We start from the raw sequence: 56,616 nt of genomic DNA on the forward strand, positions 1-56,616 counted from the left end.
CGCTCGATGGCCTCGCGCTCGATCTCGGCCATCGTGAGCTGGCCGTCGAGGAAGGCCGTGGCCGCGCGGCCCGTGGCGGGCAGCAGCACCTGCTCGGGTGCGATCGCCTCGCCCTCGGCGTAGAAGACCGCCTGCTCCACCACGTGCCGCAGCTCGCGGATGTTCCCCGGCCAGTCGTGCGCCTGCAGCTTCGCCAGCGCCGGCGGCGTGAAGCTCAGGCCGCGTCCCTCGGGGTCCGCCTGGAGGAAGTGCTCGGCGAGCACGGGGATGTCCTCGGGGATCTCACGCAAAGGCGTCGTCGTCACGGCGATGATGTTGAGGCGGTGGAACAGGTCCTCGCGGAAGCGGCCGGCCTCGATCTCCTGCTCGAGCACGCGGTTGGTGGCCGCCACGATGCGCAGGTCCACCTTGATCGACGTGTTGCTGCCCAGCCGCTCGAACTCCCGCGTCTCCAGCACGCGCAGGAGGCGAGCCTGGAGGTCGAGGTCCATCTCGCCGATCTCGTCGAGGAAGAGCGTGCCGCCGTCGGCGGCCTCGAACTTGCCGGGGCGGTCCGTCACCGCGCCGCTGAAGGCGCCCTTCACGTGGCCGAAGAGCTCGCTGCTCAGCAGCTCGCGGTGCAGCGCCGCGCAGTTGATCGCCACGAAGGGACGGCTCGCCCGCGGCCCCTGGCGATGGATCGCCCGCGCCACCAGCTCCTTACCGGTGCCCGTCTCGCCGCGGATGAGCACGGTCTTGTCCGACGCGCCCAGCTTGCGGCACTTGCTGCGCAGCAGGGTCATGGCCTGGCTCGCGCCCACCAGCTCCTCGGCGCCGCTCTCCAGCGCCGCCTCCAGGCTGCGCGTGCGGCGCAGCAGGCGGCCGCGGCCGAGGGCCTGCTCCACGGCGAGCTGCAGGCGCGGGCCGAGGCCGCCGCGCGCGGGCTTCTCGAGGAAGTCCGCGGCGCCGAGCTTGAGCGCCTCGACTGCAGCTTCGACGCTGCCAAAAGCCGTGATCAGGAGCGTCGTGATGGCGATGCCCTCCTCCTGCACGCGGCGCAGGAGGCCGAGGCCGTCGAGGCGGGGCATGTTGAGATCGGTGACGAGCAGGTCGAAGTCCGTCTCGCGCAGCCGGGCGAGGGCGGCGAGGCCGTCCTCGGCGGTTTCCACGGCATAGCCCTGCTCCTCCAGGAGCTCGGACATGTACTCCCGGTTGAGTTCCTCGTCGTCCACGAGCAGGATGCGGGCTTTCTCGGCCATGGCCACCTTTCGGCTGGCATGAGTCTAGCGCAACGGGGGCGCCGTGTCAGTCGGCGGCGAGCAGCGGCAATCCCACCGTGAAGCGCGCACCGCCCTCGGCGCGGTTGGCGGCGCTCAGGCTGCCGCGGTGCTCGGCCACCAGGTGACGGCAAATCGCCAGGCCCAGCCCGCTGCCGCCGCGCCCCGCGCGCGTGGTGAAGAAGTCCTCGAAGAGGCGGGGGAGGTCGGCCGCGGCGATGCCGGGGCCGTCGTCCTCGACGCGCACCTCGACCCAGTCGGGCGTGGACTCGAGCCGGCACTGGGTCTCGGCCGCGATCCACACCCTGCCGCCGCGCTCGGCGGCCGCCAGCGCCTGGGCCGCGTTCACCAGCAGGTTGCTGAAGACCTGCTCCAGCGCCTCGGCGTCGGCGTTCACGCGCAGGCCGCGGGGGTAGTCGCGGAGCAGTTCGACGCCCGCCTCCTGGAAGCGCGGCGCGCAGTCCACGGCCGCCGCCGTGAGGACGCGGGCCAGGTCCACCGGCGTGCGCGCGCCGCCGCCCGGGCGCGCGAAGCGCAGCAGGCTCTGCATGCGCGTCTCGGCGCGGTCGACGCCGGCGAGGACGCGCTCCACGCGCTGCTTGAGATCGTCCGGCACCTCACCCGCGTCCAGGCGCGCGAGCAGGTTCTCTGCGGTGCCGCGCACGTTGTAGAGCGGGTTCTTCAGCTCGTGAGCGATACGGCCCACCATGGTGCCCAGCAGCGCGAGCTTCTCGGCGCGCGCGCGGGCCGCCTCGAGCTGCTCCTTCTCGATCACGCGCGCGGCCTGCGCGGCCACGGTGACGAGCAGCTCGCGATCCGCCGCCGCAAAGGGCCCGGCACCGGCATGCCGCCGGTCGACGTAGAGCGCGCCCAGCGCGCGTCCTTCGCCCGCCAGCAGCAGCGGCGCGCAGACCACGCTCTGCACGTGCTGCGCCACCAGGCTTTCCGCGCGCTCGAAGCGCGCGTCGCTGGCGGCGACGTCCAGGCTCACCGCGCGGCGGCTGTCGAGCGCCTCGCGCAGGACGGTCTGGCTCACCTGGCCGATGGCGTCGCTGTCGAGCGACGGGCTGCTCTCGTCGAGTCCCGCGGCGCGCCAGGCGGCCAGCGCGTCGGGACGCCAGCGCGCGCTCTCGGCATCGTAGAGCAGCACGAAGCCGCGGTCCGCGCCCACGGCCTCGCCGGCCAGACGGATCACCGCGCCGAGCAGCTCGTCCAGGGAGCGGCCACCGCTCATCAGCTCGAGGATGTCCAGCAGCACGCGGTAGCGGCGATCGTCGGGCGCCGCGGGCGCCGGCGCCTCCGCGGCGGCGACGGTAAGCTCCACCGTGCCCAGCGCGATGCGGTCGCCGGGGGCCACCGCGCGCTCGCCTTCTACCGCGGCGCCGTTCACGGTGCTACCAAAGCGGCTGCCGAGGTCCGAAAGCAGCCACTGCGCGCCGTCCCAGCGGAGGCGGGCGTGCTGGCGGCTCACGCTGCGCTCGGCGAGGACCACCGCGCAGCCGGCGTCGCGGCCCAGCAGCAGTTCGCGGGTGACCGTGGGGTCGAAGGGCCCGAAGGCCGGCGTGCCGTCGGAGGTCTGGAGCAGGATCGAAGTCATGTCCACGATCCTAGGGGGACGCGCGGCGGGTGTCCAGGGGCTGGAAAGCTGGGCACCGGAACGTCTATCATTGAGCGCGCGGGGGGAACGATGCACCTGAAGCACGGCAAAACGCGATTGCGCTGGGTCCTGGCGGCCGCCCTGCTGCTCGGGCTGCCGGCGCTCGCGCCGGCTGACGCCACCACCTGGATTCCCGCCGCCGATCTCCGCCTGGACACGCTGCCCTACCTGCGCACTCTCGCCGACAGCCTGGCGGCGCGGGGATTCGTCGATCTGGCGGTGGAGCCGGTGCCCGGACACGCCTATCGCATCGATCCCGCGCTCATCGGGACGGACGCGCTGTTCGAGGCCGCGCTGCTCACGCCCTTCGCGCTGCAGCCCCTGGGGGAGGACGGCCTGACCCTGCTCCACGACATCGGCCTCGACGAGGCCGGCTTCGCGCGCGAACTGGACGCCGCCGCCGACTCGCTCGAGGCCTTGGTCGGCGTGCGTCCCGTCTCCATCGCCTACCCGCGGCACGTCCACACGCGCGAACTGATGACTCGCCTGCGCGACAGCGGCTGGCTCTGCGCCCGCGACGGCGCGCCCCACGGCACCGGCGGCGGCGAGCCGACGGCGGGCTTCCTGCTGGGACATCACTCGAGCTCCGCCTGGCGGCTGAACTGGAACTACTGGACGCCCTGGGAACTGGTGCTGAGCACGGGGCTCAGCGAACTCGCCCTCGCGGTGGCCGACTCCCCTACCGAGATGGACATGCTGCTGCACGACAGCGCGACCTACTCGGCGCTGCACAGCGCGCCGCCGGAGAACGTCGTGCTCTACACCTATGGCTACGCCAGCCTGGCCGAGATGTGGGCGGCGGGCCGCAGCTGGGTGCAGGTCTACGTGCACGGCGCCAGCGAGGATCCCTATCGCCTCGATGCGACTCACCTGGCCTGGCTGATGGACGCCCTCGTCGCCGACGGCCGCTTCTGGATCACCGACCACCGCACGGCGGCCGCCTGGGCGGCGGCGCGTCACGCGCCGAGCGCGGCGGACTCACTCGTCTACGTGCCGCTGCCCGAGCACGCGAACGACCCCACTCCGTGGAACGGCTACCCCTGCGCCTTCAGCTTCTCCACCGACGACGGCCGCAGCATCAACCTCGCCTACGCCGACACCCTGGCGGCGCGCGGCCTGCCGATGACGGCCTTCATCACCTGGGACTACCTCGGCTGGCCCGGCGGCGACCATCTCAGCCGGGCGGATCTCCTGGCGCTCGCGGCCAAGGGCAACGTGGAGATCGGCAGCCACAGCATGAGCCATCCGCGGCTCATCCCCCGCGAGGCGCTGCGGCTCCGCGCCACGGGCGGCGTTCCCTACGGCGCGGCGGTGACCGTGGACGGCGACGGCCGTCACCTGCGCCTCTACCGCGAGGCGACCACGGGCACGGACGCCGGCCCCGAGCCCGGGCTGGGACTGCGCTGCGCCAGCGATCGCCTGGGCGCCGTAGAGCTGCGCTACTCGCTGCCACAGGCAGCGAATGTCCAGCTGGACGTGCTGGATCCCCAGGGCCGCCGCGTGCGCACGCTGCTCGCCGGTCCCCGCCCGGAGGGCCCGGCGAGCCTGACCTGGGACGGCCGCGACCCGCAGGGCCGCCGGCTCGCCGCCGGCGTCTACCTGATCCGCCTGCGCGCCGCCGGCGAGGAAGCCTCCGCCAAGGCCCACCTCCTGCGCTGACCGCCTGCTTGCGCCCCGCCCCGCGCCCCCGTATCCTGGCGTCGAGGAGTGGCGATGCCCGAATTCCTGGGTCCTTACCAGCTCAAACGGCTGCTGGGCGAGGGCGGCATGGGACAGGTCTACGAGGCCCTGGACCGCCGCGACGGCTCGCGCGTGGCCGTCAAGCTCCTGCGCGGCGGGGCGATGGCCACCGACCGCGAGAAGGAGCTCTTCGCGCGCGAGGCGCGGGCGGGCATGGAGCTCGAGCACCCCGGCCTCGTGCGCGTGCTGGCGGTGAACATCGCCGAGGGCGTGCAGCCCTACCTGGCGATGGAGTACCTGCCGGGGCCGTCGCTCAAGGGGGTGCTCGGCGAGGGCGGCCTCGCGCCGCTCAACGCGCTGGCGCTGGCCGAGGCGATCCTCGACGCGCTCGCCTACGTGCACCGGCAGGGCGTCGTGCACCGGGACATCAAGACGGGCAACATCATGCTCGACGCGGCCGGCCGGCCGCGCCTCATGGACTTCGGCCTCACCACCTTCGGCGACGAGACCAGCCTCTCGCGCACCGGCGTCGTCTTCGGCTCGCCGCACTACATGTCGCCCGAGCAGGGCCTCGGCGAGGGCCTGGACGCGCGCAGCGACCTGTTCTCCTTCTGCGTCACCCTCTTCGAGCTGCTCACGGGCCGCCTGCCCTTCCGCGGGGGCAACCCGCTGGCGGTGATCTACGCGATCATCAACGAGGAACCGCTGCCCCTGCGGCGCCTCAAGCCCGAACTCCCCGAGGCGCTCGACTGGGTGCTGGCGCGCGGCCTGGCCAAGCGGCGTCCGGAGCGCTACCAGAGCGCGGAAGCCCTGGCCGACGACCTCCGCCAGGTCACCGAACTGCTCCGGGGACGCCGCGCACCCGACGCGCTCGCGCTCAGCGCGCGGCCCGGCCGCGGCACCGTGGGCGAGGAGCTCTTCCCGCTGCCGCTGGTCGGCCGCGACGACGAACTCGCCGCCCTGCAGCGCGCGCTGCGCGGCGACGGACCGCCGTTGCACTTCCTCGCCGGCGAGGCGGGCGCTGGCAAGACGCGACTCGTGCGCGAGGCGGCGCTGCGCCTGGGCTCGGCGGCGCCCGCGCTGCTCGTGGGCCGCACGCCGCCCGGCCGCGAGGGCTTTCCCTACCAGCCCTGGCTCGAGGCGCTGCGCCCGGCGCTCGAGTCCCGCGAGCTGCGTTCGGCCGCCAACCTGGCGGCTTTCCTCGCCCGCGCCGGCGGCGCGAGCGACGGCGCCGATGCCCGCGCGCGCCTGCTGCATCCCTTCCTCGCGGGTGAGGGCGGCGCGCGCATCGAGAACCGCGCCCAGCTCTTCGAAGGGCTGCGGCAGCTGCTGGCCGCGCTGGCGGCCGAGGAGCCGGTGGCCGTCTGGCTCGAGGACCTGCACCGCGGCGACCAGGCCAGCCTCGACCTGCTGGCCTTCCTCTCCCGCGGCCGTCCCGGCGAGCTGCCGCCCTTCCTGCTCAGCTACCGTCCCGAGGAGCTGAGCGAGGAGGAGGGCCTCGAGCCGCTGCTGCGGGAACTCAAGGCGGACGGCCGCGCCGCCGTCGTCGAGCTGGGTCGCCTCAGCCCCGCGGCGGTGGCCGAGCTGGTGGCGGTGGCGCTGCCGGGCGTCGCCGAGCGCGAGCGCGCGGCGGCGCGTCTCCACGTGGAGAGCGGCGGCAATCCCTTCGTGCTGCGCGAGCTGCTCCAGCTGCTGGACAGCCGCGCGCGGCAGGCCGATCCCGACGGCGCGACGCTCGCGCCGGACAGCCTGCCCACCACGACCCTGGATCCCGATCCCGAGCGCTGGGAGCTGCCGCTGCCCGAGCGCATCGTGGACCTCGTGGAGCATCGGCTGGCGGGTCTTGCGCCCGAAGAGCGCGAGCTGCTGGAGCTGGCGGCGGTGGAGGGCGAGGCCTTCAGCCCCGAGGTGCTGGCCGCGGTGCTCGAGGAGCGCAAGCTGCGCGTGCTGCGGCGGCTGCAGGGGCTCGAGCGGCGGACGCGTCTCGTACAGGCGCGCGAGGGGCGCTACCTCTTCGATCACGCCATCGTGCGGCGGGCGCTCTACGACGGCCTCGGCGACTCGCTGCGCCGCGAGTACCACCTGGAGGTGGGCGAGTACCTCGTGCGCAGCGGCGCCGACCAGGCCGAGAACGCCGCGGCCACGGCGCGTCACTTCGACGCGGCCGACGAACCCCGCCGCGCGCTGCCCTTCCACCTGGCCGCGGGACGTCACGCGCGCACGCTCTACGCGCCACGCGCCGCCCGCCGCCACCTGGAGCGCGCGCGCGACGAGGCCGACCTCTGGTTCCTCGAGGACCCGCAGGGTGAGGCGCGCGGACTGCGCGGGGACATCCTCCGCGAGCTGGGCCTGCTGGAGCAGACCGAGGGCCGCTACGACCGCGCCGAGACGCTCTTCAGCGGCGCCGCCAGCCTGCTCACGCCGATGCTCGACGAGAGCCGCCGCGCCGAGCTCGAGCGCCTGCGCGGCGAGTGCCTGCACTACGCCGGTCAGCCCGAGGACGCGGCCCGCGCCTTCGCCACGGCGCTGACCCACTGCCCCAATGCCGCCCGCGCCGAGCGCGCGCGCATCCTCCGCAGCCGCGCCTACATGCAGGCCCGGGCCAACCGCTGGGACGAGGCCCTCGCCTCCTGCCAGGCCGCCCTGCTGCTGAGCGAGGGGGAGCGCGCCGACCAGATGGCCATCCGCCACACGCTCGGCACGATCCATCTGCAGCGGGGCGAGCTCGAGACGGCGCGGACGATCTTCGCAGAGGTGGTGGCGGAGGCGAGCCGCGACGAGGAGCAGTACCTGCGCACGGCGGCGCTCGCCAATCTGGGGACGGTGCTCTGGCGTCTGGGCGAGGCCGATGAGGCGCTGCGCTGCCTCGAGGAGAGCCGCGCGCTGCGTCGCCGCCTCGGCCTCGTGATCGAGTACGCCCAGATCCTGATGAACCTGGCCATCATCCGCACGAAGACCGGCGAGCTGGAGACCGCGCGCGCGCTGCTCGACGAATCCCGCGAGCTGAAGGAACGGATCGGAGACGCCGCCGGACTGGCGTCGACGGAGAACAGCCTGGGCACGCTGGCCATTCGTGCGGGGCAGCTGCCGAAGGCCATCGAGCACTTCCGGCGCGCGGCGGCGCTGCACCGGGACGGCCACAACCGCGCCCGCGCCGCCGTGGCCCTGCACAACCTCGGCGAGGCGCTCCTCGACCTGGGCCGCCTCGACGAAGCGGCGGGACCCTTGGCCGAGTCGCGCGCCGTGCGTGAAGAGCTCGCGCTCGAAGCCGCGCTGGTGTCCAGCCTGCGGGCCGAGGCCAGGCTCGCGTCCGCGCGCGGGGACGTGGCCGGCGCCGGTGCGCTCTTCGACGCCGCGGCGGCGCTGGCCGTCAGCGCCGGGAGTCCGGACGAGGGCCTCAAGGTGGCCTGCGACCGGCTGGGGCATCAGCTGGGGTGCGAGGGCGCGGACGTGGCGGCGGCCACGCTCGCCGCGCTCAAGGCGGAGCATGTGCCGTGGCCGCCGGCGGGGATGGAGTTCGAGTTCGCGCTGCTGGAAGCGCGCATCGCGCGGCGGCAGGGCGCGCCGGCGGCGGACGCCTTCGCCGCCCTGCTGCACGAGGTGGACGGCGCGCGCGATCCCTATCGCCGGCTGCTGCTCCTGCGGGAGCGGCTCGCGGGCGACGGCGCGGCGGACGCCGCGCTCGCCGCGGAACTCGACGCGCTCTCGGCGCGGCCCGACTTCGCGTGGCTCTCCGCGGTCGCCGAGCCGCCCGCTACTTGAGCATCACCAGCTTCGCGGCGCGACTGCCCTCGCCGTCCGTCACGCGCAGCAGGTAGACCCCGCTGCCGAGGCGCTGGCCGCCGTCGTCGCGGCCGTCCCAGTCGAGCTCCAGCAGACCGGCGGGCCGGTCGCCGCGGGCGAGGGTGCGCACCCGGCGGCCGAGCAGGTCGTGGACGGCGACGTCCACGGGCCCGGCGGCGCCCAGCTCGACGCGAATGTGCGTGCTCGGGTTGAACGGATTCGGGAAGGCGTCGATGCGGGCGGTGGCGGCGGGGGTCTCGTCGACCTCGGTGGTGGAGAGCGCGAGGCAGCCCTCGAAGCTGAGGTCGTCGATCCAGCCGCGAATCGGCGTTGCGTTGGCCGCCTCGTGGCCCACCGCGATCAGGCTCAGCGTCTCGAAGTCAGGGACGTAGCCCGGCTGGAGGTCGAGGCCGAGGACGTAGCCATCGGCGTTCAGCACGGAGAACTCGAGGTCTGGACCGGACTGGCTCAGGTTCAGGCGCACGGTCTCGCCCGGCGGGAGGGACGGGTAGAGCTGATCCTCGAGCGTCTCACCGTTGCTGATGATCGTGTAGCGAAGGTAGTAGCTGGGACCGCCGTTGGGCGCCGGGAAGGCGCTCACGCGGATGAGGTCGATCCCCCCGAGCAGCTCGAGCAGCACCATCTCGCTGTCGTAGCCGATGTCCGTGATCTGATGGCTCTGGCGGATCGTCCAGTCTGGGCAGCCGCTGCCGCTGGGCTGCAGGGACATCTTCCAGCGCGTGTCGCAGACGGCGCTGCCCCAGCTCTCGAAGGTCATGGCGTTGAGCGCGCTGCTCCACTGCACGCTGTGGGGTGGGCAGTCGTCGGCGAGGCTCAGCGCCTCGGGACCGCTCATGAAGTCCATGAGGTCGTCGCCCTCGAAGCCCAGCCAGCGGGCATAGGCGTCGATGTAGAGGGCCCGCAGATAGGGGTCGGCGATGGCCTCCATCAGCACCGACTGGAAGTGCAGCGGCCGCGGCAGGTACTGGTTCGAGGCGACGGGAAAGAGCGACCCGCTCTGCAGGTAGCCCGTGAGCAGGCTGCGGAAGCCCTGCTCGGGGAAGAAGACGTCACCGAGGGTCGGATCGGGAACGGGCAGGCCGTCGGTCTCGAGGGGCACGCTGCCGAGCTGGTCCAGGTAGGGCACCTCGTGGTCGGGGATGACGCGCTGCACCCACATGTCGAGGCCGTAGTCCGCCACGCCGATCACGTTGTGGAGGAAGTCGAGCACTTCCTCGTCGTTGGGGTTGTCGCGCAGCAGCTTGTCGAAGGAGTTGAGGATACCCTGGCCGAGCAGCATCAGCTTCCCGCCCCGTGAGCGGTAGTAGCGCAGGAGCTGGCGCTCGTCGTAGCTGAGGGCGATGTCGGTCTCCGCCCCGCAGTTCCAGATGACCAGCGGGTAGCTGGCCAGCTCCTGCGGCTGCGGCAGGTGAGGCGGGCCGCTGTCGGGCTGGATCTCGTAGACGACCGTGTCGTAGCCCAGGATGTCCAGCGCCTCGAGGATGTAGACCTCGAAGCCGGGATCGTTGTTGCGGACGCCACGCTCGATGGGATCCCAGTCGTCGTCCACGAAGGCGACGCGGGCGGTTCGCGCGGCGGCGACGTCGGCGACGAACACTGCGCAGCCGAGCAGCGCTAGCGCCGCCAGGCTCCGGCGATGACGACGGATCATTGCGTTCCCCCTGTGGTGCAAGCGTCGTAACTCTATGGGATTCTACCACTTCTGTTTAGAGGCCGTCAATCGCGCGCCCGCCGCTCCGGCGAAGCGCCCGGGCGGCTTGCGCCGCCCGTCGGCAGGCCATACAGTGCCAGACGACATGCCCCTCGGCGGGGCCGGCCGACCAGGAGACTCGCCGCGATGACCGACCGCCCAGCCAAGCGCACGCTGCCGTCCCTGCTCCTCTTTCTCGTGAGCAGCGCCCTGGCGGCGATCCTCCGAATCGTGTATCTGCTTCCCCTGCGCGGGAATCCGCTCTTCGACGACGCCCACAAGGACTCCGTCGAGTACGTCGACCGGGCCCGGGAGATCCTGGCGGGGCAGTTCTGGGGTCAGGGCGTCTACTTCCACTCGGCGCCGCTCTATCCCTACTTCCTCGCGCTGGTCCTGGGGCCGGGGAGCGCTACCGGACTCTGGTGGGTGAGGGTCGTGCAGGCCCTGCTCTCGGGCGTCACGGCGGGGCTTCTGGCGCTCACGGCGCGACGGCTCTTCGGCGCGGCGGCCGGCGTGGCCACGGCCGTGCTGGCCGTCCTCTACGCGCCCTTCCTCTTCTACGCGGGCGAGTTGCTGGAGATCACGCTCACGCTGTTCTTCCTCGCCCTGATGGCTTGGGTCCTCGCGCGCGAGACCCTCGGTTGGGCGCATCTCCTCGGCGCGGGTCTCTGCCTGGGCGCGGCGTCGCTGGGCAAGCCCAACCTGCTGATCCTGCTGCCCGTGATCCTGGTGTGGCTCGGCTTCCTGCGGACGCGCCCGGCCGCCTGGCCGTGGCGGCGGGGGCTGGTCTTCGTCGCCGGTGTGCTGGTCCTCGTGGCGCCGATCACCCTGCGCAACCGGATCGTGGGCGACGACTGGGTGCTCATCAGCAGCAACGGCGGCATCAACCTGTTCATCGGCAACAACCCGGCGTCCTCGGGCGGCTTCCAGGTGCCGACCGCCATGCAGTACGACCTGGAGACGTCGAGCCAGCGCGTGGCGTCCGAGGCGCTGAAGCGGCCGGTCAAGCCCTCCGAGGCGAGCCGCTTCTGGACCGGGCGCGCCTGGGCCTTCTTCACCAAGCGCCCCGGACAGGCGGCCAGGCTGATCGCCCGCAAGGCGGGGCTGCTCATCGGGGCCTACGAGATTCCCAACCACTTCAACATCTACTTCTTCAGGGAGTACCTCGCGCCCACGCTGCGCTGGCCGCTGGTCTGGTACACGCTGGTCCTGCCCTTCGGCGTCCTGGGGATGATCTTCGGCCTTCGCCGCAACGGCCGCAGCGCGCTCGCCGGCGCCTGTCTGCTCGCGATCGCGGCGACGGTGCTGCTGTTCTTCGTCACCAGCCGCTACCGGCTGCCGATGCTGGTCTGGCTGCTGCCCTTCGCGGGCTACGGCGTGGTGCTGCTGGTGGGGATCGTGCGCGAGCGGCGGTGGCGTCTGCTGCCGCTCCCGCTGGTCGTGCTGGTGGCCACGAGTGCGCTGATGCGTCTGCCGCTGGTGGGGGTGAAGGACTTCCACGAGGACTGGCTCTCGCTCGCCACGTACTGGAGCAAGCAGGGCGACTGGGAGAAGTCGGCCCAGTACTGCCAGCAGGCGCTGCGCGAGAACATGGGCTCGGCGCAGGCCTGGCAGAATCTCGGCTACGCCTACACGCAGCGCGGACGGGACTACGAGGACATGGATCGCGCCGAGGAGTGCTTCTACAAGGCGATCCAGCTCGATCCCACGCAGGGCTTCGCCTACGGCAACCTGGCCTACGTCTACTTCACCTGGGACCGGCCGGAGCTGTTCAACGTGTGCCTGGACCGCGCGCTGACGCTGGATCCTGCGCTGCGGCAGCCGCTGGAGCACATGGTCACGTTCCGCGACATCAAGTTGAAGGACTGGCGAAGCCGCGCCGAGTCCCAGCTCGCGACCGTGGAGCGGGAGCTGGCGAAGAACCCCACGAACGAGCGCACGCGGATGGACCTCGGACGCATCCTCGGCCTCCGCCTCGAGCGCTACGACGACGCGCTGCGGGTGCTCGCGAGCATCCCCGACAGCTCGCTGGCCGCCGACAGCATTCTGGGCGAGCGGACGGACGTCATGATCCGCCGCATCCAGCGCGCGAAGCAGTACACGCCGCTGCTGAGGCAGCCGCTGCCCGGCGGGCTGAAGGCGCTCAGGCTGGGGGATTCCGAGGCGGGTCGCTAGGTTCGTCCTCGCCGGCGTGCTCGCTCTGGAAGCGGTAGAGACGAGCGTCGGCTTCGCGCCACGCGCCGGGCGGCAGGAACGCCTTCTGGCAGACCTCGTCGAGGAAGCGGTCGCGATCCCAGCCGTAGTCCGTCGCCACCTCCGGCAGCAGCAGGCCCTTGCGGCTCCCCCGTTCGAGGATGAGCCCGTCCCGCCCGACCAGGATCTCGCCCGGGTCGTCCACGGGCGTCGGCGGCGTGAGGATGCTCACCGAGATGTGCAGGCCGGCGAGTTCGTCGGCGGTGACAGGAGGAAAGCGCGGGTCGCTGGCGGCGGCCTTGACGGCCATGTCGCGGAGCGTCGCGTCCAGCGACGGCTGCCGCGCCACGGTGCCGATGCAGCCGCGAAGCGCGCCACCGGCGCGCAGGGTGACGAAGAGGCCGTCGACGGGCGTGTCGACCGTGCCATGCAGGGCGGGGCCTCCCTCGCGCCAGGGCAGGCCCGCGCTCCAGCGTTCGAGCGTCCAGCGCGCGAGGCCGAGCAGCTGTCGAGCGAGGGTGGGGTCCACGGGCGCATCTCCTGATCGGCTGAGGGTCGCTGCCCCGGTAGGCTAGCATGCCGGGTGCGCGGAGCCATCCCCAAAGCCCGCTGCGCGGGATGCACGCGCCTCCCGCCTGCCCCCGGCTCCTCAACGCGCAATCCGCACGCCAGGCGCCGGGCGAATTCACCCAGTGGCCGCATCCGAACCCAGTGCCCTGGAGTTGGGCGTCGTTCCCCGTGGGCTCCGCTAGGCCGCGGGAGGGCGTCATCGCGCCATGGGGCGCTGGGGGAAAGTGCGCAGCGGGGGGGGCGAGCCGGTGCCGGGCGGGCTCGGGATCACCGTCGCGGCGCCGAGTTCTCGGGGTCGCTTCGCGCAGAATCCACTGCGTCAATCCGCTGAAAACGAAGGGTTTAGCGCCACAACGGGCATCTTGCGCGGCGGGGGGCGGCCACTCCCCGCTCGGCAGGGGGCCGGTCCGCTGGCACCGGAACCCCGCCTGCAAAGGCCTACCCGAACTCGACACAGCAAGGAGTGCTAACGATGAAGAGCCTGACCATTGCCCTCTGGATGACGCTTCTCACGACGATCGGCTTCGGGTCCTTCAAGGTGGTGTGGACTGCGACGGCGGCGCAGTTGGATGATGTTACTGAGTGCTCGACGAACAACGGCCAGACTCAGCCCTAGGTTCTCCTGCTGACGAGTTCGATTCCTCCCTTCCTGTCGCGCAGGGCCCCGTCTTGACGGGGCCCTTTTTGCGCGGATAGGCTTGGGGCAACATCGCCCCGGAGCCTTGATGTTTCCATCCGCCCAGCAGCCACCTCGCGAGGGCCTTCTCGCCGAGGGGGCCAGTTCACAGATCTACTTGTCGCGGGACAACGTGGGCCGACCTGCGGCCCTCAAGCTCAGCCGAAGCGAGCGCTGGGATGCTTCGCTTCTCGCTGAGGCGCGTGCCGCCGCGCAATACCGCCATCCGTCCCTGCTGCCCGTGCTCGAACATGGCGTGGCGGAGGACGGTCGAATCTGGCTGCTTCTCCCATTACTGACGGGGAGCACCCTGTCGGACTGGCGACCACCGCTGACCGACTTGCTGGATGCTCTGACTGGGGTTGCCGACGCGCTCGATCTGCTCCACCACGGAGGAGTTGGGCACGCCGATCTCAAACCGGGGAATCTGCTCCTTGACGATCGGTCCGGGCCCCCACGGCTGTTGCTAGCCGATCTCGGCCTGCTAAGCCCGCTTGGCGAGGTTGCCCCTGGAGGCACACCGGCCTACTTGTCGCCGCGCCGACTTGACGGGCAGCCTCTGACCTGGCGAGACGATCTCCACTCCTTTGCGGTCTTGCTCTTTGAGGCGCTCGCGGGCGAGTTGCCTTGGTCGGCAAAGGTGGGCGACGCATTGCTTCAGTCGATTCGAGCGGGGCGGCTGGACTCCTTGCAGTCGCGGCGACCGGAACTCTCAGGCGAGATCGACGCGTACCTTGCAGAGACCCTTTGCGGCGACCGGGCTGGCAGAGGCGTCATGGGGTGGCTGGATGGGCTCCGAGCTCAGCTTGGGATTGCCCCTCATCCTCGATGCCTATTCTTGAGGGACGTGCCCCTTGGAGGTGAGGAAGGATCCATCGGCAACCGTACTGATCTTGTCCGCTGGTTGCAGGCGAATCTCTACTCAGTCACCAGTGACTCTGTGACTCCAGGGCACGAGGAGTTGAGGACGCTGGAGGTACTCGGGCAAGGCAGTCCGCAGCGCATGCGCAGCGTCCTCGAGACTCTGCTTCGGGAGCAAGAGCTCAAGGATCACTCAGGTTTGGCTGTCTTTGCGCACGGTCCTGCCGTGGCACGATCCGTCGTGTCCGAAGCGCTGGCATTGCGCGGCACGGCACCGGTGGTTGGGGACGCGGAAGTCAGTTCGGTCTTGGCATGCTTGCCCGTCCCCGCATCGCGAGCGCTGCTGAGAGAGTGGCTTGGGGATTTCGACATGCAGGTGAATGCTCTGCTGGAGCGGGGGGTGAGCGCAGGAGAGCTGACGTCGGTTGATGAGGTGCGAATCCAAGGGGTCGGGAGAATGGCAAGCCGTGACTTCTCGGCATCGGTGCCGCCTCTCCCCTCCGCCTTGTTTGCCGAGCTTTGGGGCAACTCCAAGGGACAGCACGCATCCAGGATCAGGATCGTGGCACTGGCGGCGGCAACCGCATCCAGTCGAATCCTGGACGGTCTTGGCCAGGCTGAGTTGCTGGATCTCATTGAGCGCGCGCCGGGCGAAGACTGCGATGAACTGCTGGAATTGCTCCGCTCCATGTCAGGAAGCGTTCGCGGGCGGATTCTGACGGGCTTGCTCACGATTGTGCGCAGGGTGAGGACAGACCAGCTTGATGCGGCGGTCGAAGCCTACTGGGATGTAGAGCCACTGCTTACGTTGGATGTCAGCGCGGCACTGAACAAGTTGCTCTTCTACCAGCTCTCGGAATCCGGGCGACTTCAGGAAGCAAGCGAGTTCCTGCGAAGATGGTCGCGCCATCGGGGCAAAGAGTGCTCCGGAACTGTCATCGAAATCCAGATGGCTGCGCGCGAAGTGTCGATCCTTGCGGCATATGGAGCTTTCGACGAGGCTCGCGAGAAGCTCGCTGGATACGAGGATCGGTTTGAAGGAAGGCGAGGTCGCTGGATTCTGCACATGGCGCAGACCAATCTTGCCGAGGCCGTCGGCGACCGCAGGGAGCGGATCGCTCAGTCCGAGCTGGCTCTCGCCGGGCTGGAGCGCGAGGGAGGAGCGGAGAGGATGCGCCTGGATCTTATCCTGTCGATCTGCGGCGCGATCATCCTGTGCAGTGACGCGGACCAGTGGGGTCGAATCCCCGATATGCTGCAACAGGCCGAAGGGCTTGCTTCGGAGTCTGAGGTGCTGCTGTTCCAGCAGCGCATCGATGTTCTTCATGCTCAGATGGCACTGTTCAGAGGTGACTTTGCCGAAGCCGAGCGGCGCTACTTGCGGGCGAAACGGGACGCGGAGCGCAGCGGTGAGCTGAGCAGAGCCCAGTACATCGAGGGTGGGCTCACCATCGTGCAGAAAGAGCGGGGGGAAGGGTACGATGCCTTGCGCCGGCTCGACGCCATCTCCAGCGATCGTCACGCCGCAGAAAGCCTCCGTGAGACACTGGACGGCCAAGACGAGCTGGCGGACGTCTGCATCCTCGTCGGCGACCTGGAGCGGGCGGCCGCGATCATCGAGGCTGGTCTGCCGGCTGCCGAGGAGACGGGGCGTGGCTTCTCCATCGGCATCTTTCGTGGGCTGCGCGGGAGGCTGCGCCATCTCCTCGGCGACCCGGCCGCCGCGGCGCCGGATCTCCGCGCCGCCGTCGAGCAACTCCAGGCGGCGCACGCGCTGCGTGACCGCAACCAGTATCTGCTGGAGCTCATCGACGCCGATTCCATGGAGGACAGGGACGGCGCGCGCGTCGCGGCGATCATCGAGCACGAGGAGGCGGTGAGCGAGCGGCGCCTGCTGCCCAAGGCCTGGCTGCTCGAATCGCGACGGCTGCGCCGGGCCGGAGCCGTGCGGGACGCGGCGCTCGCCCTGCAGCAGGCCTTCGAAGTGGCCGCGACGCTGGAGAACCCCGAGCATCGCTGGCCGCTGCATCTCGAGGCGGCCGAACTCGCGCTGGAGGCCGGCGCGGTCGAGGCTGCGCGCGAGGACCTCGAACGGGCGCTGGACATCCTCCGCGATCTCTCGCTCCAGTACCCCGCCGGGCCCCTGCGGGAGCGTTTCCTCGCCCGTCCCGATCGGCGTCTCGTGCTGGTGCGATTGCGGGCGCTCGACGTCTAGCGCTCGCTTGTGCATCCGACAAGGCTCGACTATCATGCCGGCGCTGGCGCCAATGCGCCGGCCGCCGCTCGATGCGTGACCCTGGAAGGAGTGACCATGGCCAAGAGCACCAAGGACTACCTGGGCGGAGACCCGGAGGGTCTGCTCACCCACGTCTGCACGACCATCCCCAAGGAGCATCTGCACCTGCCCGGCCCGGACATGGTGGACCGGATCTACGTGCCCAGCGACCGGAACAACCGCGTGCTGGGCAACCTGGAGTGGATCTTCCAGCACGGCCGGCTGGGGGGGAGCGGGTACATGTCGATCCTGCCCGTGGACCAGGGCATCGAGCACACGGCGGGGGCGTCGTTCGCGCCGAATCCGGCCTACTTCGATCCGGAGAACATCGTGAAGCTGGCCATCGAGGGCGGCTGCAACGCGGTGGCGTCGACCCTCGGCGTGCTCGGCGCCGTGGCGCGCGGCTACGCCCACAAGATCCCGTTCGTGGTGAAGCTCAACCACAACGAGCTGCTCACCTATCCCACCAAGTACGACCAGCGGCTCTTCGCGAACGTCGATCAGGCCTACGACATGGGCGCGGCGGCGGTGGGGGCCACCATCTACTTCGGCTCGGAGGAGTCGAGCCGTCAGATCGAGGAGATCAGCGAGGCCTTCGCGCACGCCCACGAGCTCGGCCTGGCGACGATCCTCTGGTGCTACCTGCGCAACAGCGCCTTCAAGAAGGGCGACACGGACTACCACGTCGCGGCCGACACCACCGCGCAGGCCAATCACCTGGGCGTGACCATCGAGGCGGACATCATCAAGCAGAAGCTGCCCGAGAACAACGGGGGCTTCAAGGCGGTCGGCTTCGGCAAGAGCCACCCCGACATGTACGGCAAGCTCTGCACGGACCATCCCATCGACCTGTGCCGCTGGCAGGTGGCGAACTGCTACATGGGGCGCATGGGGCTGATCAACTCGGGCGGCGCGTCCGGCGACAACGACTTCGCCGAGGCAGTGCGCACCGCGGTCATCAACAAGCGCGCCGGCGGCATGGGCCTGATCTCGGGTCGCAAGGCGTTCCAGCGGCCGATGGACGAGGGAGTCAAGCTGCTCAATGCCATCCAGGACGTCTACCTGGACGGCGGCGTGACCGTGGCCTGACGCCGCGACAGCGCGGTGAACGGGGGAGTCGCTCGGCGGCTCCCCCTCGTCGTTGGGGTCAGGCGAAGAGGGCGGCGGTCTCGTCGCGCGTGAGCACGTAGATGCCGAAGATGCCCAGCGCCGTGCCCAGGGGGAGATGCAGCAGGCTGAGGACGCAGACCACGAGCGCGAAGATCCGCCCCCAGCGCTTGTGCGAGAGCAGGCCGATGCCGGCGATCAGGCTCGGCAACGCGAGCAGCGCGAGAAAGCCGCCGACGCTGAGCCCGACGATGCTCGTCACCGCCATGGCGTCGGCGTCCCCCGACAGCAGCCCGCCACCCGCAACCGACACCAGAACGATGAGGGCGACGAGCAGTCCCAGGGCGCCCTGTGCGATGAGCAGGGAGCCGAGCAGCGTGACGTTCTGTCGCATGGCAGGTCCTTTCGCTGAGCCCGCGTCAGCCTACATCCGCCCGCCGCGGACCGCAAGCAAACGTCACGTCCCCTGGACGCGACCCCCCGCGCGGGCTATAGTGCCTGGCTCTGCAACGCCCTGGAGGCCACGATGATCGACACCGCCACCCTGCGCGAAACCGGCGCCTACCTGCTCGCCCAAGGCCGTGTGCGGCTGCTGCTGCACAAGCATCCCGACGGCGACGTCCTCGGCTCCTGCCTTGGGCTCGCGCGCTTCCTTGGCGCGCGGGGGGTGGACGTCGCCGTCTTCGGCCCCTTCGAGCGCTCGGTCAAGTTCAACTTCCTGGCCGGCTTCGACGCGATCGAGGACGGCCGCGAGGAGGTCCGCAACCCCGCCTTCGCCGACACGCTCTACGTCGTCGTGGACAGCACGGGCCTCGACCGCACGGGCTTCGCGGATGGCGATTTCCAGCGCCTCCTGCGCATCGATCACCACATCGGCGGCAGCGAGTACGACCCCCGTGATCTCAAGGACACCTCCTACGGCGCCACGGCGCTGCTGATCGCCGACCTGCTGCGCGCGCTGGACGAGGACGCCATCGACGCGGAGCTCGCGACCTGCCTCTACACGGGTCTCATGACCGACACCGGGGGCTTCCGCTACACGAACACCGACGCTCATGTCTTCCGCAGCGCCAGCTTCCTCGCCGAGCGGGGTGCCCGGCCCGCCGAGATCGCGGGCTTCGTGCACGAGCGGCGCGATCCCGTCTACCTGCTCCTCATGCGGCGGGCGCTGGAGTCGCTCGAGTTCCACGAGGGGCACCGGGTGGCCGCGCTGGTGCTGACCCCGGATGGCCTGCCCGACGAGGCGCTGACCCTCTTCGGGGAGGACGACTTCATCAACCTGCCGCGGAGCCTCGAGCCGGTGGAAGTGGTCGTGCAGTTCAAGCAGACCCTCGACGGCGAGTGGAAGGTGGGCTTTCGAGGGAAGGGGAACGTCAACGTGCAGGCCGTCGCGCTGCATTTCGGGGGCGGAGGTCATTTTTCCGCGTCCGGCTGCGAGATGACCGGGACGCTTGATGACATCAAGAGCAAGGTCCTGCAACGGGTTAGGCAGGCTCTGCACGAAGTGTAAACGATCGGCGACAAATCAAGAATTAGTTGACACCATGGTACACCGGGGTTACGCTTTGTGGTGAATCCTGGCGTGGAGGTTGCCATGGTTCCCGAGGACTCCCCCAAAGACGGCGCCGGCCTGCCGCCTCGCTCTGCGGCGCTCGAGCGCTTGCTTGGTCGCCAGGGCGCCGCACCGGCGCCGATCCCCGAGACGCGTGAGGAGGCGGGCTCCGCCGCCTCGACCAGCGCCGACTGGGAGCTGGAGAGGCTGCGCGGACAGCTGCGCCAGGCGCAGGAGCGCCTCGCGGATCTCGAGGGCGTGGAGGCGTCACATGGTCGACTGATCGGTCTGCTCGAGGCCAATGCGGAGTTCCTCGTTGCCGGCGACACCGAGAAGCTGCCGGGACGCGTGCTGGCCATCGGCCTCGAACTCACCGGCGCCGAACGCGCCGCCTTCTTCCGCATCGGCAAGGACGGCGCGCTGCGCCCGGCCCTGACCCGGCCCGAGGGGGCGGAGTTCAGCGCGATCAGCCGCTCCGTCGTGCGCGACGCCCTCGTGGGCAAGGAGACGATCGTCCATCAAGGGCGCGTGGCGCGCGAGGGTCTCGAACGGCAGAGCATCCTCGATCTCGACCTCGAGACGGTGGTCGCCACGCCGCTGATGGCGCGGGACCGCCTGCTGGGCGTGCTCTACCTGGACGGCTCGCGGGCCGGGCGCTTCAGCCGGGCGGACATTCCCGTCCTCGAGGTTTTCTCGCGGCTCGCCGCCGCGGCCCTGCTGCGGCTCGAGGAACTCGAGCAGGCGCGCGCCACGAGCGTGCAGCTCAAGGTCGAGAACGAGGACCTGCGCACGGCGCTCGGCGAGCGGACGCGCTTCGGCAACATCCTCGCCGCGAGCCCGGCCATGCTCAAGGTGATCGCGCATCTGCGTCGGATCTGCGCATATCGCAGCACCGTGCGCATCGCGGGCGAGACGGGGACGGGCAAGGAGCTCATCGCCCGGGCGCTGCACAGCGAGGGCCCCTGGGCCGACCAGCCCTTCGTCGCGATCAACTGCGGCGCGATTCCCGAGACGCTCCTCGAGGCCGAGATCTTCGGCCACGAGAAGGGCGCCTTCACCGGCGCCGATCAGGCGAAGCCGGGCCTCTTCGAGCAGGCCGACGGCGGCACCCTCTTCCTCGACGAAATCGGCGACATGCCCTTCCAGCTTCAGGTGAAGCTGTTGCGGGTGCTGGAGGAGAACGAGTTCCGCCGCCTCGGGGGGCAGTCGGCGATCAAGGTGGACGTGCGCGTCATCGCCGCTTCCCATGTGGACCTCGAGCAGCGCGTTGCGGCGGGGCAGTTCAGATCCGATCTCTTCTACCGGCTCAACGTCCTCTCGGTGAAGCTCCCGCCGCTGCGCGAGCGGCCCGAGGACGTCTCGATGCTGGCCGAGCACTTCCTGGACTACTACGCCGAGCGCCTCGGCGTGCCACGGCCGCGCCTGGCGCCCTCCGCCCTGCGGCGGCTGCAGCGCGAGGCCTGGCCCGGCAATGTGAGGCAGCTCCAGAACAGCATCCAGCGGAGCCTGGCCCTGCTCGGGGACGGCAAGGTGCTCGGCGAGGACGAGCTGGTGCTGGATGCGCACCCCGGGACAGCCGGCGTCGGCGCTTCGGCGCGCGAGGGCGAGTCGCTCAAGGATCTGCTGGCGCGGGTGGAGCGCGAGCACATCGCGCGCGCCCTCGAAGCCAGCGGCGGACGGGTGACCGCGACGGCCGCCAGGCTGGGGATCTCGCGACAGTACCTCCACCGCAAGCTGCGGGATCTCGGCCTGCGGGGGGGCGGAAGGCCCTCCGACTCGTAAGCTATCGGCGACAGATCGTCGCCATTCCACTACACGTCTAACTTGTTGTGCATCATCGGCTTTTGCCGATGGTGTCGGAATCGTCGCCTATCGTTTCCGAAACGACCTCCTTCGCGCTCTCGCTCCCTTGCGGCTCCTCGCCGTTAACTCGTTGAAAATGAACACGCTGGACCCGAAACCGCGATGGACCGCGATTCGGGCATTCCGGTTGCTGTAGGGAAGGTGACGGCCTTCGGGGAAACTCGAAAGACACAACGGGAGGAACCAAGATGTTGATCCTACTGCTCAGCTCGCTGACGGGTGCTTACACGGCCTGGTTGACCAAGACCTGGTGGACCAAGACCTGGTGGTAGAGCCCTTCGCGAAGGAACGACTCGATCACGCACACCCCGGCGATGGGCAGTGAGTGATCCGACAAGGAGGTCACAAGTGCTTGTCGTCTTAATGGCCATGATCTCGGCCACAGTGCTTTGCGCGACCAAGACCTGGTGGAATCAGAACTAGGTCGCAACGAATTCCGCCTCGTTCCCCCCCGGTTCGAGCGGATGTGCCTGGAAGGGATTCCGGGCGATGTTCAAGGAAGGCTCTGACTGGATGTCATGGCGCCGCCCCTCCCTCCGGGGAGGGGCGGGTCTGGAAAACTGGAGAGGCAGATGTCGAAAGGTCGACGGACTGGCGAGCAGAAGACGGCGGGGGCCCCCGGCCCCGGTCCGTTGCTCTCGCTGCTGAGATGGCTGACCACGTTCACCGCCGCGCCGGGCAAGGTGCGCTGGGGATACTGATCAGCGCCGCGTGTGACGGCTTCGTCGTGTCGTGGGTCTCACGTCCGTCGCTATTGTCGGTTCGCAAGCCTGATGTCAATTGTTTCGCGAGGAGCCTGCCGGCGTCTGCCGGCAGGCTTTCTCGTCGTTGTGCCTCGCCGCAGCCATCCCCTCGCGTCATGTGATCTTTTCCGCATTCTCTGCTTGATTCCGAACTATGGCCTGACTATCCTGTCGGCGCTCCGCGATTCCTGCACCGCAACATCAGCCACAGGGCCTTCACCGTGAGTCGACTGAACCGCTGGGCCAGACGACTGCTGACGGTAAGAGGGCGAGAGTCGGCCTCGCTGTCTCTCGGCCACCTGGGGCTGACCTACGGCGCCGCGGTGGTCCTCTACGGGCTGGGCGGCTGGTGGCTGGACGGAAAGCTGGGGACCTCTCCCCTCTTCCTCCTCATCGGTGTGGGATTGGGAGCGGTCGGAGGCTTCATCTGGGTCTACCGCGAGGTGCTCAGGGCCGAAGCCCGATCTCGAGCGAAGAAAGCCGCCGAGGCCGGCGAAAGGGAAGGGGAGTCGACGTCGAAGTGAAGCGCCCCGTGGGCATCTTCCTCGCCGGACTCCTGGTGCTCCTCCTGATCGGCCTCCTGTTGATTCGGGCGCTCGCCGGGCCCGAGTCGGCGGACAGGGCGGGTGGCGTCGCGGGACTCGTGGCGGGGGCGGTCGCGGCCCTGCTGAGCTTCTTCCCGCTGCGCCGCGGGCTGCGGGGCTCCAACCAGGGGTTCCTCAAGGCCTACTTCGGCGGACTCGTGTTGCGCTTCGCCCTGCTGGCGCTCGTGGCTGCGGGAGTGTGGCGCCTGACGCAGTGGAACCTGCGCGCCTATCTGACCGCGGTGGCCCTGAGCTACCCACTGATCATGGCCCTCGAAGGCTGGGCCCTGTCCCGGGAGCTTCCCGGCCGGGCGGACAGAGGACGAAGGGCATGACCGGAGCAAGACGCTGATGCACGTTCTCCTCGCGAGCACCCACGAGCCCGTCGCCGAGAGCGCTCACGCGGTCCAGGACACCCTGCACGCGGCAGGCGAGGCCATGGCGCACGGCGCCGCCGAGCACGGCGCGGCGCTCGATCCCCTCGGCCACGTGATCAACAACCCCCATTACGAGTGGACGCATTCGCTCAAGTGGGACCTCTCGCGGCTGCTGCCCCTGCCGAGCTTCGACATCGGCGGGCTGCACGTGGACCTGTCGCCCTCCCTGCACGTGGTCATGCTCTGGATCGCCGCCATCGCGCTGGTCCTGCTGGTCTCGCGGGCGGCGCGCCAGACGGACGCGGGGGGCCTCGTGCCCAAGGGGCGTCTGCGCAACTTCTTCGAGGCGATCATCGTCTTCCTGCGCGACGAGGTCGTCTACACGATCATGGGTCCCAAGGTGGGCCGGCGCTACCTGCCCCTGCTGCTGACCTTCTTCTTCTTCATTCTCTTCGCGAATCTCCTGGGACTGGTGCCGTCCATGGCCACGGCGACGGGCAACATCAACGTCACCGCGACGCTGGCCATCATCACCTTCCTCGCCACGCAGGTGGGGGGCATCCGCGAAAACGGCTTCATCGGCCACTGGAAGGCCCTCGTGCCGCCGGGCGTGCCCTGGCCGCTGGTGCCGATCATGATCCCCATCGAGATCATGGGCATGTTCACCAAGCCCTTCGCGCTGACGGTGCGACTCTTCGCGAACATGATCGCGGGGCACATCATCATCCTGTCCTTCTTCGGCCTGATCTTCAGCTTGAGCCTCAAGACGCTCTACATCTCCGTCCTGCCCTTCGCGGGCGCCGTGGCGATCAGCGCGTTCGAGATCTTCGTGGGCTTCCTGCAGGCGTTCATCTTCACCTTCCTGTCCACGATCTTCATCTATCAGGCGGTTCATCCCGAGCACTAGCGGGTGCGACCGCGCAACCGGGCTGCGGCCCTTGTTCACCCAGGAGGAGTCATCCATGCTTCCCTTCTTCGCTGAAATGAACGCTGCCCAGCTGTCCGCTGGCTTCGGCGCCGGCATCGCCGTCATCGGTGCGGGTCTGGGCATCGGCAAGCTGGCCGCGTCGGCCATGGAGGGCATCGCGCGTCAGCCGGAGGCGGCCGGAGACATCCGCGGCGCCATGATCCTGGCCGCGGCTCTCATCGAGGGCGTCGGCCTGTTCGCGCTCGTCATCTGCATCCTGCTCGCGGGCAAGTAGCCGGGGGCAAGCCGAAGGGATTCATCCATGGGTGACCTGTTTCCCGCCGGGCTTCCCGTGCTCTTGGCCACAGCGGAAGAGGGCGGCCGGAAGTTCGGCCTCCTCAGCCCCGACCCTGGGCTCATCCTGTGGACGGTGCTGACCTTTTTCGTGCTCCTCATCCTGCTGAGGAAGACGGCCTGGGGTCCCATCGTCGACGGTCTCGATCGCCGCGAGGAGAACATCCGCGCGGCGCTGAAGGAGGCCGACGAGGCGCGCGAGGAGAGCCGCAAGGTGCTCGCGGAGCAGCAGGCGGCGCTGGCCGAGGCGCGCAAGGAGGCCCAGGGGATCATCGACCAGGGCGCGGCCATGGCGAAGACGCTGCACGCCGAGCTGGTGACCAAGGCGCAGGCCGAGGCCGGGGAGATTCTCGCGTCCGCGCGCCGCGAGATCCAGCTCGAGGCCGACCGCGCCCGCGAGTCGCTGCGCGCTGAGGTCGTGGACCTCAGCCTGCAGGTGGCGGGCAAGCTGCTGGAGCGCTCGCTGGGCGACGCCGACCACGAGCGCCTGGCGCGCGAGTTCATGAGCGAAGTGGAGAAGTCGTGAGGCACGCGGCCATCGCCAGGGTCTACGCGTCGGCGCTGCTGGAGCTCGCGGTGGAGCGGGACCAGCTCGGCGCGGTCGTCGACGACCTGCGCGACCTGGGTGAGCTCTGGGACGAGAGCCCGGAGTTCCGTCGCCTGCTGGATTCGCCGGAGCTGGGCGAAGCGCAGAAGCGCCGGGCCCTCGAGCGCCTGCTGGCCGAGGCCGCCTCGCCGCTCACCCTGCGCTTTCTGCTGACCCTGCTCCGGCGGCACCGGGAAGGCCTGCTGCCGTCCATCCTCCAGATGTTCCGGCGGCTGCTGGACGAGAGGGAGGGGCGCCTGCGCGGCGAGCTGCTCAGCGCGCGTCCCCTGGACGAGGCCACGCGCGGCCGCATCGAGCAGGCCCTGAGCCGCGCCACCGGCGCCGCCGTGGAGCTCACGACGGGCACCGACGATCAACTGCTGGCCGGCATGGTGCTCCACCTCGCCGACCGAACCGTGGACGGCAGCCTCAGGACACGCCTGGGCCGCCTGCGGGACCGTCTGCTGACGGCCGAACTGGGAAAGGAATGAGATGAAGATCCGCCCGGAAGAGATCACGTCCATCATCAAGTCCGAGATTCAGGGCTTCGAGGGCGGCCTGGAGGTCGAGGAGACCGGGCAGGTGCTCGAGGTCGGCGACGGCATCGCCCGCGTCTACGGCCTGTCCAAGGCCATGTCGGGTGAGCTGCTCGAGTTCGCCAACGGCACCATGGGCATGGCGCTGAACCTGGAAGAGGACAACATCGGCGTCGTGCTGATGGGCGAGTACTTCGAGATCAAGGAAGGCGACACCGTCAAGCGCACCGGGCGCGTGATCTCCGTGCCCGTGGGCGAGGCCATGCTGGGCCGCGTGGTGACGCCCCTCGGCGAGCCGCTCGACGGCAAGGGCCCGATCAAGGCCGCCGGCTACCGCCCGCTGGAGAGCCCGGCGCCGGGCATCGTCGACCGCCAGCCCGTGAAGGAGCCGCTCTTCACCGGCCTCAAGTCCGTGGACTCGATGATCCCCATCGGCCGCGGCCAGCGCGAGCTGATCATCGGCGACCGCAGCACGGGCAAGACGGCCGTGGCGCTGGACGCCATCATCAACCAGAAGAACACCGACGTGATCTGCGTCTACGTGGCGATCGGCCAGAAGGCGTCCACCGTTGCGGGGGTGGTCGAACAACTGCGGAAGCACGGCGCCATGGACTACACGATCGTGGTCGCGGCCAACGCCTCCGACCCGGCGCCGCTGCAGTACATCGCCCCCTACGCGGGCGCGGCCATGGCCGAGTACTTCATGTACGACAAGGGCGGCCACACGCTCTGCATCTACGACGACCTGTCCAAGCAGGCCGTGGCCTACCGCCAGCTCTCGCTGCTGCTGCGCCGGCCGCCGGGACGCGAGGCCTATCCGGGCGACGTCTTCTACCTGCACAGCCGCCTGCTCGAGCGCGCGGCCAAGCTGAGCGAGGAGAAGGGCGGCGGCAGCCTCACGGCCCTGCCGATCATCGAGACCCAGGCCGGCGACGTGACCGCCTACATCCCCACCAACGTGATCTCGATCACGGACGGACAGATCTTCCTGGAGCCCGACCTGTTCAACCAGGGCGTGCGTCCGGCCATCAACGTGGGCATCTCGGTGTCCCGCGTGGGCGGCAACGCGCAGATCAAGGCCATGCGCAAGGTGGCCGGCTCGCTGCGACTGGACATGGCGCAGTACCGCGAGCTCGAGGCCTTCGCGCAGTTCGGCTCCGAGCTCGACAAGGCCACCCAGGCCGCGCTGGCCAAGGGCGAGCGCATGGTGGAGGTTCTCAAGCAGAACCAGTGGGTGCCCATGCCCATCCAGGAGCAGGTGATGATCATCTTCGCCGCGGTGACCGGCTACCTGTCCGGCATCCCCGTGGAGAAGGTGCGCGACTTCGAGGAGGGCTTCCTGGCCTACATGCGCGGTCAGAAGCCCGAGGTGGGCGCGAGCATCGTGAAGGAGGGGCAGATCAGCCCCGACAACGAAAAGGCGCTGCGTTCGGCGCTCGAGGACTTCCAGAAGCAGTACGGCAACTAGGGGCGAAATGGCCAGCGCCAAGGATATCCAGAAGCGGATCAAGAGCGTCACCAGCACGCACAAGATCACGCGCACCATGGAGATGGTGGCGACGAGCAAGTTCAAGCGCGCCGTCGACCGCCTGGCCGCCGCGCGCCCCTTCGCGGCCACGCTGCCCGAGATGCTCGCGCTGGTGGCCGCGGGCGAGGCGGAGTCGCACCCGCTGCTCGCCTCGCGTGCCGTGGTGAAGCGCGTCGCCCTGCTCGTGCTGACCACCAACCGCGGTCTCTGCGGCGCGATCAACACGAACATCCTCCGCCTGGCCGTGCGCTTCGCCAGGGAGCAGGAGGCGGCCGGCCGCGAGGTGGACATCTACGTGGTGGGCAAGAAGGGCACAGGCTACCTGCGCTTCGTCGGCCGGAAGGTGAAGTACAGCAGCACGGACCTCAGCGACCGGCCGCAGCCCGAGGACGCCGACCGCTTCGCGGGCATGCTGAGCGAGGCCTTCCTCGCGGGCGAGGTGGACGAGGTCCACGTGGCCTACCCGCGCTTCAAGAACGCCGCCGAACAGCCGGCCACGCTGGACAAGGTGCTGCCGCTGACCTTGCCGGTGGAGAGCAACGGCCCGCAGCCCAACTTCATTCTCGAGCCGGACGCCGAGCACCTGCTCGGCGAGCTGCTGCCGCTCTTCCTGCGCAGCAGCTTCTTCCGGACCCTGCTGGAGATGGCCGCCAGCGAGCAGGGCGCGCGGCGCACGGCCATGAAGGCGGCCTCGGACAGCGCCAAGGAGATGATCGACACGCTCACGCTGTCGTACAACAAGGCGCGCCAGGCCCAGATCACCAAGGAACTGCTGGAAATCGTCGGCGGCGCGGAGGCCCTCAAGTAGGCACCGCCGCTGTCACGTGGAACGAGGAGCGAGCATGAGCGCGAACGGAAAAGTGGTCCAGGTCATCGGTCCCGTCCTCGACGTGGAGTTCCCCGAGGGGATGGTGCCGGAGATCATGACCGCCCTGACCATCGACACGGAGATCGAGGGGCGGCGCATCAAGCTCACGGCCGAGGTGCAGCAGCACATCGGGCGGAACCAGGTGCGCGCGGTGGCCATGAGCTCCACCGATGGACTCATCCGCGGCGTGGAGGCCGTCAACACGGGCGCGCCGATCACGGTGCCCGTGGGCGAGGAAGTGCTCGGCCGCATCTTCAACGTGCTCGGCGAGCCGGTGGACGGCCTCGGCCCCGTCGCGGCCACGCGCACCCGCTCGATCCACATGCCGCCCCCCAGCTTCGACAAGCTCGAGCCCAAGAGCGAGCTCTTCGAGACGGGCATCAAGGTCATCGACCTGCTCGCGCCCTACGTGCGCGGCGGCAAGGTGGGCCTCTTCGGCGGCGCGGGCGTGGGCAAGACGGTCGTCATCATGGAGCTGATCAACAACATCGCCAAGCAGCACGGCGGCTACTCCTGCTTCTGCGGCGTGGGCGAGCGCACCCGCGAGGGCAACGACCTCTACCTGGAGATGAAGGAGAGCGGCGTCATCGACAAGACCGCGCTCATCTACGGGCAGATGAACGAGCCGCCGGGCGCGCGTCTGCGCGTCGGGCTCACCGGCCTGACCATGGCCGAAGCCCTGCGCGACATGTCCGGCGGCCGCGACGTCCTGGTCTTCATCGACAACATCTTCCGCTTCACGCAGGCGGGCTCCGAGGTGAGCGCGCTGCTGGGCCGCATGCCCAGCGCCGTGGGCTACCAGCCGAGCCTGGCGACGGAGATGGGCGAGCTGCAGGAGCGCATCACGTCGACCACGGGCGGCGCCATCACCTCCGTGCAGGCCATCTACGTGCCGGCGGACGACCTCACCGACCCGGCGCCGGCCACGACCTTCAGCCACCTGGACGCCACGACGGTGCTCAGCCGTCCCATCGCCGAGCTGGGCATCTACCCCGCCGTGGACCCGCTGGACTCCACCAGCCGCATCATGAACCCCCAGGTGCTCGGCGAGGAGCACTACCGCGTGGCGCGCGCGGTGCAGATGACCCTGCAGCGCTACAAGGACCTGCAGGACATCATCGCGATCCTCGGCATGGACGAGCTCTCCGAGGAGGACAAGCTCACCGTGCAGCGCGCCCGCAAGATCCAGCGCTTCCTGAGCCAGCCCTTCTTCGTCGCCGAGCAGTTCACCGGCTTCCAGGGCAAGTACGTCAAGCTGGAGGACACGATCCGCAGCTTCCGCGAGCTGGTGGAGGGCAAGTGGGATCACCTGCCGGAGCAGGCCTTCCTCTACGTCGGCACCATCGAGGACGCGGCGGCCAAGGCCGAGCAGCTGGAGGCGTCCAGTGCCTAGCCTGCACTGCAAGATCGTCGCGCCCACGGGCGTGGTCTTCGAGGGCGAGGCGGCCAGCCTCAAGGGTCCGGGCTGGGAGGGCCGCTTCGGCATCCTCCCGCGCCACGCGCCCTACCTGGTGCGCCTGCTCGAGGGGCCGCTGCTCCTGGCGAACGAGTCCAAGCAGCCGCTCTACAGCGCGGACATCACCGGCGGTTTCCTGCTGGTGGCGCGCAACCAGTGCACGGTGCTGGTGGAGGGCATCGCCTCGGGCGAGTAGCCGCGACAGCCTGCGACCATGCCGAAGCCCCCGCTGCGAGGCAGCGGGGGCTTGGCATTGGAGGGTGCTTCGGACTAGCGCAGGGTAATCAGGTCGCGGTCCATGAGACGCAGGCCGTCGATGCGCCAGACGAGGTAGGGGTCGTTCGTCCCCTCCTCGGCGAAGAGGCGGCCGCCGTCGCCCAGCAGGCCGACGCTCCCGTCGTCCAGCGTGGCGAGCTGGTACTCCAGCTCGAGGGCGGGCAGAAGGTCGAGGGCCCCGCCCGCCGCGCCGAGCGCGCGCACGTCCTGCGTGAAGCGCCGCAGCAGGCCGTTCTTGGCCGGCTGGTCCAGTCGATGCTCCACCAGGAAGAGGGTCTCGACGCCGTCCAGGGTTCCCAGGGCCTTCCTGTCGATGCTCAGGCTTCCGTCCGTCAGCGAGAAACTGCTGACGAAGGTGCTGTCGATGGGACCTTCCACGGCGGCAAGGCCTTCAATGGCGGTCGCCTCGACCACCAGCACCTTGCCGGCGGGCAAGGCGGCCAGGGCCGAGGAGGCGGCCAAGAGCAGGGCCAGGGCCATGCCCGCGCTGCGAATGCTGTTCGTCCTCATGATGTCGTGTCCTCGCGGTGGGGGTTCGGCTCCGGTGAAAGGTCAATCTTACCAGTTTCCCGGGGGGCGCCACAAGGGCGGCCAGCGCTTGCCCGCGCGCGGGCCGCAGGCTAGAGTGGAGGCCCAGCCTGGGAGGGCGCGATGATCCGGCAACTGATTCTGTGGCTTGCCCTTGCCTGCACGGCCGGCGCGCAGGAGACCGCGCCGGCCCCCGCGGCGCCCTCGGCTTCGGCGGCGCCGCCGGTGCGCAGCCTGCTCCTGGCCTCCCGCCAGGCCGCGGCGCCCGGCGACACGCTGCTCCTGGGCCTGCTCCTGGAGCCGGCGGCCGGCTGGCACCTCTACTGGCGCGGGCTCAACGACAGCGGCCTGCCGCCCGAGCCCAGCCTCGCGCTTCCGGAGGGTGCCCGCTGGCTGGAGGAATGGCAGTGGCCCGCCCCCGAGCGGCTGGTGTCGCCGGGGGACATCCTCGATCACGTCTACCCGCGGCGCCTGCTGCTCACGGCCGCCCTGCTTCTGCCCAGCGCCGCGCCCGCCGAGGACGGCTACACGCTCCGTGGCAAGGTCGACTGGGTCGCGTGCCGCGAGGCCTGCCGCTTCGGCTCGGACTCGCTCAGCCTGCACCTGCCGCTGCGGGCCGCCGGGCAGCCGCCGCTGGCCTCGGCCGCCGCGGCGCGCATCGAGGCGGTGCGGGAGGCGCTGCCCATCCCGCTGGCAAACGGCCAGGCCGGCCTCACGATCGCCCGCGGCGAGCGCAGCGTGCTGGTCGCGCTGGACGGCGCCGAGGAACTCGCGTTCTATCCCGCGCTCGACTGCATCGTCCTCAGCAATCCCCTGGCCGACGGCGAGGCCATCGGCGATCGGCTCAACCTCCGGCTCAAGGGCGGGGCCATGGCCGCCGGCCGCCTGCGGGGCATCCTGGCCGCGCTGGCCGACGGCGAACGCAGGCACTATCTTCTGGACCACCCCCTCGGCGCGACTGCCTCCGCGGAGTCGCCCCCAACCAAGGAGTGATCGATGCCCCGCAGCTTTCCTCTCGCGGCGCTCGCCCTCGCGCTGCTCGGTCTCACCCTCCCGGTTCTCGCCGGCGCCCTCGAAGTCGGCGACACGGCGCCCGACTTCACGCTGACGGACCTCGCCGGCAAGGAACACCACCTCGCCGACTACCTGGAGGCCGGCCACGTGGTCGTGCTCGAGTGGTTCAATCCCGACTGCCCCTTCATCAAGAAGCACCACGAGGCGCACCACACGATGGACGACACCTTCGCCGACTTCGCCGAGTCGGGCGTGGTCTGGCTGGCGATCAACTCGGGCGCCCCCGGCAAGCAGGGGGCGGGTCTCGAGCGCAATCAGCAGGCCGCGAAGGACTATGACGTCAGCTTTCCGATCCTGCTGGACGCGTCCGGCGACGTGGGCCGCGCCTATGCGGCGAAGACCACGCCGCACATGTTCGTCATCGACGCCAAGGGCATCGTGCGCTACGACGGCGCGATCGACGACGCGCCCAACCCCGGCGGCGACCTCGGCGAGAACTACGTGGCGGCCGCGCTGAACCAGCTGCTGGCCGGCGAGGACATCGCCGTGGCCAGCAGCAAGCCCTACGGCTGCTCGGTGAAGTACGGGGACAAGGGCTAGCCGGAAGCCTAGAGCGCCAGCATCCGCTCGAGCGGCACCCGCGCCTTGCGGATCAGGTCGGGGTCCATCTCGATGCGCGGCTCCAGGTCGCGCAGGGCGAGGTAGATCTTCTCGAGGGTGTTGAGCTTCATGTAGGGGCACTCGTTGCAGGCGCAGCCGCCCTCCTCGTAGGGGGCGGCGATGAAGGTCTTGCCCGGGGCGAGCTTCTTCATCTGGTGGAGGATGCCCGTCTCCGTGCCCACGATGAAGCTCGCGGCCTCGCTCTCCTGCACGAAGCGCAGCAGGCGCGCGGTGGAGCCGACGAAGTCGGCGTGCCGCAGCACCGGCGGCTCGCACTCGGGGTGCGCGATGAACAGCGCCTCCGGGTGCGCCGCCTTCTCCTCGAGGATCTGCCGCTCGCTGAAGGTCTCGTGGACGATGCAGGTGCCCGGCCACAGATCCATCGACAGGCCGAGCGTGCGGTTCAGCCAGCCGCCCAGGTTGCGGTCCGGCACGAAGAGCACCGGCTTCTCCGGCGGCAGGCTTCTCACCACCTTCTCCGCGTTGCCCGAGGTGCAGATGATGTCCGCCAGCGCCTTGGTGCCCGCGCTGCAGTTGATGTAGGCCACCACCAGGTGATCGGGGTGCTCGGCCTTCCAGGCGGCGAGCTGGTCGGCGGGGCAGGCGTCGGCGAGGGAGCAGCCCGCGTCCATGTCGGGCACGATCACGGTGCGCTCGGGGTTCAGGATCTTGGCCGTCTCGGCCATGAAATGAACACCGGCGAAGAGGATGACCTCGGCGTCCGTGTCCCGGGCGGCCTGGGCCAGCGCCAGGCTGTCGCCGAGAAAGTCCGCGAGGTCCTGGATCTCGGCTTCCTGGTAGTAGTGCGCGAGGATCACGGCCTTGCGCTCCGTGCGCAACCGCGTGATCTCGGCTTCCAGGTCCAGCCACGGGGGGATCCCCGCCAGCTTCTGATCCAGGGTGGTCGTGCGCGACAGCATGGCGTTCGCCTCCTTCCGACGTCTCAATCATAGGCGGCGCCTGACGCCGCACAAGGGGCAAAGCGAGCTTGAGAAGGCTTTCCCGAGGACCCGAGCGAGCCCGGCGACAAAACGCTTGTCAGCGCTCCGGGCCGCTGACATGATGCGATCGTGGTGGTTGGCCCACCGGGCCAGCGATCGCGGTGATGGAAGGGAGGCCCATGCCCGCACGGGAACTGCGACCGGGCGCGCTCGTCGCGCTGCTGCTCACGCTCATTGCGTGCCTCCCCGCCCCCAGCTTCGCCCAGGACGCGCCCGCCGCGCTGCGTCCACCCACCGGCCTCACTGTCGGCGACAATCCCAACGACAACGGCCATGGCGTGCTCCTGCACTGGACGCCGTCCCCGGACGACAGCCTGCTGCTCGTCTACGAGGTCTGGCGCGGACCGAGCGTCGCCGCGCCGGACAGCGCCTGGTTCCAGGTGGGCACCGAGCCGCGGGGTGGCGCGAGCTTCGTCTACTTCGACCCCGATCCCAGCAAGCACGGCGAGCCGAACCCCGCCTACGTGCCGGTGGGGGAGCCGGTCCTGCTGCGCGTGCGGGGACGTGCCGGCGACGGGCGCGTCACGGCCTGGACCAAGCCGGCCACCGGCGTCGGCGTGGGCAACTGGTTCCACACCGGCAAGACGAACATCCTCGTGGCCACGCTGGCCTTCGGCGTCGCGGTGATGGTCTTCATCGCGCGCTCGCGCCGGGGGCGGGAGCTCTACATCCGTCCGATCCCCGGCCTGAGCGCGGTGGATGAGGCCATCGGCCGCGCCACGGAGATGGGCACGCCCATCCTCTACGTGCTGGGCACGGGCACGGCCAGCGACATCGCGACGATCGCGGGCTACACGATCCTCTCGCGCGTGGCGCGCCGCACGGCCGAGTACCAGACGCCGATCCTCGTGCCCGTCAACGACCCGGTGATGCTGGCCATGGGGCAGGAGGTCGTGAAGGAGGCCTACGTCCAGGCCGGCCGCCCGGAGGTCTACAAGCCCGACAACATCAGCTACGTGTCGGCGATGCAGTTCCCCTACGTGGCCGCGGTGAACGGCCTCATGCAGCGCGAGCAGCCGGCGACCTGCTTCTACATGGGCGTCTTCCACGCCGAGAGCCTGCTGCTGGCCGAGACCGGCAGCGGCACCGGCGCCATCCAGATCTCCGGCACCGACCAGATCTCGCAGATCCCCTTCTTCGTGGCCGCCACCGACTACACGCTGATCGGCGAGGAGCTCTACGCGGCCAGCGCCTACCTCTCCCAGGAGCCGGCGCAGATCGGCCCGCTCAAGGCGCAGGACTACGCGAAGGTGGTCATCATCGTCATCATCATCGTGGGCATCCTGGCGCTCACCCTGGCGCACTGGGACGGGATCCTCCAGCTCGTGCGCACGCCGGTCTGAGGAGCCATGAAGAAGCAGATACCCATCCTGATCGTCTTCGTGACCGGCATCATCATGGTGCTGCAGTACTTCGTGCCGCACGAGGCGTCGGAGTTCCTCTTCACCTACGCCAACGACTTCGTGATCGTGATCGGCATCCTCGCGCTGCCGCTGGGCATCTTCTCGCTCATGCGCGGCACGCTGATGAAGGCCATCAAGAGCCGCAAGGAGCGCTTCTACTCGCTGGCGACCCTGATCGGGTTCCTGGTGATGGTCTTCTCCGGCCTCAAGCGCTCGCAGTTCACGGACGAGGGGACGCTCCTGCAGAATCTCTTCGAGTACGTGATGATCCCCTGCCAGGCGACGATCTTCTCCATGCTGGCCTTCTACATCGCCAGCGCGGCCTATCGCGCCTTCCGCGTGCGCACCCTGCTGGCCACGGTGCTGCTGGGGACGGCCTTCATCGTGATGCTGCGCATCATCCCGCTGCCCGGCCCGCTCTCGAGCTGGAACAGCGCGCTGGTGCAGTGGATCCTGGCCGTGCCGAACATGGCCGCGAAGCGGGCCATCATCATCGGCGTGGGCCTGGGCGCGATCTCCTACAGCATGAAGATCGTCCTGGGCATCGAGCGCGGCTACATGGGAGGCGACAACTGATGCGAACCCGCGCGGGAGTGAGGGCGGCATGAACGGCGACACGCGGCACTGGTTCGACCGGCTGCTGGACATCGACCGGCGCTGGATCTACCTGCTCATGGCGCTGGTGGTGATCATCCCGGCGATCTGGTCCTTCAGCGTGCCGGTGGGCATCTCGGGCGAGGTGCGGGCGGTCCATGGGTTCATCGAGGACCTCAAGCCCGGCGACGTGGTCCACCTCGCGATCGACTACGACCCGTCCACCCTGGCCGAGCTGCACCCGATGGCCGAGGCCATCATGCGGCAGTGCTTCGCCAAGGACGTCCGCCTGGTCGTCACCGCGCTCTCGCAGTTCGGCCCCGCGATGGCCGACCAGCTCATCACGCGCGTCGCGGGGGACTACGGCAAGGTGAACGGCCAGGACTACACCTTCCTCGGCTACAAGCCCTATCCCGCGATCACCATCCTCGCCATGGGCACCGACTACCGCGTGCCCTTCCCGACGGACTACTACGGCACGCCCGTCGACGACATCCCGATGATGGAGGACATCCACAACTACGACGACGTGGCCTGCGTGGTCAGCCTCGCCGGCGGCAACGTGGCCGACATGTGGATCCAGTACGGCAACGCCAAGTACGGCGTGCCGGTGGCGCTGGGCGTCACGGGCGTGATGGCCTCGGACTACTACCCCTACCTGCAGTCGGAGCAGGTCTTCGGGCTGCTGCCTGGCGTCAAGGGCGCGGCGGAGTACGAGCGGCTCGAGGGCACGCCGGGCGAGGCCTCGCGCGGCATGCCCTACCAGGTGACGAGCCACCTCTTGATCATCCTGGCCATGGTCGTGGCCAACGTGGGTTACGTCGCCCAGCGACGGGCCGCAGCGGGGAGGCGCTAGGCGTGGACATGAGCTGGGGTGACGTGCTCTGGCAGGGCCTGGCGGTCTACCTGACCCTGTCGATCTTCTCGTTCCTCTACGGCGACAATCCGTTCTACAAGTTCGCCGAGCGGCTCTGGGTGGGCGTGGCCACGGGCTACTGGACCATGCTCCTCTACCACCAGGGCTTCCACGACAAGGTGATCCTGCCCATCGTGCACGAGCACCAGTGGTACTACATCTTCCCGGTGCTGCTCGGCATGATGATGTGGTTCCGCCTGTCGCCGCGCCTGGGCTGGCTCAGCCGCTACGCGCTCGGCTTCTACGTGGGCATCTCGACGGGCATCTTCATCCCCCTCGCCTGGAAGACCTCGGTCTTCCTGCAGGTGGAGGGCACGCTGCGTCCGGTGAGCGGCGTCTGGCAGAGCGTCAACTTCACGCTCTCGCTGCTCGGCGTGATCTGCGCGCTGGCCTACTTCTTCTTCTCCCGTCCCCACACGGGTGCGCTCAAGGTGATGAGCCGCGCCGGCATCTACACGCTGATGATCGGCTTCGGCGCCGGCTTCGGCCTCACCGTCATGGGGCGCGTGGCGCTGCTGGTGCAGCGCGTGATCTTCATGCGGGACTACTTCGTGGGACTCTGGGGCAAGCTGTTCTGATCCGCCCCGCTAACCCTTGTCCGGCCGCGGCAGCGTGAACAGCGCCTCGGGCGCGGCGTGCGCGTACCAGTCCCCGCCCAGGCGACCGATCAGGTCGAGCTTCCGCGCGTCGGGCCCGTCCGGGCTCAGCACGGACTCGTCCACGTGGACGAAGACCGCCTCCCCGATCACGTAGTTCGACGCCAGCGGCCCCTCGCCGTGGCGGACGATCCGGTGCAGCCGGCACTCGATGGCCACCGGGCTCTCGGCCACGCGCGGCGGCTTCACGCGGACGGCCGGGGCGCGGGTGAAGCCGGCGGCGTCGAACTCGTCCACTTCGGGGGGATAGCTCCAGGAGGCCTGGCTCATCCGTTCGGCCATGGCGCGCGTCACCACGTTGACGACGAACTCGCCCGCGGTCTCGACGTTGCGCACGGTGTCCTTCACCGCCCCGTCCCGCGTGTTCACCGGGCAGAAGACCAGGCTGGGCGGATTGAGACCGCCCATGGCGAAGAAGGAGAAGGGGGCCAGGTTGCCGCGCCCGGCCGGATCCAGGCTGCTCACGAAGGCGATGGGGCGCGGCCCCACGACCCGCGTGAGCAGCTGGTAGACGTCCCGCCGCTCCATGGCGGCCAGATCGAAGTCGGCCACGGCTACTCCAGCCAGCTCAGCAGGTAGTCCGGATCCTCCACGCCCAGCACGGGCTTGGCCACGTGCAGCGGGCGGAAGGTGTCCAGCATGACCGCGAGCTCGTCGGTCTGCTTCGCGCCGACGGACTTCTCCATGGTGCCCGGATGCGGCCCGTGCGGCGTGCCGTCCGGGTGCAGGGTCACCGAGCCGTACTCGATGCCCTTGCGGCTCATGAACTCGTCCTTGGCGTAGTAGATGATCTCGTCGGTCATCACGTTGCTGTGGTTGTAGGGCGCCGGCACGGCCTCGGGATGGAAGTCGTAGAGCCGCGGCACGAAGGAGCAGACCACGAAGCCGTCGCACTGGAAGGTCTGGTGCACGGGCGGCGGCTGGTGCAGGCGGCCCACGATGGGTTCGAAGTCCTCGATGTTCAGCGCCCAGGGGTAGTAGTGGCCGTCCCAGCCCACCACGTCGAAGGGGTGGTGCGCCATCACGACCTCCTGCAGCAGGTTGTGCTGCTTGGTCAGGATGACGAACTCGCCCGTCTCGTCGTGAACGGGCAGTTCCTCCGGCAGGCGGAAGTCGCGCTCGCAGAAGGGGCTGTGCTCGAGGTGCTGGCCGTACTCGTTGCGGTAGCGCGCCGGCGTCTCGATGAACCCGGTCGCCTCCATCACCAGGATCCGCGCGGGCCCGTCCAGCACCAGCCGGTGGATGATCCCGCGGGGGATGACCACGTAGTCGCCACGCCGCAGGCGCAGCGTGCCCATGGTCGACTCGAGCCGGCCGCTGCCGTCGGCGAGGAAGAGCAGTTCGTCGCCCTGGGCGTTGCGGTAGAAGAAGTCGTCGACGGTGTCCGGCTGCACGAAGGACACGGCGACGCTGCGGTTGAAGAGGGCGGGCGTGCGGTTCAGCACGGGGCTCCCGCCCACGGGCAGCCGATGCAGGCGCAGGTGACGCGGGCGGATGCGCAGATCGGGGTCCGCTTCCCAGTTCAGCTGCTCCCGGATCCGCACCTCGCGGAGCCGCGTGGGACGTCGCAGGTGGTACATGAGCGACGCCGGCCCGGTGAAGCCCTTGTTGCCCATGAGGTGCTCGTAGCGGTAGCCGCCGTCCTCGGCCTTGAAGACCGTGTGGCGCTTGCGGGGGATCGTCCCCAGGCGGTGGTAGATGGGCATCGCTGCCTCCGGTTGGCTGAGGGGTGACCCGCAGTGTGACCCAAAGGGCGGTCCGTGTAAACCGGGCGCTGGCGGCGCCCGTTAGCTCGCCGCGACCGTGCCCGCGAGCACGCCGAGGCGCTCGATCTCGAGCTCCACCCGGTCGCCCGGCTCGAGCCAGCCGCCGGCGGCCTCGGGCCCCAGCTCGAGGATGCACCCGCCGCCCACCGTCCCGCTGCCGATCAGCTCGCCGGGTTGCAGGTCCACGCCGCGGGAGGCGCGGGCGATCATCTCGCCGAACGAGTAGTGGATGTCGCGCCAGTTGCCACGGCTCAGCTCGCGGCCGTTGCGCCGCACGCTCATGCCGAGGTCGTAGCCCTTGCCCTCCCGGCGGTCGGCCAGCTCGTCCGGGGTGACGAGCCACGGACCGAGGGAGGTGGCGAAGTCCTTGCCCTTGGCGGGCCCCAGGCCGACGCTCATCTCCTCGCGCTGCACACGGCGCGCGCTCCAGTCGTTGAGCACGCAGTAGCCGGCGATGGCCGCCTCGCCCGCGTCGGGCGAGAGGTCGCGGCCGCCGACGCCCAGCACGGCGCCGATCTCGAGCTCGAAGTCCATCCACTCGCCGTCGGGCGGCACGTCGATCGTGGCCTCGTGCCCGCGCAGCGTGTGCGGATTGGAGAAGTAGAAGACGGGAAAGCGGTACCAGGCCTCCGGCACTTCCAGCCCGCGCCGGGCCCGGGCGGTGGCCACGTGCTGCTCGAAGGCGTAGAAGTCGCGGAAGGTGGCCGCGGGGAGCAGGGGCGGCAGCCAGCGGAAGCTGCCCGGCGCGAGGGCGCGCTCGGCCCGGGCGTCGGCGCCGAGGCCGACGAGCGCGTCCCGCCAGGCGGGGAGGCGGCCCACGTTGTGGGCGCCGAGGGGGCCGTCCGTGTCCTCGCCGAGCAGGGCCGCGAGGTCGTGGCCGGCGCCGTTCAGCCAGACGCCGACGCGGCCCCCCTCGTTACCCCTGTGTGCATAATTGAACAGGCGCACGCTCTGCCCCCACGCGGCCGCCGCGAGCTAGAGCGTGCCCCGGCTCGCCTGCTCGCGCTCGATGGACTCGAACAGCGCGCGGAAATTGCCCTTGCCGAAGCTGTTGCAGCCCTTGCGCTGGATGATCTCGAAGAAGAGCGTCGGCCGGTCTTCCACCGGCTTCGAGAAGAGCTGGAGCAGGTAGCCCTTGTCGTCGCGGTCCACGAGGATGCCGAGCGGGGCGAGGACCTTGAGGTCCTCGTCGATCTTGCCCACACGGTCGCCCAGCATCGTGTAGTAGGAGTCGGGCACGCTCAGGAACTCCACGCCGGCGGCGCGCAGCTTCTGCACGGTCTCGATGATGTCGCCGGTCAGGAGCGCGATGTGCTGCGAGCCGGGGCCCTTGTTGAAGTCGAGGTACTCCTCGATCTGGCTCTTCTTGAGCCCCTTGGCCGGCTCGTTGATCGGGAAGCGGATGTTGGCCGTGGGGCTGCTCATCACCTTGGAGCGCAGGGCGGTGAACTCGGTGGAGATGTCCTTGTCGTCGAAGGAGAGGAACTGCGTCCAGCCGAGGACGCGCTCGTACCACTCCTTCCAGTACTCCATCTTGCCCTCTTCGACGTTGCCCACGATGTGGTCGATCACCTTGAAGCCGAAGCCGGGCTCGTCGATGCGCTGCTCCCGGTAGCCGGGCAGGAAGCAGCCCTTGTAGTCCTTCATGGAGATGAAGCTGTGGATCACGTCGCCGTAGGTGTGGATGGCGGCGTGGCGCACCGTGCCGTGCTCGTCGCTGCGGTCCACCGGCTCCTTGACCGGCACGGCGCCGCGCTCGACGGCCAGGGCGAAGGCGCGGTCGGCGTCGTCCACCAGGAAGGCGATGTCGCGCACCCCGTCGCCGTGGCGGTTCAGGAAGTCGTTCATCACGCCGTGCTCGTCCAGCGGCGTGCTGAGCACCAGACGGACCTTGTTCTCCCCCAGGCAGTAGGACGTGCGGTCCTTGAGGCCGGTCTCCAGTCCCGCGTAGGCGATCTGGCTGAAGCCGAAGCCCTTGCGATAGTAGTAGGCGGCCTGCTTCGCGTTGCCGGCCCAGATCTCGACGTGGTGGATGGACTTGATGGCGATGGGTTCCACGGACATCGGGCGCTCCCGGGGTTGGCGTGAGGGGTCGCTGTTCGGGTAGGGCGAGCTTACGAGGGTGACGGCGGTCGCGCAAGACCCCAAATCGCTTGCCAGACCAGGGTTTCGGACCTAGGATTGCTCAAGCATTGCGGCAGGGAACAGGAAAACCGCAACCGCAGGGAGGACGCATGAAGCGCGTGCAGAACATCCTCGAACGCAAGGGGACGGCCGTCTCCTCCATCGGCGAGTCGGCCACCGTTCTGGAGGCCGCCCGCGAGATGAACCGCCAGCGCATCGGCAGCCTGGTGGTGCTCAAGGGCGACGACGTCATCGGGATCTTCTCGGAACGGGACATCCTCACGCGCGTCGTGGCCGTGGGCCTGGACCCCGCCACCACGGCCGTCAACGCGGTGATGACCACGCCCGTGGCCTGCTGCAAGCGGGAGTCGAGCCTCGAGGAGTGCAAGGCGGTCATGACGGAGCTGCGCGTCCGCCACCTGCCGGTGGTGGACGAGGGCCGCCTCCAGGGCATCGTGACCGCCGGCGACCTGATGGCCTTCGAGGCCAAGGAGCACGAGCACACCATCGAGCACCTCTATCACTACCTCTACGGCACCTCCCCCTGAACGCGGGGCGGGCGGCCGGGAAATCCCTTGATGCCCTCGAAGGGCCCGCCTAAACTGGCGCGGTTCCAGTTCGCCCTGACGCCTGCGCGCGCCCTGCCGGACAGCCCCGCGCGGGCAGGGTCGGCGAGGGCACGAAGCGAGAGGATGTGTGCGCCATGATCGTCGGCATTCCCAAGGAGACCTTCCCCGGCGAGCGCCGCGTCGCCATGGTGCCCGCCAACATGGCGCCCCTGATCAAGGCCGGCGCGGAACTCCGCGTCGAGCGCGGCGCCGGCGAAGCGGCCGGCATCGTGGACGGGGCCTTCACCGAGAAGGGCGCGAGTCTGGCCAGCCGCGAGGAGCTCTTCGCGCAGGCCGACGTGATCGTCCAGGTCCGCAGCCTCGGCGCCAATCCCGAGGCCGGCGAGAGCGATCTGCCGCTGCTGCGCAAGGACCAGGTGCTCGTGGGCATGTCCGACCCCCTGGGCAACCCCCAGGCCGCGGCCAAGATCGCCGCGACGGGCGCCACCCACTTCAGCCTCGAGCTGATCCCGCGCATCACCCGCGGCCAGGCGATGGACGTGCTGTCCTCCATGGCCACCGTGGCCGGCTACCGCGCCGTCATTCTGGCCGCCGAGCGCCTGCCCCGCATGTTCCCGATGATGATGACCGCGGCGGGCACGCTGACGCCGGCGCACGTCTTCATCATGGGCGCGGGCGTGGCCGGCCTGCAGGCCATCGCCAGCGCGCGCAAGCTCGGCGCGGTGGTTCACGCCTACGACGTGCGCCCGGCGGTCAAGGAGCAGGTGGAGAGCCTGGGCGGCAAGTTCGTCGAGCTGCCGCTGGACACGGCGGGCGCCGAGGACGCCGGCGGCTACGCCAAGGAGCAGAGCGCCGAGTTCCTGGCCAAGCAGCGCGAGCTGCTGAGCAAGGTGATCGCCGACAGCGACGTGGTCATCACCACGGCGGCCGTGCCCGGGCGGCGCGCGCCGATCCTCGTGACCGCCGACATGGTGAAGGGCATGGCGCCCGGGTCGGTGATCGTCGACCTGGCCGCCGAGCGCGGCGGCAACTGCGAGCTGACGCAGCCGGGCGAGACGGCCGTCGTGGGCGGCGTGAGCATCCTCGGCCCGCCCAACCTGCCCAGCGACGTGCCCTTCCACGCCAGCCAGATGTTCGCCAAGAACGTCGCCAACTTCCTGCTCAACATGGTCAAGGAGGGCCAGCTCACGATCGACCGCGCGGACGAGATCGTGGACGGCACCCTCGTCACCCAGGGCGGCGCGGTCGTGAACGAGCGCGTCAAGGCGCTGCTGAGCTGACCCGCGCCGCACAAGGAGCGATCATGGACTTCCTCAGCATTCTCACCCTCTTCGCGCTGGCGATCTTCGTCGGCTTCGAGATCATCACCAAGGTGCCGCCAACGCTGCACACGCCGCTGATGTCCGGCTCCAACGCCATCAGCGGCATCACGGTGATCGGCGCGCTCCTGGCGGCCGGCTCGGAGAAGGGCGGCCATCCCCTCGTGACATGGCTGGGCGTGGCGGCGGTGGTGTTCGCCACCATCAACGTGGTGGGCGGCTTCATGGTCACGCACCGCATGCTGGCGATGTTCAAGAAGAAGGAGAACTAGGCGTGGACAGGGAGATCCTGATCAAGCTGGCCTACCTGGTGGCGTCGGTGCTGTTCATCCTCGGCCTCAAGGGCCTGACGCACCCGCGGTCGGCCGTGCGCGGCAACAAGATCGGCGCGTTCGGCATGCTGCTCGCCGTGATCGCCGTGCTGCTGGACGCGCACATCGTCAGCTTCACGTGGATCATCGTGGGCCTCGTCGTGGGCTCCGCGATCGGCGCCGTCATGGCCAAGCGGGTGCCCATGACGGGCATGCCCGAGATGGTGGCGCTCTTCAACGGCTTCGGCGGCCTGGCGTCGATCCTGGTGGCGGGCGCGGCCGTCTACGACCTCGGCATCGCGCTGCCGGCGGCGGACCTGGAGCAGTTCCTCGTCACCGGCAAGCTGTCGGGGACGGGCCTGCAGGCCATGATCGCCACGGGCGCGGCCGGCGTCATCGGCGGCGTCACCTTCTTCGGCAGCCTGGTGGCCTACCTGAAGCTCGCCGAGGTCGCCTTCAAGGGCAACGTGAGCTTCCCCGGCCAGAAGGTCTTCAACGCGCTGCTCCTGCTCGGCGCGATCGTCTGCGGGGCCATGCTGGTGCGCGATCCCAGCGCGGCGATCTACTACTGGATCCTGACGGGGCTCTCGCTCGTGCTCGGCGTCACGCTGACGATTCCCATCGGCGGCGCCGACATGCCGGTGGTCATCGCGCTGCTGAACAGCTACTCGGGACTGGCGGCCGCTGCCACTGGCTTCGTGCTGAGCAACAACGTGCTCATCATCGCGGGCTCGCTGGTGGGCGCCTCGGGCCTGATCCTCACCAACATCATGTGCAAGGCCATGAACCGCTCCCTGGGCAACGTGCTCTTCGGCGTCATGGCCGGCGGCGAGACCGCGAGCGCGGACGAGGTCTACGGCGGCAAGGTGAAGTCCACCAGCGCCGAGGAGATCGCCATGATGCTCGACGGCGCCAGCCGCGTGGTGATCGTGCCGGGTTACGGCATGGCCGTCTCCCAGGCGCAGCACGCGGTGCGCGACCTGGGCAACCTGCTGGAGGCCCGCGGCACGTCGGTCGAGTACGCGATCCACCCGGTGGCCGGCCGCATGCCCGGCCACATGAACGTGCTGCTGGCCGAGGCGGACGTCCCCTACGACAAGCTCATCGAGATGGACCAGATCAACCCCACCATGGAGCAGGTGGACGTGGCGATCGTGGTCGGCGCCAACGACGTGGTGAACCCCAGCGCGCGCACCGATCCGTCGAGCCCCATCGCCGGCATGCCCGTGATCGACGTGGACAAGGCCCGCACGGTGATCGTCGTGAAGCGCTCGCTGAGCCCGGGTTTCGCGGGCATTCCCAACCCGCTCTTCGCGGCGGAGAACTGCCTCATGTTCTTCGCCGACGGCAAGAAGGCCTTCCTGGAGATGGTGGCGGCTGTCAAGGAGCTCTAGATCGCGGGGCGCGAAGGATCGATGACGGCGAAGCAGCAGGGTTCGATGCGTCGGCGCTTCCTCCTGCACCTGAGCGTGGTGCTGCTGCTGATTCTCGGCGCGGCCCGGCTCTACATGCTGGGCATGGAGCATCTCGAGCACTCGCCGCGCGGCTTCTGGCCCAGTCTCGAGGTCGTCTTCGAGTCGCTGACCAGCACCGGCTACGGCCGCGACGCCGGCTGGCAGCACCCCCTGATGAACCTGTTCGTCATCGTTCTGCAGCTCTCGGGGCTCACGCTGCTGCTGTCGGTCTTTCCCCTCTATCTCGTCCCCTTCTTCGAGTCGCGCTTCGAGCAGCGCCTGCCCGTGTCGGCGCCCGAGGCCGACGGCCACGTGCTGATCTTCCGCCAGAGCCGGGCCATCGGCACCGTGCTCGGCGAGCTGGAGCGCGCGGGGCAGCAGGTGCTGGTGCTGGAGGGCGACGAGACCGAGGCCCGCCGCCTGCTCGACCAGGGCCATGCGGTGGTCCACCGTCAGCTCGACGACGAGGGGCTGCTCGCCGCGGGACTCCTGCGCGCGCGCAGCCTGATCGCGGGCGGCAGCGACGAGGAGAACGCCTCGCTGGCGCTCGCCGCGCGGCAGCTCGGCTACGGGGGCGAGATCATCACCCTGGTGGGGGATCCCACCTACCTCGACGTGATGCGCATGGCCGGCAGCAGCGAGGTGCTGGCGCCGCGCCAGCTGCTGGCGGTGGCCCTGGCCGCCCGGGCCAGCGAGCGCGTGAGCCCCACCCTGGCCGGCGCGCATCAGCTCGGCGAGAAGCTGGAGGTCTTCCAGCTGCGCGTGGGCGCGGACAGCCGTCTGGCGGGGCTCGACCTGCGGCAGGCGGCCGTCGGCGCGCGCACGGGGGCGATCGTGATCGGGCAGTGGGTGGGCGGCAGGCTCATCACGAGCCCGGGGCCGGAGATGATCCTTCAGCCCGGCGGCATCCTGGTGGTGGCCGGCTCCCACGAGAGCCTGGAGGCGCTGGTGCGTCTCGAGGCGGGGGCGCGGCCCGTCTCGCACGGCGGCCCGGTCCTCGTGGTGGGACACGGCGAGGTGGGCGCGCAGGTGGTGGAGCTGCTCCGGCAGGCCGGGGAGACGGTGCGCGTCATCGATCGACGGGAAGGCCCCGGTGTGGATACCGTGGGCGACGTGCTCGACCCCGCGACCCTGAGCGCCGCCACGCTGGACAGGGCGCAGGCCGTGGTGCTGGCCATCGACTCGGACGTCTCGACCCTCTTCGCCACGGTCATCATCCGCGACCGCAGCCACAGCGTGCCGATCCTGGCCCGCGTCAACGAGGCCGAGAATCTGGAGAAGATCCACCGCGCCGGGGCGGACTTCGCGCTGTCCTTCAGCCAGGTGGCGGGCAGCCTGCTGGTCAGCCGGCTGCTGGGTCGGCAGGCCCTGGAGCTGGATCCCCAGCTGAAGCTACTGAAGGCGCCGGCCGGGGCATTGGTCGGGCGTCACCCGGCGGATCTGGACGTCCGCGCCCGCACCGGCTGCTCGGTGGTGGCGGTGGAGCGCGGCGACAGCCTGCTCACGAACTTCGAGCCCGACTTCCGCTTCGCGGCGGAGGACGCGGTCTTCATCTGCGGGAGCCAGCAGGGCGTGGAGCGCTTCCAGGCGGACTACGGCGTGTGACGGGCCGTTTGCCCTTGCAATGTTCAGAGATTCCTGATTAAGTACACGATGTCCGGCCCGGCAGCGGGCCCCACCACGACTCGGTCACGCCGCACACCGGAGGTCCCCATGCCCGTCCCTCCGCCGCGCCGGCTGTTGCTTGGCCTTGCGCTGCTCACCCTCTTCGCCGCGCTGGGCGTCCCGTCGGCGGAAGCGCTGCCGCGCTACGCCGCCAGCTACGGCCAGAAGTGCCTGCTCTGCCACGACGACCCCGCCGGCGGCGGCAAACGCAGCGCCTACGCCGCGCAGTACCTGATCCCCGAGGAGATGGTCATCCGGCGGCCCTCGGACGCGGTGCTGGAGGCCATCGATCCCGCGCTCAACGACAGGGTGAGCCTGGGCGCCGACCTGCGCACGCTCTACCAGTACCATCCCGACGCCGCCCTCAAGAGCGCGGACAACTTCTTCCAGATGCAGGGGAGCGTGTACCTGCACGTCCAGCTGGACGACCGGCTGGCCCTGCACCTGGAGCGCGGGCCCAGCGGCGGCGGCGACGCCTACGGGCTGGCCTACGTGCTGCCCGCGGGCGGCTACCTGAAGGCCGGACGCTTCACGCCCTCCTACGGCTGGCGCTTCGCCGACCACACGCGCTTCGTTCGCGAGCTCACCGGCTTCGCGCCCCCGGCCAACGACGACGTGGGCGTGGAGCTCGGCCTCTTCCCCGGCGCCGACGCCTCGCTGAGCGCGGGCATCTTCAACGGCTCGGGCGGTCAGCCCCTGGACGGCGACAACCGGCCCGCCGTCGCGCTGCGCGCCGAGTGGCGCCACGAGTTCGCGGGGCTGCGCGGCGCCGTGGGCGGGTCCTTCTACCGCGACGAGGAGGCGGGCCCCGGTCTCGAGCGACGTCTGGGCGGACCGCTGGCCTACCTGGCGCTGGGGCCCCTCACCTGGCTCGGGGAGTGGGACGTCATCCGCCGCGAGTTCGCGGAGGGGCCGTCGGTGATCGCGCTCGTCGCCAGCCAGGAGCTGAACTGGACGCCGCACCCGGGGGCGACCCTGCGCCTGACCTACGATCAGCACGACCCGGACATCGACCTGACGACGGGCACGCATCAGCGCCTGGGGCTGGGCACGGACCTGCTGCTCACCCCCTTCGTGGGCCTGCAGGCGATGTTCAACTGGCACGTCTACGAGGGCGGACCCGCCTTCGCCACGGCCGACCACAACGAAGCCACCCTCATCCTCCACTTCCTCTACTGACCGAGCGGAAGGAGATCCCCATGCGAACCATCCCCCGCGCGACGCTTCTCCTCGGCCTGCTGCTTGCGGCCGTCCCGGCCTGGGCCGCGCCCACGCTGTTCAGCATCGTCCCGGGCGAGGACGGCAACCAGGTCAGCTTCCTCTCCAAGGCGCCCATGGAGACCGTCGAGGGCAAGACCGATCAGGCCACGGGCAGCGTGAGCGTCGACCTCGAGGATCTCCGCGCGGGCTGCCGCGTGGAGGTCCGCGTGGACCTCGCCAGCATCGACACCGGCATCGGCAAGCGGAACCAGCACATGCGCGAGAACCATCTAGAGACGGACAAGTACCCCCACGCCGTCTTCACGGCCGACTCGGTCGTCGCGACGAGCGGCGCCGCGCTCGCGCCCGGCGCCTCGGCCACGCTCACGCTGGCGGGGGACTTCGCGCTGCACGGCGTGACGCGGCGGATCGAGGTGCCCGTCACCGTGACGCGCAGCGCCGACGGCCGCGCGCTCGGCGTGGCGTCGACCTTCGACGTGAAGCTCGCCGACTACGAGATCTCGCGGCCCAAGTTCCTGATCATGAAGCTGGACGAGGTGCAGCACGTCACCGTGGCGCTCACCGCGCACAGCCGCGGCCAGGAGGGCTAGATGCGACGCGCTCGACTGCCGCTGCTGCTGGGCGTGGCGCTGCTCGCGCTGACGGGCTGCTCGGATCTCGGCGATCCCTACGTGCCGGCGCCCCTCGAACCGCCGCCGCCGGAGTTCACCGTTCTCTGGGGCGACGACGTCGAACCCATCCTGCAGGCCAACTGTCAGGGCTGCCACTTCCCGGAGATGTCGGTCTACGCGAACATCGTCGGCGTGGAGGCGGTGGGCTACGGCGGGCCCTTCCGGGTGGCCGCGGGCGACACGGCGAACTCGGTGCTCTTCCAGAAGATCAGCGGCAACCCGGCCTACGGCGCCCAGATGCCCTTCGGCGGCGCGCTGCTGCCCGAGCAGGTCACCGCCATCGGCACCTGGATCGCGGAAGGGGCGCTCGAGAATTGACGACCGGGCGCGCGCGGCGAGGCTGGAGCTGGGTGCTGGTGCAGCTCGTCATCTTCGGGCTGATCCTCTGGGAGCCGCTCGACTGGACCTTCCCGCGGCCCGCGCTTCTCGGCTGGGCGGGCCTGGCGCTGATCCTCGTCGGCGGCTGGCTGGGGACCGGCGGCCTGCTGGCGCTGGGTCCGTCGCTCAGCCCCTTTCCCGAACCGCGGCAGGGCGCGCGCCTCGTGGCCGGCGGGGTCTACGCGCGGGTGCGGCATCCCATCTACGGCGGTCTGGTGCTAGGATCGCTGGGGCTCGCGCTCTGGCGCGGCAGTCTCGGCGGGCTGCTGCTCGCCGCGCTGCTCCTGGTCTTCTTCGACCGCAAGTCGCGTTACGAGGAGCGCCGCCTGGAAACACGATTCCCCACCTACGCCGACTACCGGCGGCAGGTGGGGAAGCGTCTGTTGCCCTGGATCTACTGAGCCTACTCCATGCGCTCGGCGGTCGCGCGGTCGGCCGTGCCGTGATCCGCGGACGCGCCCTTGCCCTTGCCGCCCTCGACCTGCGCGAGCAGGCCATCGATCGTCGACTTGATCTGCGGCATCGCACGCGGGTCGAAGCCCACCGTGCTGTAGGCCACCTTGCCGTCCGGTCCCACGATGAACATGCTCGGGATGCTCCGCACACCGTAGGCGTTCGCCACGGCGCCGCCGTCGTCGAAGAGCGCGGTGAGGGTGGACTTCTGCGCCTGGATGAACTTCAGGCCGTCGCCGGCCCGGCGGTCGAGGCTGAGCGCCAGCACCTGGAAGGGCCGGTCCTTGTACTCGCTCTGCAGGGCCTGGACCTCGGGGAAGGACTTGCGGCAGGGGCCGCACCAGCTCGCCCAGAAGTCGATGTAGACCACCTGGCCCTTGAGATCGGAGAGCGTGTAGCTGGTGGCGCCGTCGAGGGTGCTCAGCGTGAAGTCCGGGGCGGCGTCGCCCGTGGCCGTGATCGCGCCGGCCGGCAGGCCGTGACCGAGCGCCAGGATGGCGAGGGCGACGGCAGCGAGAAGCTTCTTCATGGTGGTTCTCCTTGGCTGTCGGGGTGTCACGGCGCTACCCATCGCTCCGGGCGGCTCCGAGGGGGGTGTCGGTCGGGGTTGCAGGTTCCGTGCTAGTCTCCAGCTCGTAATGATGCTCGATCGCGACCCCGGGTTTCAACATCGCCGAGACCGAGCAGTAGCGCTCGTGGCTCAGCCCAATGGCCCGCTCGAGCTGGCGGGGCTTCACGTCGCCCTTCACCTGGTAGAGCAGGTGGATCCTGGTGTAGACCCGGGGGTGCTCGTCGGCGCGCTCGGCCGTGACCGCGATGCGGAGGTCGTCCACCCGCGCGCGCATCTTCTCGAGCATGCTCAGGACGTCCATGGCCGTGCAGCCGGCGAGGCCGGCCAGGACCATCTCCATGGGCGAGGCGGCGCCGTCGTGGCCGCCGCCCTTCACCGAGTTGTCCATGTTGAACCAGTGGCCGCTTCCGCTGCGGGCGGCCAGGCTGAGGCCGTCGACGCGGATCACTTCCATGCTGGTGGTGCTCGCCGCCATCGTCGCCTCCTAGAGCAGGGTCTGCAGCTTGGCCAGCAGCGCTTCCTTGGGCATGGCGCCCACGATGCGCTCGACCAGATCGCCGTCCTTGAAGACCAGCAGCGTGGGGATGGAGCGGATCTGGTACTCCATCGGGATGCGCTGATTGGCCTCCGTGTCCAGCTTGCCGAAGACCATGGTGCCCGCCTGCTCGGCGGCGAGGGCCTCGACGATGGGACCGACCATGCGGCAGGGGCCGCACCACTCCGCCCAGCAGTCCACGACGAGGAAGGGGTACTTGTTCACGGCCTCGTCGAAGTTGGCGTCCGTGATCGTGAGCGGTGCGGTGGGCGCGTCCACGAGCCGGGTCTTCTCGGCCTCGCGCTCGCGCGCGGCGGCCAGCACTCCCTCGGCGTTGCTCGCGCCGTAGGCGAGCACCTGGTCCACGAAGCCTTCCTCGGGCTGCCGGCCGATCGTGGCGCTGTCGGGATCCTCGTTGATCACCTGCTGAGGGACGCTGCTAACCCCGAACTTCTGCGCCAGTTCCATGTTCTCCCCGGCGCTGACGGCCACGGAGCGCACCTTGCCCTTGGCCTCGATGGCGATCTTGTGGTTCAGGAGCACCGAGCCCGGGCAGTGGGGGCAGGTGGGCGTGACGAAGGAGTAGAGGAGCACGTCCTTGTCCACCGCCGCCAGCTTCGCGCGGCTGTCGGCGCCCAGCTCGGAGTCGCCGCTGCCCAGGAGACCCAGGGTCTCCACCAGCGCGCCCGCCTCGTGGCCGCTGGGCGCGCCATGCACCTCGATCGCGTAGCCGAGCTCCTTGCCGAGCACCACGCTGGGGGAGACGAGCCCGCGCGCGCGGTCCGCGTCGCCCAGGTTCTCCTCGCGCAGCTGGATGCGCGCGTCGATGGCGGCCAGCTCGCGCAGGAAGCGGCGGGTGAAGTCCACGGCGTCCTCGTTCTCCTGGCCGGTGTAGAGCGTGACGTCCACGCTGTGCTGCAGCCGCTGCCCGAAGAAGCCGCGCAGGTGCTGTTCGGTCTGCTCGTCGATGAGCGGAGTGGTCGACATGATGCCTCCAAGGGGGCGCCGCGGCGCCGGGTTCAGGACAGCTCTTCCAGGGACGCCAGGAGCGGACTCACCAGGGGCTCGTTGAGCCGGTAGCAGACCGTCTGGCCCTCGCGGCTCACGCTCACCAGTCCGCAGTCGCGCAGCACCCGCAGATGCTGGCTGACGTTGGACTGCCTCAGCTCCAGCCGCTGCTCGATCTCGCTCACGCAGCAGCCCGAGCGCTTGAGCAGCTCGAGGATGCGCAGCCGGGTGGGATGCCCCATGGCCTTGAGCCGCGCGCTGGCCAGTTCGAAGTCCACGGTGATCGCTCCGCTCCTCGTTCCGGGTATCTGGTGATGCGCTTATGCGCATATTCGAATGCGAAGATATCACTGCGGGGACGAACTGTCAAGGGGCGGCGCGCGAGAATTGACAGGCCGCGAACTGGCTGCGTAAAGTGTTGCAGCAAGGAGGTTTTCGCACTTGGCCGGATTCCTGGTTCACGGGGGCGGAGAGCCCGACGACGGGCCCGCCGACCGCGCCTTCGGGCGCAAGGGCCTGCGCTGCGACCGCGCGGTTCCCTTCGCAGGGGGCACGCTCCGGCTCTATGCGCGGGCCGACGGCGGGGGCTGCGGCCATCGCCGGGGCGCCGATGGGAACTGGGCGGCCTACGTTGGGACGCTGCTCTTCCGCGGCCGCGAGGGCGTGGCCGCGCTGGACGCCATCCTCGCCAGCGGCCTGCCTCTCGAGGCGCTCGAGGCGGAGCTGATGGGCAACTTCGTGCTCTTCCTCCAGAGGGACGGCCGGCTCCTGCTGGCGCAGGACCGCGGGGCGGCGCTGCGGGTCTACCGGAACGCCGGCGGGGACCGGCTTTCCAATGCCTTGCTGGCGCTGACGGCCGGAGAGTCGCCGCGGGCGCCCAGTGCGCAGGCGCTCTACGAGTACGTCTTCTACGGGCTGTCCTTCGGCGAGGAGACACCGCTCGCCGGCGTGGTCACCCTCGACGACGCCCGCAGCTGGGACCTCATCGCCCGTGCGCCGGGGCCGCGCCGGGCACAGCCTTTCGCGCCGCTCGCCGCCGCGCCCATGGCAGAGCAGCTCGCCAGCGTGGAGAGCGATCTGCTGGACACCTTCGGCACGCTGGCGAGCGCCTTCGACGGCAGCGTGACGGCGGCGCTGTCCGGCGGCTACGACAGTCGCCTCATGCTGGCAATCCTGCGCAAGCTGGGCGTCGCGCCGCGGCTCTACGTCTACGGGCGGCCCGAGGACGCGGACGTCCGCGTGGCCCGCAGCATCGCCGAGGGCGAGGGGCTCGCGCTCGAGGTCGTCGACAAGCACGAGGCCGCGCCGCTGTCCGTCGACGCCTGGCTGGGCGTGCTGCGCCGCAACTTCCACTTCTTCGACGCGCTCAGCGCCGACGGCATCTTCGACAACGGCAGCGACCACGCCACCCGCGCGGAGCGCGCGGCGAAGGCGAGGCTGCAGCTCAACGGCGCCGGCGGGGAGATCTTTCGCGACTTCTGGAACCTGCCGGACCGCCGCTTCGCGATCCGCCCCTTCCTCGAGACGCGCTACGACCCCGGCGACACGAGCGCCCTGAGCGACCGCTTCGACCGCGGCGAGTTCCTCGCGCGCTTCGCGGCCAAGGTCCAGTCGCTGCTCGGGATCGAGCGGGGCTGGGTCACCCGGCGCGAGATGGAGCGGCTCTACCCGCTGCTGCGCAATCGCTGGGCCGGCGCGAACATCATGCTGAACAACCAGCTCGGGGCGTCGCTCCTGCCCTTCGCCGAGCCGCGCTTCGTGGAGCGCAGCCTGGGCGTTCCGCTCCGCTTCAAGCGCTACGGGCGCTTCCAGGCGGCGCTCATCGCGAGCCTGGATCCGGCGCTGGCGCGCTATCCGTCGAGCTACGGGTACAGCTTCAGCGAACCCGTGAGCTGGAAGCGGCGGCTGCGGGCCCAGGCGCGACGGCAGCTGCCGCTGGCGCTGCGCCGCCTGCGTCGGCGGGGGCAAACTGCGCGTCCGGCGCTGCCCTACTATCTCCGCGGGGAGTATCGCGAGGCGGTCTTCGGCCGGCGGGAGCTGGCGATCCGCGAGTTCCTCGACCCGGACGCCATCACCGATCCGCTGCGCCTCGCGCGCGCGTTCAGCGTGGAGCTGCTCATCGGGGGACACCGCGAGGCGGTCGGTCTGGACTAGTCCCGCGCGTCGTGGCGGTCCCAGAGGCGCATGAGGACGGCCTTGCGCTCCTCGGGCGAAAGCCCGCGCACCACCGTGCGATTGGCCTGCTGCTTCTCGCGGAACTCGTCGAGGGTGGTGAGCACGCGGGCGGGCACGCCGCCGGCGATCACGTTGGGCGGCACGTCCTTCGTCACCAGGCTGAGCGATCCCACGACCGAGTTCTCGCCGATGGTCACGCCCGGCATGACCACCGTGCGCAGGCCGATGAAGGCGTTGTCCTTGACCTCGATGGTGCCGAAGGCGTCGAAGTCGGGGTCGTCCTTGCGCACGCTCCAGGGCATGCCGACGTGGGTGACGAAGATGACCTCGCCGGCGATCGTCACGCGTTTGCCGATCCGGATCAGGTAGGGATCGCAGCCGAACATCTCCACCGGCTTGCGCGAGAAGATGCGCGTGCCCTCGCCGATCGTGACGCCCAGCTCGCGCAGGATGGGCACGATGCTGTACTCGTCCGAGCCGGCCATGCGCAGGCGCAGGCGCTGGGCGCGCCAGATGTTTCCCAGTCGAGTGAGAAGACCCATGCGGCGAGTATTCTCGAAGGGCCGGCGCTTGGCAAGGACGAAGCCTCAGTCCCGGGGCATCACCGGGTGCGCCGGCGGCGGCGGCACCGGGCGCGGATCCCGCGCGATGCGCGCGAGCAGCGTGTCCACCGCCGCCGCGAGCTGGGCGTCCTCGCCGCGGAAGGTGGCCGCGGGCAGGTTGTCCACCACGACGTCCGGGTCGACCCCGTGGCCCTCGATCAGCCACGCGCCCTCGGGCCCGTAGACGCCGAACTCGGGCGCGGTGACGATCCCCGCGTCCACCAGCGTGTTGCTGCTCGTGAGCCAGATCTCGCCGCCCCAGCTCCGCGTGCCGATGACCGGGCCGAGGCCCAGGCGGCGGAAGCCCTCGGCGAAGACCTCGCCGTCGGAGGCCGTCCACTCGTTGATGAGCACCACCAGGTGGCCGCGAAAGGCGTACTGCATGTTGCTCGTGCTGTCGCCGACGCGCGGCGCCCAGTACATCCACGCGCGGCGCATGAGCCGCTCGAGAATCCAGCTGTCGATGTTCCCGCCGCCGTTGTGCCGCACGTCCACGATCAGCCCCTGACGGGCGAAGACGGGGTAGAAGTCGCGCTCCCAGTCGGCGATGTCGCCGGGGCCCATGGCGCGCAGGTGGACGTAGCCGAGCTTGCCCTCGCCCAGCGTCTCCACGCGCTCGCGCCGCTCCACCTCCCAGGTGGTGTAGCGCAGTTCGCGCTCGGCGGCGGCCGCAAGGGGGGTGACGATCACGTCGCGCCCCTTGCGCTTGCCGCGCGAGGCGAGGCTCAGCCGGACCTGCTTGCCGGCCTGGTCGCGCAGCAGGCGCCCCGGCGCGTCCACCGACAGCGCGGGGATGCCGTTCACCGCGGTGATGACATCGCCCTCGACCACGCCCACCTCGGGCCGGGCGAGGGGGGACAGCGCGTCGGGCTGCTCCGGGTCGCCCGCGTAGATGCGCGCCACGCGCCAGCCGCCGGCGCCCTCGTCGGGCTCGAGCACCGCGCCGAGGCCGGCGGGGTTCACGTCGGCCGCGTCGTCGCGGTGGTCGCCGCCGTAGACGTAGACGTGCAGCGCGCTCAGCTCCGCCGCCATCTGCCCCTGCAGGTCGCTCAGCTCGGCGCGGTCGGTGACGCGATCCACCAGCGGCAGGTACTTCTCGAGCACGGCGCGCCAGTCGAGGCCGTGCATGGCCGGGTCGTAGAAGTAGTCGCGCTCGAGGCGCCAGGACTCGACGAACATCTGCCGCCACTCCTCGCGCGGGTCGAGCGCGAAGCGCCAGCCCGCGAGGTCCACGCCGGCGTCGCCCAGGTCGGCGTTCGCGCCGCTGTCCGCCCCGATCACGGCCAGCGCGTCGCCGCGGCGGAGCAGCAGGTGCTCGCCGTCGGCGGAGAGCTCGTAGTCGTCGACGCCGGTGGCGAGCGTGACGGGCTCGGGGTCGTCGTTGCCGATGTCCAGCGCCATGAGGCGGCGGTCGTCGGCGCCGTCCGCGTCCCAGGCCAGCCAGAAGAGGCGGCTGCCGTTCGCGCTCAGCGCGCGGTAGTTGCCCGGCGGGACAGGGAGGGCGTAGAGCCGTCCGGCGAGGCCGTCGAGGGCGATGGCCGGCGCTGTCGAGGCCGCGTCCTTCGTGGCCTCCTTGTCGGCACCGTCGCCCTTGCCCGCCAGCTCGTCGTCGGGAGCGAAGGGAAAGCGCGCGGCGGGGTCGTCCGTGAGCGCGAGCGCGAAGAGCTGGGTTTGGGCGTCGAAGTAGGGCTCGGGCTGGCGGCGGCCCCAGACGTTGCCGACGAGTGAGTGGAAGTGGCGATCGGAGAGGAAGTAGAGCCACTTGCCGTCCGCGCTCCAGGCGGGGCTGACGCTTTCGTAGCGGTCGCTGGTGATGGGCGTGCTCGTCTCGGCGCGGACGTCGTAGAGCATGAGCTGCGTGAAGCTGCTGGCCGCCGGCACGCCGTAGACGAACCAGCGGCTGTCGGCCGACCAGCGCGGCGGGTCGTACTCCCAGAGCGGCGAGTCCGCCACCTTGCGCGAGCGGCCGCGCTCCAGGTCCACGAGATGCAGCTCCTGGTTCTGATCCCAGGTGGCGATCCACTTGCCGTCGGGCGAGGGGACGCCGTCGAAGCGCAGCGTGCGGCCGTCCCTGCTGAGCTGCGCGGCCGGCGACATGCCGTCCGCCGCCAGTCGCCACCACTCCACTTCGCCGGTCTGGTCGGAGAGCAGCAGCACGGACGCGCCGTCTGGCGCGAAGCGCGCCTGGCGATAGCGCACGCCGGGCGCGCGGCCGAGCTCCACGAGACGCCCCTGCTTGACCGGCGCCACGAAGACCTGCCCGCGCGCCGTGAGCACGACGCGGTCGCCGGCGGGCGAGAGATGTGCCGCGCTGAGGTAGTCCATGGGCTTGTCCACCCAGCGCTCGCGCATCTGCTCGAGGTCGCTCAGCAGCGAGATGCGCAGGCGGCGATCCTCGCCGGTGGCGAGCGTGAACAGCCGCAGGTCGGCGCCGAGCCGGTAGACGATGCGCCCCGCGTCGATGCACGGCTCGCGCACGTCCCAGCCCCGGTGCCGCGTGAGCTGGCGCAGGTCGCCGCCGTCGGTGGCCATGGACCAGAGGTTCATGCTGCCGTCGCGATCGCTGACGAAGTAGAGCCGGCCCTGCCAGAGCATGGGGGACCTGCTCGTCCCCGGGTAGTCGGCGGTGAGGGGGTCGGCCTCGTCGGCGCCGGGCCGCAGGCGCCAGAGGTTCTGCGCCGTGCCGCCCCGGTAGCGGCGCGTGTGGCTGCCCTGCTGGGCGAAGCGGGTGAAGTAGAGCGTGCCGTCCGCGGGGTCGAGACAGCCCTCGGCCGCCTGGGCCAGAGGCAGCGGCGTTGCCGCGCCGCCCGTCGCCGGCACGCGGAGGAGCTGGCTGCTGGGCAGGGTGGAGCGCTTCGAGCTGCGGTAGAGCACCTCGCCGGCGGGGGTCCAGCCCACGACCGCCGCGGTCTGGCCCTCGTAGGTCAGACGTCGCGGGAGGCCGCCTTCCAGCGGCATGACGTAGACCTCCGTCGGCCCCTCGTAGCTCGCGGAGAAGGCGAGCAGGCGGCCGTCCGGCGAGATGGCCGGGTTGCTCTCGGCTTCGAGGTGGGTCGTGAGGCGCCGCGCCTCGCCGCCGGTCGCCGGTACGCGCCACAGGTCGCCCTCGGCGACGAAGACCACCGCGTCCCCGTGCAGCGCGGGCTGCCGGTAGTAGCCCTCCACGGCGCGAGCGGGGGCGGGGGCGAGCAGGACGAGGGCGAGCAGGCCGGTGACGCAGCGGTGCATGGTCGGTCCTTCCGAGGGGGTTCCGGGGATCCTAGCCCTACGAGGGATCCAGGCCAAGTGCCTCACTCAATCGAGCGTGGTCAGAAAGGCGCGCGCCGCCGGCGCGAGCTCCTCCTCCGGCCGGTGGAGGATGCGGATCGGCCGGCTCGCCTCGAGGCCGGCCAGCCGCGGGCGGGCGAGCTCCCCCGCGCCCGGTGCGTCCGCGAGCAGCCGCTCGGGCAGCACGGCCAGCCCGAGGCCCGCGCGGACGAGCTGGAGGATCGCCTCCGGCCGGTCGATCTCCATCAGCACGGGAAAGGGCAGGCCCGCCGCCTCGAAGGCGGCCTCGATGAGGCCACGGCTCACCGAGCGCCGGGGATAGGTGATCCAGCCGAGCGCGGCGACGTCCGCCGCTG

General features: G+C 70.2%; 52 protein-coding genes (2 of these 52 running past the window's edge). 34 read left to right on the forward strand and 18 right to left on the reverse strand.

All coding sequences use genetic code 11. The annotated features are described in order from the left end of the window. Together H6693_06720 and H6693_06725 are read right to left on the reverse strand one after the other, a co-directional pair. A protein-coding gene (locus H6693_06720; GenBank protein MCB9515871.1) for a sigma-54-dependent Fis family transcriptional regulator crosses the window boundary here: on the reverse strand, positions 1-1,238 show its 5' portion. Its footprint begins 100 nt before the window's first position; the window shows 1,238 of its 1,338 coding nt (coding positions 1-1,238); its start codon is at positions 1,236-1,238; its stop codon lies off the left edge, out of view. 46 nt (positions 1,239-1,284) lie between these two features. Further along, entirely contained in the window at positions 1,285-2,853 is a 1,569-nt protein-coding gene (locus H6693_06725; protein ID MCB9515872.1) for an FHA domain-containing protein, read from the reverse strand. 90 nt (positions 2,854-2,943) lie between these two features. Here H6693_06725 and H6693_06730 point away from each other — a divergent pair, with 90 nt between their 5' ends. Both H6693_06730 and H6693_06735 read left to right on the forward strand, forming a co-directional pair. Next, on the forward strand, positions 2,944-4,572 hold the full coding sequence (locus tag H6693_06730) for a hypothetical protein (protein ID MCB9515873.1): 1,629 nt from the start codon (positions 2,944-2,946) through the stop codon (positions 4,570-4,572). Positions 4,573-4,626: 54 nt separating this feature from the next. Continuing rightward, entirely contained in the window at positions 4,627-8,355 is a 3,729-nt protein-coding gene (locus H6693_06735; protein MCB9515874.1) for a tetratricopeptide repeat protein, read from the forward strand. On the opposite strand, the gene H6693_06740 is transcribed toward H6693_06735, so the two are convergent. Beyond that, positions 8,348-10,048: a T9SS type A sorting domain-containing protein gene (locus tag H6693_06740; GenBank protein ID MCB9515875.1), complete on the reverse strand. Its 1,701-nt coding sequence runs from the start codon at positions 10,046-10,048 to the stop codon at positions 8,348-8,350. The genes H6693_06735 and H6693_06740 overlap by 8 nt on opposite strands. Before the next feature lie 186 nt (positions 10,049-10,234). On the opposite strand from H6693_06740, the gene H6693_06745 reads away from it, so the two are divergent. Beyond that, a complete protein-coding gene (locus H6693_06745) occupies positions 10,235-12,262 on the forward strand; it encodes a glycosyltransferase family 39 protein (GenBank protein ID MCB9515876.1) in 2,028 nt (675 codons plus the stop codon). Here H6693_06745 and amrA read toward each other — a convergent pair. Next, positions 12,231-12,809 (reverse strand): AmmeMemoRadiSam system protein A, encoded by a 579-nt coding sequence (amrA, locus tag H6693_06750; GenBank protein ID MCB9515877.1) that lies wholly within the window; start codon positions 12,807-12,809, stop codon positions 12,231-12,233. The two genes, H6693_06745 and amrA, sit on opposite strands and share 32 nt — an antisense overlap. A 513-nt stretch (positions 12,810-13,322) precedes the next feature. Between amrA and H6693_06755 the strand changes: the two genes are divergently transcribed. The 3 genes from H6693_06755 to H6693_06765 all read left to right on the forward strand — a co-directional run bounded on the left by H6693_06755 (position 13,323) and on the right by H6693_06765 (position 17,751). Next, positions 13,323-13,466, forward strand: coding sequence for a hypothetical protein (locus H6693_06755; GenBank protein ID MCB9515878.1), 144 nt, complete (start codon positions 13,323-13,325; stop codon positions 13,464-13,466). Positions 13,467-13,575: 109 nt separating this feature from the next. Beyond that, complete coding sequence (locus H6693_06760) at positions 13,576-16,602, forward strand: protein kinase (GenBank protein MCB9515879.1); 3,027 nt, start codon at positions 13,576-13,578, stop codon at positions 16,600-16,602. 96 nt (positions 16,603-16,698) lie between these two features. Then, entirely contained in the window at positions 16,699-17,751 is a 1,053-nt protein-coding gene (locus H6693_06765; protein ID MCB9515880.1) for a class I fructose-bisphosphate aldolase, read from the forward strand. Positions 17,752-17,809: 58 nt separating this feature from the next. Here the strand turns inward: H6693_06765 and H6693_06770 are convergent, their stop codons facing one another. Further along, positions 17,810-18,163 carry a hypothetical protein gene (locus tag H6693_06770; protein ID MCB9515881.1) on the reverse strand — a complete coding sequence of 118 codons (354 nt, stop codon included), beginning with the start codon at positions 18,161-18,163 and terminating at the stop codon, positions 17,810-17,812. A gap of 132 nt (positions 18,164-18,295) precedes the next feature. On the opposite strand from H6693_06770, the gene H6693_06775 reads away from it, so the two are divergent. The 12 genes from H6693_06775 to H6693_06830 all read left to right on the forward strand — a co-directional run bounded on the left by H6693_06775 (position 18,296) and on the right by H6693_06830 (position 29,319). Beyond that, positions 18,296-19,279, forward strand: a complete 984-nt coding sequence (locus tag H6693_06775; protein ID MCB9515882.1) for a bifunctional oligoribonuclease/PAP phosphatase NrnA — start codon at positions 18,296-18,298, stop codon at positions 19,277-19,279. A 150-nt stretch (positions 19,280-19,429) separates the two neighbouring features. Further along, entirely contained in the window at positions 19,430-21,103 is a 1,674-nt protein-coding gene (locus H6693_06780; protein ID MCB9515883.1) for a sigma 54-interacting transcriptional regulator, read from the forward strand. Positions 21,104-22,148: 1,045 nt separating this feature from the next. After that, entirely contained in the window at positions 22,149-22,451 is a 303-nt protein-coding gene (locus H6693_06785) for an AtpZ/AtpI family protein (protein MCB9515884.1), read from the forward strand. Continuing rightward, positions 22,448-22,846, forward strand: coding sequence for a hypothetical protein (locus H6693_06790; GenBank protein MCB9515885.1), 399 nt, complete (start codon positions 22,448-22,450; stop codon positions 22,844-22,846). The genes H6693_06785 and H6693_06790 overlap by 4 nt, the downstream gene beginning before the upstream one ends. Positions 22,847-22,862: 16 nt before the next feature. Beyond that, positions 22,863-23,795, forward strand: a complete 933-nt coding sequence (gene atpB, locus H6693_06795; protein MCB9515886.1) for a F0F1 ATP synthase subunit A — start codon at positions 22,863-22,865, stop codon at positions 23,793-23,795. Between the two features lie 76 nt (positions 23,796-23,871). Beyond that, entirely contained in the window at positions 23,872-24,090 is a 219-nt protein-coding gene (gene atpE, locus H6693_06800) for an ATP synthase F0 subunit C (protein MCB9515887.1), read from the forward strand. Positions 24,091-24,117: 27 nt separating this feature from the next. Then, a complete protein-coding gene (gene atpF, locus H6693_06805; GenBank protein MCB9515888.1) occupies positions 24,118-24,675 on the forward strand; it encodes a F0F1 ATP synthase subunit B in 558 nt (185 codons plus the stop codon). Continuing rightward, complete coding sequence (gene atpH, locus H6693_06810; protein MCB9515889.1) at positions 24,672-25,226, forward strand: ATP synthase F1 subunit delta; 555 nt, start codon at positions 24,672-24,674, stop codon at positions 25,224-25,226. Before atpF ends, atpH begins: the two co-directional genes overlap by 4 nt. 1 nt (position 25,227) lies before the next feature. Then, complete coding sequence (locus tag H6693_06815; GenBank protein MCB9515890.1) at positions 25,228-26,739, forward strand: F0F1 ATP synthase subunit alpha; 1,512 nt, start codon at positions 25,228-25,230, stop codon at positions 26,737-26,739. 7 nt (positions 26,740-26,746) lie between these two features. Beyond that, entirely contained in the window at positions 26,747-27,607 is an 861-nt protein-coding gene (gene atpG / locus H6693_06820; GenBank protein MCB9515891.1) for an ATP synthase F1 subunit gamma, read from the forward strand. A 34-nt stretch (positions 27,608-27,641) separates the two neighbouring features. Then, positions 27,642-29,060: a F0F1 ATP synthase subunit beta gene (atpD, locus tag H6693_06825; GenBank protein ID MCB9515892.1), complete on the forward strand. Its 1,419-nt coding sequence runs from the start codon at positions 27,642-27,644 to the stop codon at positions 29,058-29,060. After that, positions 29,053-29,319, forward strand: coding sequence for a F0F1 ATP synthase subunit epsilon (locus tag H6693_06830; protein MCB9515893.1), 267 nt, complete (start codon positions 29,053-29,055; stop codon positions 29,317-29,319). Before atpD ends, H6693_06830 begins: the two co-directional genes overlap by 8 nt. Before the next feature lie 74 nt (positions 29,320-29,393). Here H6693_06830 and H6693_06835 read toward each other — a convergent pair whose 3' ends face one another. After that, positions 29,394-29,909, reverse strand: coding sequence for a hypothetical protein (locus H6693_06835; protein ID MCB9515894.1), 516 nt, complete (start codon positions 29,907-29,909; stop codon positions 29,394-29,396). Positions 29,910-30,050: 141 nt separating this feature from the next. On the opposite strand from H6693_06835, the gene H6693_06840 reads away from it, so the two are divergent. Continuing rightward, a complete protein-coding gene (locus H6693_06840; protein MCB9515895.1) occupies positions 30,051-30,920 on the forward strand; it encodes a hypothetical protein in 870 nt (289 codons plus the stop codon). A gap of 3 nt (positions 30,921-30,923) precedes the next feature. Next, positions 30,924-31,541, forward strand: a complete 618-nt coding sequence (locus H6693_06845) for a thioredoxin family protein (GenBank protein MCB9515896.1) — start codon at positions 30,924-30,926, stop codon at positions 31,539-31,541. An 8-nt stretch (positions 31,542-31,549) separates the two neighbouring features. Here the strand turns inward: H6693_06845 and nadA are convergent, their stop codons facing one another. Next, a complete protein-coding gene (gene nadA, locus H6693_06850; protein ID MCB9515897.1) occupies positions 31,550-32,521 on the reverse strand; it encodes a quinolinate synthase NadA in 972 nt (323 codons plus the stop codon). 200 nt (positions 32,522-32,721) lie between these two features. Here nadA and H6693_06855 point away from each other — a divergent pair, with 200 nt between their 5' ends. From H6693_06855 to H6693_06870, 4 genes are read left to right on the forward strand one after another with little or no spacing between them, the layout of a single operon-like run. After that, positions 32,722-33,945, forward strand: a complete 1,224-nt coding sequence (locus H6693_06855) for a hypothetical protein (GenBank protein MCB9515898.1) — start codon at positions 32,722-32,724, stop codon at positions 33,943-33,945. A 6-nt stretch (positions 33,946-33,951) separates the two neighbouring features. Continuing rightward, positions 33,952-34,581 (forward strand): hypothetical protein, encoded by a 630-nt coding sequence (locus H6693_06860; GenBank protein MCB9515899.1) that lies wholly within the window; start codon positions 33,952-33,954, stop codon positions 34,579-34,581. 28 nt (positions 34,582-34,609) lie between these two features. Further along, positions 34,610-35,455: a hypothetical protein gene (locus tag H6693_06865; protein MCB9515900.1), complete on the forward strand. Its 846-nt coding sequence runs from the start codon at positions 34,610-34,612 to the stop codon at positions 35,453-35,455. 2 nt (positions 35,456-35,457) lie between these two features. After that, a complete protein-coding gene (locus H6693_06870; GenBank protein ID MCB9515901.1) occupies positions 35,458-36,093 on the forward strand; it encodes a hypothetical protein in 636 nt (211 codons plus the stop codon). A gap of 9 nt (positions 36,094-36,102) precedes the next feature. Here H6693_06870 and H6693_06875 read toward each other — a convergent pair whose 3' ends face one another. From H6693_06875 to hppD, 4 genes are all read right to left on the reverse strand, one after another. Further along, on the reverse strand, positions 36,103-36,723 hold the full coding sequence (locus H6693_06875; protein MCB9515902.1) for a flavin reductase family protein: 621 nt from the start codon (positions 36,721-36,723) through the stop codon (positions 36,103-36,105). Positions 36,724-36,725: 2 nt separating this feature from the next. Beyond that, the gene (locus tag H6693_06880) at positions 36,726-37,877 is read right to left on the reverse strand and encodes a homogentisate 1,2-dioxygenase (GenBank protein ID MCB9515903.1); all 1,152 of its coding nucleotides are present in this window, start codon (positions 37,875-37,877) and stop codon (positions 36,726-36,728) included. Between the two features lie 81 nt (positions 37,878-37,958). After that, positions 37,959-38,828 (reverse strand): fumarylacetoacetate hydrolase family protein, encoded by an 870-nt coding sequence (locus H6693_06885; protein ID MCB9515904.1) that lies wholly within the window; start codon positions 38,826-38,828, stop codon positions 37,959-37,961. Between the two features lie 84 nt (positions 38,829-38,912). Next, complete coding sequence (gene hppD / locus H6693_06890) at positions 38,913-40,001, reverse strand: 4-hydroxyphenylpyruvate dioxygenase (protein MCB9515905.1); 1,089 nt, start codon at positions 39,999-40,001, stop codon at positions 38,913-38,915. A gap of 170 nt (positions 40,002-40,171) precedes the next feature. Here hppD and H6693_06895 point away from each other — a divergent pair, with 170 nt between their 5' ends. The 9 genes from H6693_06895 to H6693_06935 all read left to right on the forward strand — a co-directional run bounded on the left by H6693_06895 (position 40,172) and on the right by H6693_06935 (position 48,050). Further along, the gene (locus H6693_06895; GenBank protein ID MCB9515906.1) at positions 40,172-40,609 is read left to right on the forward strand and encodes a CBS domain-containing protein; all 438 of its coding nucleotides are present in this window, start codon (positions 40,172-40,174) and stop codon (positions 40,607-40,609) included. 155 nt (positions 40,610-40,764) lie between these two features. Then, a complete protein-coding gene (locus tag H6693_06900) occupies positions 40,765-41,910 on the forward strand; it encodes a Re/Si-specific NAD(P)(+) transhydrogenase subunit alpha (GenBank protein MCB9515907.1) in 1,146 nt (381 codons plus the stop codon). 20 nt (positions 41,911-41,930) lie between these two features. Further along, the gene (locus H6693_06905; protein ID MCB9515908.1) at positions 41,931-42,221 is read left to right on the forward strand and encodes an NAD(P) transhydrogenase subunit alpha; all 291 of its coding nucleotides are present in this window, start codon (positions 41,931-41,933) and stop codon (positions 42,219-42,221) included. 2 nt (positions 42,222-42,223) lie between these two features. Beyond that, complete coding sequence (locus H6693_06910) at positions 42,224-43,654, forward strand: NAD(P)(+) transhydrogenase (Re/Si-specific) subunit beta (GenBank protein ID MCB9515909.1); 1,431 nt, start codon at positions 42,224-42,226, stop codon at positions 43,652-43,654. 21 nt (positions 43,655-43,675) lie between these two features. Continuing rightward, positions 43,676-45,319 carry a TrkA family potassium uptake protein gene (locus tag H6693_06915; protein ID MCB9515910.1) on the forward strand — a complete coding sequence of 548 codons (1,644 nt, stop codon included), beginning with the start codon at positions 43,676-43,678 and terminating at the stop codon, positions 45,317-45,319. Positions 45,320-45,427: 108 nt separating this feature from the next. Then, on the forward strand, positions 45,428-46,558 hold the full coding sequence (locus H6693_06920) for a hypothetical protein (protein ID MCB9515911.1): 1,131 nt from the start codon (positions 45,428-45,430) through the stop codon (positions 46,556-46,558). Between the two features lie 20 nt (positions 46,559-46,578). After that, complete coding sequence (locus tag H6693_06925) at positions 46,579-47,190, forward strand: YceI family protein (GenBank protein ID MCB9515912.1); 612 nt, start codon at positions 46,579-46,581, stop codon at positions 47,188-47,190. Next, a complete protein-coding gene (locus tag H6693_06930) occupies positions 47,191-47,589 on the forward strand; it encodes a hypothetical protein (GenBank protein ID MCB9515913.1) in 399 nt (132 codons plus the stop codon). Next, positions 47,559-48,050, forward strand: a complete 492-nt coding sequence (locus H6693_06935) for an isoprenylcysteine carboxylmethyltransferase family protein (GenBank protein ID MCB9515914.1) — start codon at positions 47,559-47,561, stop codon at positions 48,048-48,050. Before H6693_06930 ends, H6693_06935 begins: the two co-directional genes overlap by 31 nt. A gap of 2 nt (positions 48,051-48,052) precedes the next feature. On the opposite strand, the gene H6693_06940 is transcribed toward H6693_06935, so the two are convergent. From H6693_06940 to H6693_06955, 4 genes are all read right to left on the reverse strand, one after another. Beyond that, the gene (locus H6693_06940) at positions 48,053-48,631 is read right to left on the reverse strand and encodes a TlpA family protein disulfide reductase (GenBank protein MCB9515915.1); all 579 of its coding nucleotides are present in this window, start codon (positions 48,629-48,631) and stop codon (positions 48,053-48,055) included. Between the two features lie 34 nt (positions 48,632-48,665). Next, positions 48,666-49,127: an OsmC family protein gene (locus H6693_06945; GenBank protein MCB9515916.1), complete on the reverse strand. Its 462-nt coding sequence runs from the start codon at positions 49,125-49,127 to the stop codon at positions 48,666-48,668. 30 nt (positions 49,128-49,157) lie between these two features. Then, a complete protein-coding gene (gene trxA / locus H6693_06950; GenBank protein MCB9515917.1) occupies positions 49,158-49,676 on the reverse strand; it encodes a thioredoxin in 519 nt (172 codons plus the stop codon). 551 nt (positions 49,677-50,227) lie between these two features. Next, a complete protein-coding gene (locus H6693_06955) occupies positions 50,228-50,458 on the reverse strand; it encodes a winged helix-turn-helix transcriptional regulator (GenBank protein MCB9515918.1) in 231 nt (76 codons plus the stop codon). 199 nt (positions 50,459-50,657) lie between these two features. Between H6693_06955 and H6693_06960 the strand changes: the two genes are divergently transcribed. Further along, positions 50,658-52,370: a hypothetical protein gene (locus H6693_06960; GenBank protein ID MCB9515919.1), complete on the forward strand. Its 1,713-nt coding sequence runs from the start codon at positions 50,658-50,660 to the stop codon at positions 52,368-52,370. On the opposite strand, the gene H6693_06965 is transcribed toward H6693_06960, so the two are convergent. The 3 genes from H6693_06965 to H6693_06975 form a co-directional block, all read right to left on the reverse strand. Continuing rightward, positions 52,367-52,933, reverse strand: coding sequence for an acyltransferase (locus H6693_06965; protein ID MCB9515920.1), 567 nt, complete (start codon positions 52,931-52,933; stop codon positions 52,367-52,369). The two genes, H6693_06960 and H6693_06965, sit on opposite strands and share 4 nt — an antisense overlap. Before the next feature lie 45 nt (positions 52,934-52,978). Next, a complete protein-coding gene (locus H6693_06970; GenBank protein MCB9515921.1) occupies positions 52,979-56,221 on the reverse strand; it encodes a PD40 domain-containing protein in 3,243 nt (1,080 codons plus the stop codon). Between the two features lie 66 nt (positions 56,222-56,287). After that, positions 56,288-56,616, reverse strand: the end of a protein-coding gene (locus H6693_06975; protein MCB9515922.1) for a LysR family transcriptional regulator. Its footprint extends 556 nt past the window's final position; 329 of the gene's 885 nt are visible here — the last part of the coding sequence; the start codon falls outside the window, past its right edge; the stop codon is at positions 56,288-56,290.

This window comes from Candidatus Latescibacterota bacterium, from assembly GCA_020633725.1.
In the GTDB taxonomy this organism is placed as follows: domain Bacteria; phylum Krumholzibacteriota; class Krumholzibacteriia; order JACNKJ01; family JACNKJ01; genus VGXI01.

What these genes read in the sequence shown, in the direction of transcription:
- H6693_06725 (MCB9515872.1), bottom strand. Translation starts at nt 2,853, where the DNA reads ATGACTTCGATCCTGCTCCAGACCTCCGACGGCACGCCGGCCTTCGGG.
- H6693_06730 (MCB9515873.1), top strand. Translation starts at nt 2,944, where the DNA reads ATGCACCTGAAGCACGGCAAAACGCGATTGCGCTGGGTCCTGGCGGCC.
- H6693_06735 (MCB9515874.1), top strand. Translation starts at nt 4,627, where the DNA reads ATGCCCGAATTCCTGGGTCCTTACCAGCTCAAACGGCTGCTGGGCGAG.
- H6693_06740 (MCB9515875.1), bottom strand. Translation starts at nt 10,048, where the DNA reads ATGATCCGTCGTCATCGCCGGAGCCTGGCGGCGCTAGCGCTGCTCGGC.
- H6693_06745 (MCB9515876.1), top strand. Translation starts at nt 10,235, where the DNA reads ATGACCGACCGCCCAGCCAAGCGCACGCTGCCGTCCCTGCTCCTCTTT.
- H6693_06755 (MCB9515878.1), top strand. Translation starts at nt 13,323, where the DNA reads ATGAAGAGCCTGACCATTGCCCTCTGGATGACGCTTCTCACGACGATC.
- H6693_06760 (MCB9515879.1), top strand. Translation starts at nt 13,576, where the DNA reads ATGTTTCCATCCGCCCAGCAGCCACCTCGCGAGGGCCTTCTCGCCGAG.
- H6693_06765 (MCB9515880.1), top strand. Translation starts at nt 16,699, where the DNA reads ATGGCCAAGAGCACCAAGGACTACCTGGGCGGAGACCCGGAGGGTCTG.
- H6693_06770 (MCB9515881.1), bottom strand. Translation starts at nt 18,163, where the DNA reads ATGCGACAGAACGTCACGCTGCTCGGCTCCCTGCTCATCGCACAGGGC.
- H6693_06775 (MCB9515882.1), top strand. Translation starts at nt 18,296, where the DNA reads ATGATCGACACCGCCACCCTGCGCGAAACCGGCGCCTACCTGCTCGCC.
- atpB (MCB9515886.1), top strand. Translation starts at nt 22,863, where the DNA reads ATGCACGTTCTCCTCGCGAGCACCCACGAGCCCGTCGCCGAGAGCGCT.
- atpE (MCB9515887.1), top strand. Translation starts at nt 23,872, where the DNA reads ATGAACGCTGCCCAGCTGTCCGCTGGCTTCGGCGCCGGCATCGCCGTC.
- atpF (MCB9515888.1), top strand. Translation starts at nt 24,118, where the DNA reads ATGGGTGACCTGTTTCCCGCCGGGCTTCCCGTGCTCTTGGCCACAGCG.
- H6693_06815 (MCB9515890.1), top strand. Translation starts at nt 25,228, where the DNA reads ATGAAGATCCGCCCGGAAGAGATCACGTCCATCATCAAGTCCGAGATT.
- atpG (MCB9515891.1), top strand. Translation starts at nt 26,747, where the DNA reads ATGGCCAGCGCCAAGGATATCCAGAAGCGGATCAAGAGCGTCACCAGC.
- atpD (MCB9515892.1), top strand. Translation starts at nt 27,642, where the DNA reads ATGAGCGCGAACGGAAAAGTGGTCCAGGTCATCGGTCCCGTCCTCGAC.
- H6693_06835 (MCB9515894.1), bottom strand. Translation starts at nt 29,909, where the DNA reads ATGAGGACGAACAGCATTCGCAGCGCGGGCATGGCCCTGGCCCTGCTC.
- H6693_06840 (MCB9515895.1), top strand. Translation starts at nt 30,051, where the DNA reads ATGATCCGGCAACTGATTCTGTGGCTTGCCCTTGCCTGCACGGCCGGC.
- H6693_06845 (MCB9515896.1), top strand. Translation starts at nt 30,924, where the DNA reads ATGCCCCGCAGCTTTCCTCTCGCGGCGCTCGCCCTCGCGCTGCTCGGT.
- nadA (MCB9515897.1), bottom strand. Translation starts at nt 32,521, where the DNA reads ATGCTGTCGCGCACGACCACCCTGGATCAGAAGCTGGCGGGGATCCCC.
- H6693_06855 (MCB9515898.1), top strand. Translation starts at nt 32,722, where the DNA reads ATGCCCGCACGGGAACTGCGACCGGGCGCGCTCGTCGCGCTGCTGCTC.
- H6693_06860 (MCB9515899.1), top strand. Translation starts at nt 33,952, where the DNA reads ATGAAGAAGCAGATACCCATCCTGATCGTCTTCGTGACCGGCATCATC.
- H6693_06865 (MCB9515900.1), top strand. Translation starts at nt 34,610, where the DNA reads ATGAACGGCGACACGCGGCACTGGTTCGACCGGCTGCTGGACATCGAC.
- H6693_06880 (MCB9515903.1), bottom strand. Translation starts at nt 37,877, where the DNA reads ATGCCCATCTACCACCGCCTGGGGACGATCCCCCGCAAGCGCCACACG.
- hppD (MCB9515905.1), bottom strand. Translation starts at nt 40,001, where the DNA reads ATGTCCGTGGAACCCATCGCCATCAAGTCCATCCACCACGTCGAGATC.
- H6693_06895 (MCB9515906.1), top strand. Translation starts at nt 40,172, where the DNA reads ATGAAGCGCGTGCAGAACATCCTCGAACGCAAGGGGACGGCCGTCTCC.
- H6693_06900 (MCB9515907.1), top strand. Translation starts at nt 40,765, where the DNA reads ATGATCGTCGGCATTCCCAAGGAGACCTTCCCCGGCGAGCGCCGCGTC.
- H6693_06915 (MCB9515910.1), top strand. Translation starts at nt 43,676, where the DNA reads ATGACGGCGAAGCAGCAGGGTTCGATGCGTCGGCGCTTCCTCCTGCAC.
- H6693_06920 (MCB9515911.1), top strand. Translation starts at nt 45,428, where the DNA reads ATGCCCGTCCCTCCGCCGCGCCGGCTGTTGCTTGGCCTTGCGCTGCTC.
- H6693_06925 (MCB9515912.1), top strand. Translation starts at nt 46,579, where the DNA reads ATGCGAACCATCCCCCGCGCGACGCTTCTCCTCGGCCTGCTGCTTGCG.
- H6693_06930 (MCB9515913.1), top strand. Translation starts at nt 47,191, where the DNA reads ATGCGACGCGCTCGACTGCCGCTGCTGCTGGGCGTGGCGCTGCTCGCG.
- H6693_06940 (MCB9515915.1), bottom strand. Translation starts at nt 48,631, where the DNA reads ATGAAGAAGCTTCTCGCTGCCGTCGCCCTCGCCATCCTGGCGCTCGGT.
- H6693_06945 (MCB9515916.1), bottom strand. Translation starts at nt 49,127, where the DNA reads ATGGAAGTGATCCGCGTCGACGGCCTCAGCCTGGCCGCCCGCAGCGGA.
- trxA (MCB9515917.1), bottom strand. Translation starts at nt 49,676, where the DNA reads ATGGAACTGGCGCAGAAGTTCGGGGTTAGCAGCGTCCCTCAGCAGGTG.
- H6693_06955 (MCB9515918.1), bottom strand. Translation starts at nt 50,458, where the DNA reads ATGGGGCATCCCACCCGGCTGCGCATCCTCGAGCTGCTCAAGCGCTCG.
- H6693_06965 (MCB9515920.1), bottom strand. Translation starts at nt 52,933, where the DNA reads ATGGGTCTTCTCACTCGACTGGGAAACATCTGGCGCGCCCAGCGCCTG.
- H6693_06970 (MCB9515921.1), bottom strand. Translation starts at nt 56,221, where the DNA reads ATGCACCGCTGCGTCACCGGCCTGCTCGCCCTCGTCCTGCTCGCCCCC.